This is a genomic window from Streptomyces sp. NPDC088706 (genome assembly GCF_044752765.1).
Lineage (GTDB): Bacteria > Actinomycetota > Actinomycetes > Streptomycetales > Streptomycetaceae > Streptomyces.
Genome location: NZ_JBIVLW010000003.1, coordinates 57,672 through 112,990, shown reverse-complemented (window position 1 = coordinate 112,990; position 55,319 = coordinate 57,672). Strand labels below are relative to the sequence as shown.

At 71.8% G+C, this 55,319-nt stretch carries 53 protein-coding genes, 1 tRNA gene and 1 pseudogene (2 of these 55 cut by a window edge); 29 read left to right on the top strand and 26 right to left on the bottom strand.

The features are described from left to right. From ACIQAK_RS09995 to ACIQAK_RS09980, 4 genes are all read left to right on the top strand, one after another. Window positions 1–67, top strand: the 3' portion of a protein-coding gene (locus tag ACIQAK_RS09995) for a glycoside hydrolase family 19 protein (RefSeq protein WP_366388884.1). The gene continues 818 nt to the left of window position 1, outside the view; only the last 67 of its 885 coding nucleotides appear in the window; the start codon falls outside the window, past its left edge; its stop codon occupies window positions 65–67. 166 nt (window positions 68–233) lie between these two features. After that, window positions 234–938 carry an RNA polymerase sigma factor gene (locus ACIQAK_RS09990; protein WP_366388885.1) on the top strand — a complete coding sequence of 235 codons (705 nt, stop codon included), beginning with the start codon at window positions 234–236 and terminating at the stop codon, window positions 936–938. After that, window positions 935–2,056, top strand: coding sequence for a CU044_5270 family protein (locus tag ACIQAK_RS09985; RefSeq protein WP_366388886.1), 1,122 nt, complete (start codon window positions 935–937; stop codon window positions 2,054–2,056). The genes ACIQAK_RS09990 and ACIQAK_RS09985 overlap by 4 nt, the downstream gene beginning before the upstream one ends. A 527-nt stretch (window positions 2,057–2,583) precedes the next feature. Further along, a complete protein-coding gene (locus tag ACIQAK_RS09980; protein WP_366388887.1) occupies window positions 2,584–4,038 on the top strand; it encodes a helix-turn-helix domain-containing protein in 1,455 nt (484 codons plus the stop codon). A gap of 34 nt (window positions 4,039–4,072) precedes the next feature. Here ACIQAK_RS09980 and ACIQAK_RS09975 read toward each other — a convergent pair whose 3' ends face one another. The 4 genes from ACIQAK_RS09975 to ACIQAK_RS09960 form a co-directional block, all read right to left on the bottom strand. Further along, window positions 4,073–6,046: an Ig-like domain repeat protein gene (locus ACIQAK_RS09975; RefSeq protein WP_366388888.1), complete on the bottom strand. Its 1,974-nt coding sequence runs from the start codon at window positions 6,044–6,046 to the stop codon at window positions 4,073–4,075. Window positions 6,047–6,205: 159 nt separating this feature from the next. Next, complete coding sequence (locus ACIQAK_RS09970; protein WP_366388889.1) at window positions 6,206–6,610, bottom strand: DCC1-like thiol-disulfide oxidoreductase family protein; 405 nt, start codon at window positions 6,608–6,610, stop codon at window positions 6,206–6,208. A gap of 2 nt (window positions 6,611–6,612) precedes the next feature. Then, window positions 6,613–6,849 carry a DUF397 domain-containing protein gene (locus ACIQAK_RS09965; RefSeq protein ID WP_366388890.1) on the bottom strand — a complete coding sequence of 79 codons (237 nt, stop codon included), beginning with the start codon at window positions 6,847–6,849 and terminating at the stop codon, window positions 6,613–6,615. After that, on the bottom strand, window positions 6,846–7,682 hold the full coding sequence (locus tag ACIQAK_RS09960; RefSeq protein WP_366388891.1) for a DUF5753 domain-containing protein: 837 nt from the start codon (window positions 7,680–7,682) through the stop codon (window positions 6,846–6,848). Before ACIQAK_RS09960 ends, ACIQAK_RS09965 begins: the two co-directional genes overlap by 4 nt. A 156-nt stretch (window positions 7,683–7,838) precedes the next feature. Here ACIQAK_RS09960 and ACIQAK_RS09955 point away from each other — a divergent pair, with 156 nt between their 5' ends. Beyond that, window positions 7,839–8,246: a hypothetical protein gene (locus ACIQAK_RS09955; RefSeq protein WP_366388892.1), complete on the top strand. Its 408-nt coding sequence runs from the start codon at window positions 7,839–7,841 to the stop codon at window positions 8,244–8,246. A 26-nt stretch (window positions 8,247–8,272) separates the two neighbouring features. Here the strand turns inward: ACIQAK_RS09955 and ACIQAK_RS09950 are convergent, their stop codons facing one another. Both ACIQAK_RS09950 and ACIQAK_RS09945 read right to left on the bottom strand, forming a co-directional pair. Further along, complete coding sequence (locus tag ACIQAK_RS09950) at window positions 8,273–9,379, bottom strand: methyltransferase domain-containing protein (RefSeq protein ID WP_366388893.1); 1,107 nt, start codon at window positions 9,377–9,379, stop codon at window positions 8,273–8,275. A 230-nt stretch (window positions 9,380–9,609) separates the two neighbouring features. Next, window positions 9,610–10,155, bottom strand: a complete 546-nt coding sequence (locus tag ACIQAK_RS09945) for a TetR family transcriptional regulator (protein WP_366388894.1) — start codon at window positions 10,153–10,155, stop codon at window positions 9,610–9,612. 251 nt (window positions 10,156–10,406) lie between these two features. Here ACIQAK_RS09945 and ACIQAK_RS09940 point away from each other — a divergent pair, with 251 nt between their 5' ends. After that, window positions 10,407–11,660 carry an MFS transporter gene (locus ACIQAK_RS09940; protein WP_366388895.1) on the top strand — a complete coding sequence of 418 codons (1,254 nt, stop codon included), beginning with the start codon at window positions 10,407–10,409 and terminating at the stop codon, window positions 11,658–11,660. On the opposite strand, the pseudogene ACIQAK_RS09935 reads toward ACIQAK_RS09940, so the two are convergent. The 3 genes and pseudogenes from ACIQAK_RS09935 to ACIQAK_RS09925 form a co-directional block, all read right to left on the bottom strand. Next, a pseudogene (locus ACIQAK_RS09935) lies at window positions 11,642–13,443 on the bottom strand (serine/threonine-protein kinase). The gene ACIQAK_RS09940 and the pseudogene ACIQAK_RS09935 sit on opposite strands and share 19 nt — an antisense overlap. Before the next feature lie 237 nt (window positions 13,444–13,680). Continuing rightward, entirely contained in the window at window positions 13,681–14,178 is a 498-nt protein-coding gene (locus tag ACIQAK_RS09930) for a MarR family transcriptional regulator (protein WP_366388896.1), read from the bottom strand. Then, a complete protein-coding gene (locus ACIQAK_RS09925) occupies window positions 14,171–14,797 on the bottom strand; it encodes a type 1 glutamine amidotransferase family protein (protein ID WP_366388897.1) in 627 nt (208 codons plus the stop codon). Before ACIQAK_RS09925 ends, ACIQAK_RS09930 begins: the two co-directional genes overlap by 8 nt. Window positions 14,798–15,058: 261 nt before the next feature. On the opposite strand from ACIQAK_RS09925, the gene ACIQAK_RS09920 reads away from it, so the two are divergent. From ACIQAK_RS09920 to ACIQAK_RS09910, 3 genes are all read left to right on the top strand, one after another. After that, window positions 15,059–16,432 carry an aspartate aminotransferase family protein gene (locus ACIQAK_RS09920; RefSeq protein ID WP_366388898.1) on the top strand — a complete coding sequence of 458 codons (1,374 nt, stop codon included), beginning with the start codon at window positions 15,059–15,061 and terminating at the stop codon, window positions 16,430–16,432. Between the two features lie 130 nt (window positions 16,433–16,562). Beyond that, the gene (locus ACIQAK_RS09915; RefSeq protein ID WP_366388899.1) at window positions 16,563–17,273 is read left to right on the top strand and encodes a GntR family transcriptional regulator; all 711 of its coding nucleotides are present in this window, start codon (window positions 16,563–16,565) and stop codon (window positions 17,271–17,273) included. Between the two features lie 92 nt (window positions 17,274–17,365). Continuing rightward, window positions 17,366–18,016: a hypothetical protein gene (locus ACIQAK_RS09910; protein WP_366388979.1), complete on the top strand. Its 651-nt coding sequence runs from the start codon at window positions 17,366–17,368 to the stop codon at window positions 18,014–18,016. 72 nt (window positions 18,017–18,088) lie between these two features. Here the strand turns inward: ACIQAK_RS09910 and ACIQAK_RS09905 are convergent, their stop codons facing one another. After that, window positions 18,089–18,916: an SLATT domain-containing protein gene (locus ACIQAK_RS09905; protein ID WP_366388900.1), complete on the bottom strand. Its 828-nt coding sequence runs from the start codon at window positions 18,914–18,916 to the stop codon at window positions 18,089–18,091. A 310-nt stretch (window positions 18,917–19,226) separates the two neighbouring features. Between ACIQAK_RS09905 and ACIQAK_RS09900 the strand changes: the two genes are divergently transcribed. The 8 genes from ACIQAK_RS09900 to ACIQAK_RS09865 all read left to right on the top strand — a co-directional run bounded on the left by ACIQAK_RS09900 (window position 19,227) and on the right by ACIQAK_RS09865 (window position 27,099). Continuing rightward, window positions 19,227–19,571: a YbaB/EbfC family nucleoid-associated protein gene (locus ACIQAK_RS09900; RefSeq protein ID WP_366388901.1), complete on the top strand. Its 345-nt coding sequence runs from the start codon at window positions 19,227–19,229 to the stop codon at window positions 19,569–19,571. 88 nt (window positions 19,572–19,659) lie between these two features. After that, a complete protein-coding gene (gene recR / locus ACIQAK_RS09895; RefSeq protein ID WP_366388902.1) occupies window positions 19,660–20,259 on the top strand; it encodes a recombination mediator RecR in 600 nt (199 codons plus the stop codon). Between the two features lie 100 nt (window positions 20,260–20,359). Further along, on the top strand, window positions 20,360–21,019 hold the full coding sequence (locus tag ACIQAK_RS09890) for a DUF5063 domain-containing protein (protein WP_161266332.1): 660 nt from the start codon (window positions 20,360–20,362) through the stop codon (window positions 21,017–21,019). Between the two features lie 91 nt (window positions 21,020–21,110). Further along, a complete protein-coding gene (locus tag ACIQAK_RS09885) occupies window positions 21,111–21,857 on the top strand; it encodes a DUF1838 family protein (protein WP_366388903.1) in 747 nt (248 codons plus the stop codon). 421 nt (window positions 21,858–22,278) lie between these two features. Continuing rightward, window positions 22,279–23,550 carry an aspartate kinase gene (locus ACIQAK_RS09880; protein WP_366388904.1) on the top strand — a complete coding sequence of 424 codons (1,272 nt, stop codon included), beginning with the start codon at window positions 22,279–22,281 and terminating at the stop codon, window positions 23,548–23,550. After that, a complete protein-coding gene (locus ACIQAK_RS09875; protein ID WP_366388905.1) occupies window positions 23,547–24,611 on the top strand; it encodes an aspartate-semialdehyde dehydrogenase in 1,065 nt (354 codons plus the stop codon). Before ACIQAK_RS09880 ends, ACIQAK_RS09875 begins: the two co-directional genes overlap by 4 nt. A 395-nt stretch (window positions 24,612–25,006) precedes the next feature. Beyond that, the gene (locus tag ACIQAK_RS09870; RefSeq protein WP_026237792.1) at window positions 25,007–25,582 is read left to right on the top strand and encodes a SigE family RNA polymerase sigma factor; all 576 of its coding nucleotides are present in this window, start codon (window positions 25,007–25,009) and stop codon (window positions 25,580–25,582) included. Beyond that, window positions 25,579–27,099 carry a hypothetical protein gene (locus ACIQAK_RS09865; protein WP_366388906.1) on the top strand — a complete coding sequence of 507 codons (1,521 nt, stop codon included), beginning with the start codon at window positions 25,579–25,581 and terminating at the stop codon, window positions 27,097–27,099. The genes ACIQAK_RS09870 and ACIQAK_RS09865 overlap by 4 nt, the downstream gene beginning before the upstream one ends. 123 nt (window positions 27,100–27,222) lie before the next feature. Here the strand turns inward: ACIQAK_RS09865 and ACIQAK_RS09860 are convergent, their stop codons facing one another. Both ACIQAK_RS09860 and ACIQAK_RS09855 read right to left on the bottom strand, forming a co-directional pair. Continuing rightward, entirely contained in the window at window positions 27,223–28,170 is a 948-nt protein-coding gene (locus tag ACIQAK_RS09860; RefSeq protein WP_366388907.1) for an SURF1 family protein, read from the bottom strand. A 62-nt stretch (window positions 28,171–28,232) separates the two neighbouring features. Beyond that, window positions 28,233–30,071 (bottom strand): prolyl oligopeptidase family serine peptidase, encoded by a 1,839-nt coding sequence (locus ACIQAK_RS09855; RefSeq protein ID WP_366388908.1) that lies wholly within the window; start codon window positions 30,069–30,071, stop codon window positions 28,233–28,235. A 124-nt stretch (window positions 30,072–30,195) separates the two neighbouring features. Here ACIQAK_RS09855 and ACIQAK_RS09850 point away from each other — a divergent pair, with 124 nt between their 5' ends. Further along, entirely contained in the window at window positions 30,196–31,023 is an 828-nt protein-coding gene (locus tag ACIQAK_RS09850) for a class I SAM-dependent methyltransferase (protein ID WP_366388909.1), read from the top strand. A gap of 56 nt (window positions 31,024–31,079) precedes the next feature. Here ACIQAK_RS09850 and ACIQAK_RS09845 read toward each other — a convergent pair whose 3' ends face one another. From ACIQAK_RS09845 to ACIQAK_RS09830, 4 genes are all read right to left on the bottom strand, one after another. Then, entirely contained in the window at window positions 31,080–31,886 is an 807-nt protein-coding gene (locus ACIQAK_RS09845) for an SGNH/GDSL hydrolase family protein (protein ID WP_366388910.1), read from the bottom strand. Window positions 31,887–32,565: 679 nt separating this feature from the next. After that, window positions 32,566–33,210: a response regulator transcription factor gene (locus ACIQAK_RS09840; protein ID WP_366388911.1), complete on the bottom strand. Its 645-nt coding sequence runs from the start codon at window positions 33,208–33,210 to the stop codon at window positions 32,566–32,568. Window positions 33,211–33,219: 9 nt separating this feature from the next. After that, a complete protein-coding gene (locus ACIQAK_RS09835; protein ID WP_366388912.1) occupies window positions 33,220–34,557 on the bottom strand; it encodes a sensor domain-containing protein in 1,338 nt (445 codons plus the stop codon). A 291-nt stretch (window positions 34,558–34,848) separates the two neighbouring features. After that, window positions 34,849–35,604, bottom strand: coding sequence for an alpha/beta fold hydrolase (locus tag ACIQAK_RS09830; RefSeq protein WP_366388913.1), 756 nt, complete (start codon window positions 35,602–35,604; stop codon window positions 34,849–34,851). Between the two features lie 243 nt (window positions 35,605–35,847). On the opposite strand from ACIQAK_RS09830, the gene ACIQAK_RS09825 reads away from it, so the two are divergent. Beyond that, window positions 35,848–36,690: an ATP-binding cassette domain-containing protein gene (locus ACIQAK_RS09825; RefSeq protein WP_366388914.1), complete on the top strand. Its 843-nt coding sequence runs from the start codon at window positions 35,848–35,850 to the stop codon at window positions 36,688–36,690. Window positions 36,691–36,714: 24 nt separating this feature from the next. Next, window positions 36,715–37,950, top strand: coding sequence for a damage-control phosphatase ARMT1 family protein (locus tag ACIQAK_RS09820; RefSeq protein WP_401847881.1), 1,236 nt, complete (start codon window positions 36,715–36,717; stop codon window positions 37,948–37,950). Window positions 37,951–38,246: 296 nt separating this feature from the next. On the opposite strand, the gene ACIQAK_RS09815 is transcribed toward ACIQAK_RS09820, so the two are convergent. Next, window positions 38,247–38,320, bottom strand: a tRNA-Pro gene (locus ACIQAK_RS09815). A gap of 95 nt (window positions 38,321–38,415) precedes the next feature. Continuing rightward, window positions 38,416–39,354, bottom strand: coding sequence for a metallophosphoesterase (locus ACIQAK_RS09810; RefSeq protein ID WP_366388916.1), 939 nt, complete (start codon window positions 39,352–39,354; stop codon window positions 38,416–38,418). Between the two features lie 79 nt (window positions 39,355–39,433). Here ACIQAK_RS09810 and ACIQAK_RS09805 point away from each other — a divergent pair, with 79 nt between their 5' ends. After that, entirely contained in the window at window positions 39,434–39,898 is a 465-nt protein-coding gene (locus ACIQAK_RS09805) for a GatB/YqeY domain-containing protein (RefSeq protein ID WP_366388917.1), read from the top strand. A 90-nt stretch (window positions 39,899–39,988) separates the two neighbouring features. Here ACIQAK_RS09805 and ACIQAK_RS09800 read toward each other — a convergent pair whose 3' ends face one another. Beyond that, window positions 39,989–42,202, bottom strand: a complete 2,214-nt coding sequence (locus ACIQAK_RS09800) for a transglycosylase domain-containing protein (RefSeq protein WP_366388918.1) — start codon at window positions 42,200–42,202, stop codon at window positions 39,989–39,991. Between the two features lie 569 nt (window positions 42,203–42,771). Between ACIQAK_RS09800 and ACIQAK_RS09795 the strand changes: the two genes are divergently transcribed. Next, window positions 42,772–43,122 (top strand): WhiB family transcriptional regulator, encoded by a 351-nt coding sequence (locus ACIQAK_RS09795; RefSeq protein ID WP_015609457.1) that lies wholly within the window; start codon window positions 42,772–42,774, stop codon window positions 43,120–43,122. A 43-nt stretch (window positions 43,123–43,165) separates the two neighbouring features. On the opposite strand, the gene ACIQAK_RS09790 is transcribed toward ACIQAK_RS09795, so the two are convergent. After that, window positions 43,166–44,635, bottom strand: coding sequence for an ArsA family ATPase (locus ACIQAK_RS09790; RefSeq protein ID WP_366388919.1), 1,470 nt, complete (start codon window positions 44,633–44,635; stop codon window positions 43,166–43,168). Continuing rightward, entirely contained in the window at window positions 44,632–45,606 is a 975-nt protein-coding gene (locus ACIQAK_RS09785; protein WP_366388920.1) for an ArsA-related P-loop ATPase, read from the bottom strand. Before ACIQAK_RS09785 ends, ACIQAK_RS09790 begins: the two co-directional genes overlap by 4 nt. A gap of 72 nt (window positions 45,607–45,678) precedes the next feature. Between ACIQAK_RS09785 and ACIQAK_RS09780 the strand changes: the two genes are divergently transcribed. The 4 genes from ACIQAK_RS09780 to ACIQAK_RS09765 all read left to right on the top strand — a co-directional run bounded on the left by ACIQAK_RS09780 (window position 45,679) and on the right by ACIQAK_RS09765 (window position 48,337). Beyond that, window positions 45,679–45,837: a DUF4177 domain-containing protein gene (locus ACIQAK_RS09780; protein ID WP_019888269.1), complete on the top strand. Its 159-nt coding sequence runs from the start codon at window positions 45,679–45,681 to the stop codon at window positions 45,835–45,837. After that, window positions 45,837–46,307: a RidA family protein gene (locus ACIQAK_RS09775; RefSeq protein WP_018514204.1), complete on the top strand. Its 471-nt coding sequence runs from the start codon at window positions 45,837–45,839 to the stop codon at window positions 46,305–46,307. The genes ACIQAK_RS09780 and ACIQAK_RS09775 overlap by 1 nt, the downstream gene beginning before the upstream one ends. Window positions 46,308–46,568: 261 nt before the next feature. Next, window positions 46,569–47,489 carry an NUDIX hydrolase gene (locus ACIQAK_RS09770; RefSeq protein ID WP_366388921.1) on the top strand — a complete coding sequence of 307 codons (921 nt, stop codon included), beginning with the start codon at window positions 46,569–46,571 and terminating at the stop codon, window positions 47,487–47,489. Further along, window positions 47,486–48,337, top strand: a complete 852-nt coding sequence (locus ACIQAK_RS09765; RefSeq protein ID WP_366388922.1) for an MBL fold metallo-hydrolase — start codon at window positions 47,486–47,488, stop codon at window positions 48,335–48,337. The genes ACIQAK_RS09770 and ACIQAK_RS09765 overlap by 4 nt, the downstream gene beginning before the upstream one ends. Before the next feature lie 213 nt (window positions 48,338–48,550). On the opposite strand, the gene ACIQAK_RS09760 is transcribed toward ACIQAK_RS09765, so the two are convergent. Then, window positions 48,551–49,225, bottom strand: a complete 675-nt coding sequence (locus tag ACIQAK_RS09760; RefSeq protein WP_003967450.1) for a Crp/Fnr family transcriptional regulator — start codon at window positions 49,223–49,225, stop codon at window positions 48,551–48,553. Window positions 49,226–49,574: 349 nt separating this feature from the next. On the opposite strand from ACIQAK_RS09760, the gene nth reads away from it, so the two are divergent. The 3 genes from nth (at window position 49,575) to ACIQAK_RS09745 (ending at window position 52,556) form a co-directional block, all read left to right on the top strand. Further along, the gene (gene nth / locus ACIQAK_RS09755) at window positions 49,575–50,417 is read left to right on the top strand and encodes an endonuclease III (RefSeq protein WP_366388923.1); all 843 of its coding nucleotides are present in this window, start codon (window positions 49,575–49,577) and stop codon (window positions 50,415–50,417) included. 111 nt (window positions 50,418–50,528) lie between these two features. Further along, entirely contained in the window at window positions 50,529–51,260 is a 732-nt protein-coding gene (locus ACIQAK_RS09750) for a CoA pyrophosphatase (RefSeq protein ID WP_366388924.1), read from the top strand. A 90-nt stretch (window positions 51,261–51,350) separates the two neighbouring features. Continuing rightward, on the top strand, window positions 51,351–52,556 hold the full coding sequence (locus ACIQAK_RS09745; RefSeq protein WP_366388925.1) for a MarP family serine protease: 1,206 nt from the start codon (window positions 51,351–51,353) through the stop codon (window positions 52,554–52,556). A gap of 107 nt (window positions 52,557–52,663) precedes the next feature. Here ACIQAK_RS09745 and ACIQAK_RS09740 read toward each other — a convergent pair whose 3' ends face one another. The 4 genes from ACIQAK_RS09740 to nhaA form a co-directional block, all read right to left on the bottom strand. Beyond that, window positions 52,664–52,867: a hypothetical protein gene (locus ACIQAK_RS09740; RefSeq protein WP_366388980.1), complete on the bottom strand. Its 204-nt coding sequence runs from the start codon at window positions 52,865–52,867 to the stop codon at window positions 52,664–52,666. Window positions 52,868–52,982: 115 nt separating this feature from the next. After that, window positions 52,983–53,957 (bottom strand): alpha/beta hydrolase, encoded by a 975-nt coding sequence (locus tag ACIQAK_RS09735; RefSeq protein ID WP_366388926.1) that lies wholly within the window; start codon window positions 53,955–53,957, stop codon window positions 52,983–52,985. Next, complete coding sequence (locus tag ACIQAK_RS09730; protein WP_366388927.1) at window positions 53,954–54,487, bottom strand: phage holin family protein; 534 nt, start codon at window positions 54,485–54,487, stop codon at window positions 53,954–53,956. Before ACIQAK_RS09730 ends, ACIQAK_RS09735 begins: the two co-directional genes overlap by 4 nt. Before the next feature lie 40 nt (window positions 54,488–54,527). Then, window positions 54,528–55,319 carry the 3' portion of a Na+/H+ antiporter NhaA gene (gene nhaA, locus ACIQAK_RS09725; RefSeq protein WP_401847876.1) on the bottom strand. 654 nt of this gene lie beyond the right edge of the window, so only the last 792 of its 1,446 coding nucleotides appear in the window; the start codon falls outside the window, past its right edge — the gene reads right to left on this strand; it ends in the stop codon at window positions 54,528–54,530.

Here is a 55,319-nt window from a genome sequence, read left to right as displayed (position 1 = left end):
GATCGACAAGTTCACGCAGTTCACCCAGATCCTCGGCACCACCACCGGCTCGAACCTGAGCTGCTGATCCACCGCGGGTGAACCACCCCGAACGGGGGGTGCGTCCGGCCACTGCCGGGCACACCCCCCGTTTCGCCGTTCCGGGGCCCCTGGGCACAATCGTCCGGACAGCGCCGGCCCCGCTGTGACGCGGACCACGGGAACCGGGCGGCCGCCGCGGAGAGGTACCGGGCGTGGAGCACAACGAACAGCCGGCGCACCCGGCGCACCCGCCCGACGACCCGGACGACGCCCGCGTACGCGAACGCGTCCGCGCGGGCGACCGGGAGGCCTTCGGCGCCCTCTACGACCGGTACGCGAGGTCCGTCTACAGCCATGCCTGCCGCCTCACCGGTGACCTCTCCGCCGCTGAGGACGTGATGTCGGAGACCTTCCTCGCGGCCTGGCGCACCCGCGAGCAGATCGACCCGGAAGGCGGCCCGCTGCGGCCCTGGCTGCTCGGCATCGCCACCAACAAGGCGCGCAACCACCGGCGCGGGGTCGGCCGCCGGCTGGCGTTCCTGGCCCGGCAGCCGCAGCCGGCGGAGACCGAGGACTTCGCGGACGCCTCCGCCGAGCGGCTGGACCACCAGCGGGAGCTGGCCGCCGTACGGGCGGTCCTGGACCGCCTGCGGCAGCCCGAGCGGGAGGTGCTGGCGCTCTGCGTCTGGGCCGGGCTGGACTACGCGCAGGCGGCGGCCGCGCTGGGCGTCCCCGTCGGCACCGTACGGTCGCGGCTCTCCCGGGCCCGTACCCGGCTGCGCGGCCTGGCGGGCGAGCACCTGGAGCGGGAGCGCGGGGAAGCGGCCCGGGAACGGCGGGAACCGGGCCGGGGCCGCGGAGAGGTAGGAGGCAGGGCGGCATTCGTCGCCCTGCCAGGAGAGGGGGGACCGCGATGACCGCGACCACGGGTACCGACAACGGCCGGGACGACCGCGCCGAACTGGCGCGGCTGCTGCCGCCCGCCACCGGATTCGCCCTTCCGCCGGGCCGCCACGAGCACCACAGGGAACGCCTGATGAACCAGATCGACCACGACACCGCCGCAGCCGCCGCCCGGGACCGCGCCCCGGACCGCGCGTCGACCCGCGCCCAGGGCGGCACCCCTGGCCGCACATCGGGCCGGCCGCAGGCCCCCGCCCGTCCGCGTCTGCTGCGCCCGTCCTTCCTGGCCCCGGTCGCCGCACTCGCGCTGGCCGGTGCGCTGGTGGCCGGCTACTCCGCGCAGGGCGGCGGCGAGGGCCCGGCACGGGCGGGCGGCGGTGCGTCGGCCCCGGAGCGGGCCGGGGACGCTCAGCCGGTGGCCCTGGTGCTCGGCCGGATCTCGGACGCGGCGGCGAAGAGCGGGGCCGGGCCGGTCGGCGACGACCAGTTCGTCTACGTACGCAGCCAGGTCCAGGCCGGCGACCTCACCAGCGGCAAGCTGGTGACGGGCCCGCCGACGGAGCGGGAGATCTGGTACGCGCAGCAGCCCGGCCCGCAGAAGAAGCTCGGCTTCATCCGACAGGACGGCGAAACCCTCCCCATCAACGCCGAGTTGGGGGACGCGGAGGGCACCCGCGAGGGGCTGCACCGGCCCACCTACCGCTGGCTGGCCGCGCTCCCGACCGACCCGCGGCAGCTGCTGGACCACCTCACCGCGCTGACCCCGAAGGACGAGGGCCAGGAGCACGCCCAGGCGGTGTTCGAGAACATCGGCCACCTGATCGGTGAGACCGTGCTGCCGCCCGAGACGGCCGCCGCGCTCTACCGGGCCGCGGCCCTGATCCCCGGCGTGACCGAGGCCCCCGACGCGGTGGACGCGCTGGGCCGCCACGGGGTGGGCATCGCCCGCGAGGACACCCGGCACGCCACCCGCTCGGAGTGGGTCTTCGACCCGGAGGGCCTGGCCTTCCTGGGCTCGCGCACCTTCCTGACCAAGGACACCGAGATCGGCGGGAAGGGCGCCCTGCTCGACGCCGAGGCCGTGCTCAAGCGGTCCGTGGTGGACGAGGGCGGGGTCCGGCCGCAGGGCTGAGGCCCCCGTCCCGGCCGCCACACGCACGCCCCGGGCCGCAGCACGCACTGCTGTCCGGGGCCGGAGCGCGAACGGCCGCCCCGGGCGGGACGCCCGGTACCGGTGGCAGCGACCACCCCCGTGAGTCGCTGCCACCGGTTCCGGAACGGCACGTTCGGACCATAGATCGGTGGGTAGGGGCACGGGGAGGTTCAATGCGCCCAGTGTGGCGCAGGCGGGGGTAACAGTCCGCACAGTGGTGATCGGGGGATCATGTGCGAGCACGGCAACGGGCCGACGACCTGCTCAGGATGCAGCGCCTGGCCCGGAACGGCGGGACGGCCGAGCTGCTGCGCTGGCTGGCGGGGCGCGCCGACGGGTGGGCCGCGATCGTGGGCTCCGACGGGACGGTGCTGAGCGCGTCGGGGACCGTGCCGGGCACCGCAGCCCGTGCCCTCCGGCCCGACGCCCGTGCCCCCCGGCCCGAGGTCCCTGCCCTCCGGCCCGAGGCTCGTGCCCTCCGACCCGCAGCCCGTGCCCTCCGACCCGTGGCCCGTGCCCCCCTGCCCGAGGCCCGTGTCCCCCGGCCCGAGGCCCCCGAAGTCCCCGACGTGGCCGAGCTGGTCGCCGAAGGGGTGCGGGCGCTGGCCGAGCGCGGGGCCCTGGCGTACTCCCACGACACCGGCGCGCACACCGCCCTGCTCTTCCCTCTGCACGCCGCCTTGCACGCCCTGCACGCCGGCGACCGCGCCGCCGCCCCTCTCCTCGCCGTCGTCACCCCCCGCCCCGTGGCCGGCGGGCTCGCCACGCTGCTGGCCGATGTGCTGATGCCGCTCTCGCTGTGCTGGGAGGCCGAGGCGGTCGAGCGCAAGCGGCGCCGGGTGGACCTCGCCGAGTCGCGAGGCCGGGAGGCGGTGCTGCACCTGCTGATGACGGGCCAGCTCTCCACCGCCCGCCAGGTGGCCGGTGCGCTGCGCCCCCGGCTCCCCGACCCCGTGCGGGTCTGTGTCGTGGAGTGCCCCGGGGACAGCCGGGACGAGGTGGCCCGGGTCTGCGTCGAGACGGACGGCGGGCGGTCCTGGATCGTGCGGTGCCCGGTCTACGCCCGCCACCTCATCGTGGTGATGCCGGCGGAGGAGGCGCCGGCGGGGACCGCCACCGACGAGGCCGTCGCCGCCCTTGTGGACGGCTGCGTGGTGGGCGTCAGCGAGCGGGTGCCGCTGGCCGACACCGCCACCGGCTACCGACAGGCCTTCCACGCCCTGGCCGTCGCCCGCGAACTCCCCGGCCGACACGTCCGGTTCGGCCACGCACCGGAGCCAGCGCTCGTCGTCGGCCCCGCCGGGCGGCAGTGGGCCGAGACCCTGCTCGCCCCACTCCTGACCCATGTGCCGCGCCGGGCCCAGGACCCCGGGAGCCAGGAGCTCGCGGCCACCGCCGCGTCCTGGCTGGCGTTCTCGTCGCACGCGACCGGCCACCTCAAGGTCCACCGCAACACCCTGGCCGCCCGCCTCAAGCTCATCGGCGAACTGCTCGGCCTGGACCTCCACCGGCTGGCCGACCAGGCGGCACTCGACCTGGCCCTGCGGATACGGGCCACCCCCGCCCCGGTCTGCACCCCGGACACCGCGGAGGCGGAGCGCACGGCTGGCCCCGGACGCGCGAACGGGGCGGCGCACGACCTCGATGAGGTCCTGCGCCGCCCCGCCGTCCAGGAGTGGGCCGCCCGCCAACTCGCCCCGCTCGCGGCCCTGGTGGGCGGCGCTCCGGCCGGTCCGGTCGGTCCGGTCGGTCCGGTCGGTCCGGCCGAGGAGACCCTGCGCGCCTGGCTGCGCTGCGAGGGCCGGCTCGGCCCGACAGCGGCCGAGCTGGGCATCTCCGTCCCCGGAGCCCGCAAGCGCCTCACCCGGCTGGAGACCGTGCTCCAGCGCTCGCTGCTGCGCCCCCCGAGCGCCCGCTACGACCTGTGGCTGGCGCTGCGGGCCCAGGACGTCAGGCCGTGAGCCCGCAGGAGCCGCCGGCCGTTGCTCCTGGCCGCTACTTCGTGAAGATGAAGTACTTCCAGGCCCCGTGCGTCGTGGAGTTGACCGAGTCGCCGGAGGAGCCGTTGATGTACGAGGAGCGCACGCGCATCTTGTAGCCGGTCTCGTGGGGGCCTTCGAGCGTCACGATCGACTTGCCGTTGGAGCCGAGCGGGAAGTAGTGCTGGCCCACGTCGTACCACTTGCCCTGGTAATTGACCTCAAGGCTCAACTTCTGCGCACGACCCTGGTAGTAGGTCATGGACGTGGTGAAGTCCGGGTTCTTCTTCTTGCTGTAGTACGCGTAGGTGGTCTTGCCGATCTTCGCCGTCCGGTAGTGCCTGGACAGCGTCGTGGAGACCTTGACCTGGGCGTACGCGGTCGACTTGACCGACTTCGGCGCGTACCGGCCGTCACCGGCGAACACGGCGGTCACCGTCGTGTCGCGCTTCATGGTGACCGTGGCGGACAGATTGCCCTGGGAGTTGACCTTGGCCTTCTTGATCAGCTTCTTCGGCTTGTCGGCGCCGAAGGGGTCGGCCCACAGCTCGACGACGCGGTTCTTGTGCGTCTTGCCGAGGGTCGCGGTGAAGGAGACGTTCTTGTCGTACGCGTGGAGCGACTTGTTCCGGTTGAGCTTCAGGGTGGTCGCGGCGCGGGAGACGGCGACGGAGGCGGTCGCGGAGGACTTGGTGTGCGAGGCGTCGCCCACGAACGCCACCTTGTAGGTCACCCTGCCACCGGTCGGCGGCGTGTCCTTGAAGGTGTAGAAGCCCTTGGCGTCGACCTTGGCGGAACCGATCGCCTTGCCCTTGGGGGACTCCAGGTCCGTTCGGGTCACGGCCAGCTGCGTGCCCGAGGGCAGCGGCAGGCTCGCGCTGGTACGGCCGCTGCCCGTGAGGGCCTTGGCCCGGGTCGCCTTGGCCGGAGCGCTCGCCGTGGTCGTGGTGACGTACGAGCGGGGCGCCGTGAGCATCGTCATCGGGGTCGTCGAGCCGCTGTGCGCGTCGTGCAGGGCGAACAGCTTGCTGCCGTCGGGCGACCAGTGCAGACCACGCTCGGCGAGCCCGGTGGTGTCGTGCAGATTGCGCGTGCTGCCCGGCTGGCCCGACCCCCGTGTGTACACGTACAGGTCCGGGTCCTCGAACCAGTCGGCCGTGCCGGTCGCCACCGTGCCGTCGGGGGCCACCGCGACGCTGGCGCCCTGCCCCGGGCCGGGGAAGGTCCGCAGCTCCGCGAGGTCGCTGAGCCGGTACTCCGCGACGGACGGGCCGCGCCGGCCCGCCACGATGATGTTCGCGCCGTCCGGGGTGAAGTCGACGTCGTTGACGAAGCCGCCCTTGCCCTCGTGGAGGCGGATGGCGGGGACGCCGGTGGTGATGTCGTAGATCACGATCGGACCGGAGCTGATCCCGCTGTCGACGGCGACGAGCGTCCCGGGAGCCAGCGGGTCGGTGTGGAGCGTGGGCGGCGTCGACCAGTCGAAGCCCGCTCCCTGGTCGAGGGCCACCACCGGCTCGGCACCGGTCAGGTCCACCGAGCCGAGGGCCGAGTCCCAGCTCCGGCCGTGCCCGAACCAGAGCCGCCCGTCGGCGTAGGCGACCGTGGACGGCTCGGTGCCCTGGCCGGTCGGGTACTGCGCCGTCACGCGCAGCGTGGCGGTGTCGACGGCCACGATCTTGTCGGCGCCCGGTACGGCCGCGTACACGGTGGCCGCGTCCGGGCTGAGAGCGAGGTCCGTCACCTGCGGCAGACCCGGGATGGTGGCGAGCGTCCGCCCGGTGAAGTCGATGGCGACGATCTTGCCCGAGCTGCGGTCGCTGAGGAACAGCCGCTGATGGACACCGTCCAGCACGGAGTCCGAAAGCCACGTGACCGGAACGTCGACCCGGCTGTCGGCGGCGGCCGGGCTCGCCACCCCGCCGACCAGCACGACGGAACTGAAGAGGACCGCGAACGCCGTCGCGGTCGAAATTCTGCGCGTACGCACAGTTACTGATACCCCCACGGTATGAAGGGGCCGCGCGTCACCCCAGGTGAGAGCAACCAAGGGGCGCGGCCCGGATCGCAGAATAAGGCATGCCACCGACAGGGCAACGCGCTTTGCGCGCCCCTCCGCCCGGCCCTGCTCTCCCCCGGGCCGGCGTCCCTAGGGCGCGGACCGTACGCCGCCCGGCCTGCGGTCCGCCGGCAGTGCGCAGGCCGGGGAGCCGCCGGGCAGGCGGGTGCGGTTGGCGGCGACGAGCCGGTAGACGCCGTGGGCGATCCACCGCACCGGAGGCAGGGTGAGCAGCCCGCCCAGCCAGGCCCACCCCCCACCGGCGCTCAGCAGCAACTTGGCGACGGCCTGCGCGCCCCCGTACACCGTCCCGAGCGGCGAGACCCACAGCACCTCGTGCTCGGCCCGCTCCTGGGTGACGCCGAGGCCATCCAGGTCGGCGAACTGCCACGGGGTGACGGTGCATCGAGGCCGCACCCAACGGGTCACGAGGGTGACGGAGGTGGTGCAGAAGGCGCAGTCGCCGTCGTAGACGAGGACGGGCCGAGCGGGCACGCTCAGTCCGCCCAGGTGACGAAGGCGGACCAGGCGTCGGGCGCGACGGCGACGGCGGGCCCGTCGGTGACCTTGGAGTCACGGACGTGGACGGAGTGGGGGCAGGCGGCGACCTCGACGCACTTGCCGCCGCTGGCGTTGCTGTAGGAGGACTTACGCCAGTCGAAGGCGACCTCGATGCACTCGCCGCCGCTGCCGCTGCTGTAGCTGGACTTGAACCACCGGAGGGTGCTGCTCATTCCTTCACTCCTGCCAACCGCATGATGAGGTCCAGCGATTCACGAGGACCCAGGGCCTGTGACCGGATCTTCGCATAGCGCTGAGCGTAGGTGCTCACCTTTGCCGGGTCACTGATCAGCAGGCTCTCGTCCTGCGGCTCCAGATAGACGAGATGTTCATGCTCCGGAGTCTCCAGCAGGCTCATCGAGCCGCGATCACCCGCGTACTCTCCATACTTCCCAGCATCCATAGGCAGCACCAGCAGCGTGACATTACGCCGCCGGGCGCACTCCACGAGATGGAGCAGCTGCTCCCGCATGATCTCCTCGCTGCCGATGACGCGGCGCAGGACGGCCTCGTCGATGATGATTTCGATCATCGGAAGCGGATCCCGGTCGAAGAGGGCCGCGCGCGCCATGCGCAGCTGCACCAGCTCCTCGACACGCTCGTCGGAGAGCGGCGGATACGAGCCACCGATGAGCGCTCGCGCGTACGCCTCCGTCTGGAAGAGCCCGTGGATGACGTTGGCGGCGAACAGCTGGAGACTGATCGCGGCCTGCTCCAGCAGCGCGTAGTCCTGGAACTGCTCAGGCAGCCGTTCCATCCGCATGTACAGCCGCGCCGTCTCGAAGACCTCGCTGCCTTCGCTCAGGACGCGCTTCAGCGCCACCAGCATCGCGTCACTGGCGGGTTGTGCGCACGTCTCCATGGCGCTGACGGCAGCCGCCGAGTAGCCGAGCTCGTCCCCCAGCCGGTCCTGCGACCAGTCCCGCTGGACGCGCAGCATGCGCGTCACTTTGGCCACCAGCTTCGCCGCCGGACTGGCCGTTTCCTTGTTCTCCGCACTGGCCATGACGTGATCTCTTTTCGACTCAACCGAACTCAACCGGTCACTACGCGATGTGGCTGAAATCAACTGCCCAACAGCGAAGTTCGCCCAGGTCAACGGGTGTGCGACGCCCCTCGCCAGTCGTAGAGAACGCTAGGTGATCAGGGTCACAATCGCCCTGTGAATGCACTGAATGGTGAACGCAATATCGGTTGGGTCCCGGACCACGGATTCCAACTCCGCAAGGCGGGCGTGCAATTCGACGCCGTCCGCGTCGACGGCGAGGCCGGGCGGCGGCTGGCGGACCTGATGGAGGAGTTGGTCGGGGGAGAGCCCGGCCCGGTGGTGACCGAGGCGAACGGGCGACGCGGGGTCTACTTCTTCGTACCGCCGGGCTCGACCGCGCACCGCTGCTGGCCGCGCGAGGTGACGATCCTGAACGCGACCAGGAACCGGGTGAGTTACGTACCCGTCCCGGCCCTGGACGGCCGGACCTGGCCGCTGGCGTGGCGGTACCCGCCGACGGGTCCGTCGCGCTTCGTCCACACGTTGATTCTGATCAACGCGGTGGCCTATCTGTTCCGTTGAGACGCGCGGCCACGGTCGAGAGGCCCTCAGGCCAGTGGGGTCCACCCGGGGCCGTGCGGGTCGTCGCCGGCGAAGACGTGGTGGGTGTCGGCGGTGAGGTGCAGGCCGAAGTCGTACATCCCAGGTGCACCGCGCTCTTCCCACGCGCTCCAGGCCCGGGTTGCCTCGTCAACCAGATTGCGTTCCCCGCCGTGGCGTGCGGTCACCCCGGCACTCGTCTGTTCGAGGACGGCCCAGGAGGAGCAGCCGTCACTGAGCCAGGCCGCTTGTGTGTCGCCCCCGGTCCGGGTGTCGATCTGCACGTCCGGCAACAGCACGCGCAGCGCGAACAGCACATCGGGGCGGGACAGCGTCTGCAACGGCCTGGGAAACGCGGCCGGTAGGCCCCTGCCTCCGGCTCGTACACGGTCGAATGGCGACGGCAGGCGCCCGCTGCGACGGCTGGGCATGAAGCGGGCCGGAGCCTGCATCCACCCGGTCGCCGACGCCCGGTCCTCCGCCACGGTGAGCGCGACGCACCCGGTGTGCCCCCAGGGGGTGACGATGCGGCCGCCCGAGCGGGTGCGCTCCACCCACGTCCAGGGCACGTGGTCCACGGCGTAGGTGGAGATGACCCGGTCGAAGGCCTCACCCTCCGGCAACTGGGCATCGCCGTCACCGGTGATGACCCGGGCCCGGCGGTCGGCCGCCTCGACGCGTCGGCGGGCACGGGCGGCGAGTTCGACGTCGACCTCGATGCTGGTCACCTCGTCGGCGCGCTCGGCGAGCAGAGCGGCGTTCCAGCCGGAGCCGGTGCCCAGTTCGAGCACCCGGTGCCCCGGCTCCAGGACGAGTGAGTCCAGCATCGTGGCCACGATGGCGGAGCACGAGATGCTGGACGTCGGCATGTCGTCGGTGACCTGAGTGACCGTCGATCCGTAGGGACCTGGGTAGACCTCGGCCGTCCACGCCTCGGGTACCTCGGCCCGGCGCACCGCCTCGTACCGCTCACCTGTCCAGGCCCAAACGGTCTCGGGGGCGAAGCGGTCCCGGGGCACGGACTCCATGGCCTTGCGGACCCAGGGCGAGTCCGCAGGCCACAGGTCGGCTTCGGCCATCGCGGACAGCAGGCGCAGGCGACGATCCTCCAACACGCGGGCTACTTCCGACGGGTGCCGGTGGGCGGGGGAGAGGGCGGGACCTGCCCGTCCGAGTTGCCGGGCGGTGGCTTGCCCTGCGACGGGTCCGGTGCCGGCTTGCCGTGCGTGCCCATGATGGCCTCCAGGACAGATGCGTCTACAGACGTCTTATCGTCCCGCGCTGTGCACACTCTGCGGAGGTAATTGGCACAATTGGCCGAAACCGTCCGTTATTCGCGGGTGTTTCATGCCGGGGCGGTGATCCGGGCGATCGCCTCGACCGTCAGGGCGCGGTCGTGCGGTTCGGTCTCCAGGGCGCGGTGGATGGACAGGCCCTCGATGAGGGCGTCGAGCTGACGGGCGGTCGGGGCGTCGAAGTGCCATTCCAGGGCGCGCCGGCTGCGGCTCATCCACGCGCGGGTGAGCTCGCGGTAGGCCGGTTCGCGGGCGGCGAGGGTGTAGAGCTCGTGGGTGAGGATCAGCTCGCGCTGGTTGCCGCTGGAGAGGTGGTGGACGAGGTCGGCGACGGCCTCGCGGGCCTCGTCCGGAGAGCCGGCGGCGCCGAGGCGCTCCTCGAAGACGGCGACGATCGTGCCGGAGAACCGGGTGAACGCCTCGTGGAGCAGCTGGTCCCTGCCGGAGAAGTGGTACGTCATCGAGCCGAGCGGCACGCCCGCGCGGGCGGCGACCTTGCGGTGCGAGAGCCCCGCGACGCCCTCGTCGACGATGACGTCCAGCGCCGCGTCGATGATGCGGTCCCGCCGGTCGGGGTCGGTGCGCCCTGTCGCCACCCGGCGCCTCCTCGTTCGGCCTGGTACCTGCTCGCAGCATAGAGCGCGAGGCGGGGGACGGGATCACGCCTCTGCCGGGGCGGGGACCGGCTCACCTCCGCCCGCGAGGGGAGGCGGCACTGGGGGAGATGAGGAGTGTACGGACGTACGTCTCAGGCGTACGATCGTACGCTCAACCTCCCGTCACCTCCGCCACCTCCCGTCACCTCCCGTCACCTCCGCCACCTCCCGTCTGCCGAGGCACCGTACTGATGAACGTCATGCCGGCCATGGACGCCCGCACCCGCCGCTGTCGCGCCGCGCTCTTCCTCTTCATGCTCGCCACCGGGGTGAGCATGGCGTCCTGGGTGGCCAGGACGCCCGCCGTACGGGACGCGCTGGACGTGTCCACCGGCTCGATGGGCCTGGTGCTGTTCGGGCTCTCGATCGGCTCGATGGCGGGCGTGCTGGTCTCCGGCGGCCTCGTGCGCAGGCACGGCGGACGGCGCGTGATCGCGGTCGGTGCGGGGCTGCTCGTCGCCGGGCTGCTGGTCATCGCGGTGGGTGCGGCGCTGGAGGTGTCCGGCGGGGTGTTCGCCGGTCTGGCGCTGTTCGGGGCCGGGATGGGGCTCGCGGAGGTGGCGTTCAACATCGAGGGCGCGGCCGTGGAGCGGACCGTGGGGCGCCCGGTCCTGCCGGTGCTGCACGGCTGCTTCAGCCTCGGCACGGTGGTGGGCGCGCTGCTGGGGATGGGGCTGACGGCGATACGGTTCCCGGTCGGCTGGCACCTGGCGTCGGTGGCCGTGGCGGTGGCGGCGGCCGGGGTGTGGACCGTACGGGGGGTCCCGGCGGGCACGGGGCGTGAGGACGCGGAGTCCGAGGACGCTCACGGGGAGCGGGCCGGGACCGGGACCGGCGGGTGGCGGGGGCAGGTGGCCGTCTGGAGCGACCGGCGGCTGGTGCTGATCGGGCTGATCGTGCTGGCCATGGCGTTCGCGGAGGGCTCCGCCAACGACTGGCTGCCGCTGCTGATGGTGGACGGCCACGGGACGAGTGCGACGGCGGGATCGCTGACGTTCATGCTGTTCGCGGTGGCGATGACGACGGGCCGGTTCACGGGCGGGCCGCTGCTGGTGCGGTTCGGTCCGGCCGCCGTGGTCCGGGCGAGCGCGCTCGTGGCGGCGGCGGGCGTGGCGCTGGTGGTCTTCTCGTCCAGCGCGCTGCTCGCCGGGGCGGCGGTCGTGCTGTGGGGGCTCGGTGCCTCGCTGGGGTTCCCGGTGACGATCTCGGCGGCGGGGGAGGGGGAGGGGGACGCTTCGGCCCGGGTCGCGGCGGTCTCGACGGCGGGCTACGCGGCGTTCCTGGTCGGCCCGCCCTCGCTGGGCTTCCTGGCCGACCAGGTGGGGCTGCGGGCGGCGATGATCGTGGTGCTGGTGCTGCTGGGGGGTGCTGCGCTGATCACGGGGGCGCTGCGACGGACGGGCTCGTCGGCCGAGGTGCCGTCCGCTCAGTCCGACCTGGTGTAGATCAGGCTCTCGCCCGAACCGGTACGGGAACGCTGGAGGGTCCCGTCCGGGCGGAGGACCAGTTCGGTGGCCTCGCCGGGGGAGCAGGAGGAGATCGGTTCGCCGGAGGAGACCGTGGAGGGCCCGATGCGGACCGGGCCGCCCGCGGCGGGGCAGGCGGCCAGGGGCGCGGTGAACTCGCAGTGGTAGGTGGCGCCCGAGGCGAGAGGGCCCTCGGCGGTGAGGGAGAGGACCTGGTCGCCGGGGCCGCCCTGGCGGACGGTCAGCTTCCGGGTGGACGCGCCACCGTCGCCGGGGATGGAGGCGGTCCAGTTGCCCAGGTAGCCGTCGGGGAGGGCGTCCCCGGCGTCGGGCCCTGCCCCGTTTCCGGAGGCGGAGGCGGAGGGGGAGGGGGAGGGGGTGGTGGAGGTGGACGGGCCGGGGGCGGCCTTCCCTCCGGCTTCGCCGTTCATGAACGCGTACACGGACCCACCCGCCCCCAGTGCCACGACGACCGCGACGGCGACGAGCGCGACGGTGGCACCGGCGGAGCGGCGCGCGGGTACGGGGGCGGGGTCCAGGTCCGGGGCCGGGGTGAAGTAGGCGGGTGGGAGGGGGGTGTTGTCGGTGTTGTAGGCGGGGCCGGGGTGGGGGTCCTGGTGATGGCCCCTTGCCGGCGGGACCACTGGGGCGACCGGCGGCACCGGGGCCACTGGGGCGACCGGTGCTGGTGGGGTGATCGGGGTGGCCGGTGCCGCTGGGGCCACCGGTCCTGGTGGGGCGACCGGTCCCGGAGGGGTGATCGGGGTGACCGGTGCCGCTGGGGCCACCGAAGCCCCCGGGGCGACCGGCTGCACCGGGGCCTGCGGGTCTTCCGCGTCCAGCAACCCCACCGCGTGGCGGCCCAGTTGGGCGATGAGGGTGGCGGGGAGCCAGGGCTCGTCCGCCTGCGCCTCGCCGAGCCGGGACAGGAGCTCGTCGGGGGCGGGCCGGGCGGCCGGGTCCTTGGACAGGCAGTCCCGGACGACCCCGGCCAGCTCCGCCGGGACGCCGGTCAGATCCGGGTCCTGCTGGGTGATCCGGAACATCAGGGCGTGCACCCCGCCGCTCTCGGCCGTACCGAACGGGAGCCGGCCGGACGCCGCGTACGCGAGGACGGAGCCGAGGCAGAACACATCGCACGCGGTGGTCACGCGCTCGCCGCGCACCTGCTCCGGGGCCATGAACCCGGGTGAGCCGATCATCGCGCCGGTGCGGGTCAAGTCGCTGTCGGCCACGGACTCCAGGGCGCGGGCGATGCCGAAGTCGATGACCCGGGGGCCGTCGATGGTGAGCAGGACGTTGGACGGCTTCAGGTCGCGGTGGATGAGCCCGGCGCGGTGGATGTGCTGGAGGGCGTGGGCGAGCCCGGAGCCGAGGAGCTGGACGGAACGTATCGGCAGCGGGCCGTACGCCCCCGAGTCGATGAGGGGGGCGCCCGGGCGGCCGGAGACGACGCGGTGGAGGGAGGGGCATGGCCGGCGACGTAGATGGTGGCGACCCAGGGGACGGGGGCCTCGGTGTCGGAGTCCAGGACGGGGGCGGTCCAGGCGCCGCCGACCTGGTGCGCGGCGCGGACTTCCTGACGGAAGCGGGCGCGGAACTCGGGCTGTTCGGCGAGTTCGCGGCGGACGAGCTTGAGGGCGACGGTGCGGCCTCGGTCGGAGCGGGCGAGGAAGACCTGGCCCATGCCGCCTTCTCCCAGGCGGGCGAGGAGGCGGTACGCGCCGATGTGGTGCGGGTCGTCGGGCCCGAGCTTGTCCATGTGCGGTTCCTCCCCTGCGGCCCGCACGACAATAGCGCCGACGCCACGGGGGCCGGTCACCCCAGCCCGTCCGGCGTTCGGGGACGGAACCTCGGCTGGAGGGGGGCGGTGCGCACATCCAGCCGGTCCGGCGATCGGGGACGGAACCCTTGCCCGGTGGGGGCCCGCCTGAGTGCGCGGTTCCGCCGGAACGCCGCCCATGCCCGCGCACCGGACCCGTGCTCCCCGGCTCCGTCCTCAGACGCCGGACGGGCTTGAGGTGGAAGGGCCGGCGGTCACCTTCTCCACCGCCACCGACAACCGCTCCAGCACCCGCACCGCCTCCGCGAACCCCTCCGGCCCCAGCTCCTCCGTCAGCCGCGCGGCGAACTCCGCGTGCGCCGGGTCGATCTGGGACACCGCGTCCCGCCCCGCCCCCGTCACCCGCAACAGCTTCGCCCGGCGGTGGGCCGGGTTCTCGACGTACTCCGCCAGCCCCCGCCCCACCAGCAGGTCGGCGATCCGCTGCACGCTCTGCCGGGTGATCCCCATCGCCCGCGCGATCCCCGCCACCGGCAACGGCTCCGGCAGCACCGCCCCCAGCACCTGCCACCAGGCCGCCGTCAGCCCACCCGGCCTGGCCAACTCGTCGGCCACCGACAGGAACTGCCCGTTCAGCCGGAACACCGTCAGCGCGGCCCGGCTCAACAGGTCCTGCCGGACCCGCACGTCCTGCGCACCCGCACCCTCACTCACCCTCGTCCTCACCCTCACCCTCCAGCACCTCGTACGCGCTCGCGTCGGAGCCATGGAACAGCCGGTACCACGCGTCCAGCTTCTTGGGCCCGTACACCCCGAGCAGTCCGAACACCTCCCGCGCGAACGCCACCGGCTCCGTCGGCCCGGCCGTGATCAGCCCGCCGTCCGTCACCGCGTCCGCGTCCACGTACCGCGCGCCACCCCCGTATCCCGTGGCCGCCAGGTAGAAGGAGACCGCGCTGGTGTGCGCCCGGTCGTCGAGGAGCCCCTCGCGGGCCAGCCCCGCCGTCGCCCCGCAGATCGCCGCCACCGGCACCCGGGCGTCGAGGAAGGCCCGCGCGGTCCGGGCGAACGGCGCCAGATCGTCCCTCGTGTCCCAGAGCGCCGCCCCGGGGAGCACGAGCAGCGCGCTGTCCTCGGGGCGCAGCTCCGCCAGCGCCAGATCGGGCTGGACGCGCATCCCGCCCATGGTGGTGACCGGCTCCCGCTCCGGCCCCACGGTCCGCACGGTGTAGCCGTTCTGCGCGAGGAAGGCGGTGGTGTACCCGGTCTCCCAGTCGGCGAGCGTGTCGTACACGGCGAGGTGGACGACGGTTCCGTTCGTGGTGCTGGTCATGACGACCTCCTGGAGTAGATGACAGAAGACTGTCATAACGACAGTGCACTGTCAAGCATTCCCGAACCGCCCGGACCGCCCGGACCGCCCGGACGCCCGGGGCACCCGAGGCACCCGGGCAACCCGGGCCGGGCAACCCGGGCCGGGCAACCCGGGCCGGGCCGCCCGGGCCACCCGACCCGACACCCTGCCGAACCCCGCGCCCCACGCCGTACAACATGGCCATGGAGAGCGCCCCCCACCAGCGCCTACGCTCCCCGCATGACCCCTCATGCCCCTCATGCCCCGTACGCCGACCCCGCGGCCGGTGCGGCCGTGAAGGCCGCGGACCGCGCGCACGTGTTCCACTCCTGGTCCGCCCAGGGCCTCATCGACCCGCTCGCCGTCGCCGGCGCCGAGGGGGCCTACTTCTGGGACTACGACGGCAACCGCTACCTCGACTTCACCAGCGGACTCGTCTACACGAACATCGGCTACCAGCACCCCACCGTGGTCGCCGCGATCCAGGAGCAGGCGGGCAAGCTCGCCACGTTCGCCCCCGCGTTCGCCGTCGAGGCGCGCTCCGAGGCCGCACGCCTCATCGCCGAGCGCACCCCTGGCGACCTGGACAAGATCTTCTTCACCAACGGCGGGGCGGAGGCCGTCGAGAACGCCATCCGCATGGCCCGGCTGCACACCGGCCGTACGAAGGTGCTCTCCGCCTACCGCTCGTACCACGGCGCCACCTCCACCGCGATCAACCTCACCGGCGACCCCCGCCGCTGGCCCTCCGACAACGGCTCGGCCGGCGTGGTCCGCTTCTGGGCGCCGTTCCTCTACCGCTCGCCGTTCTACGCGCAGACCGAGGCCGAGGAGTGCGCCCGCGCGCTCCAGCACCTGGAGGACACCCTCGCCTTCGAGGGCCCGTCCACCATCGCCGCGATCATCCTGGAGACCATCCCGGGCACCGCCGGCATCATGACCCCGCCGCCGGGCTACCTCGCGGGCGTCCGCGAGATCTGCGACCGGTACGGGATCGTCTTCGTGCTGGACGAGGTCATGGCCGGGTTCGGCCGGACCGGCGCCTGGTTCGCCGCCGACCACTTCGACGTCGTACCGGACCTGCTGACGTTCGCGAAGGGCGTCAACTCCGGTTACGTACCGCTCGGCGGAGTCGCCATCGGTGCGGAGATCGCCGCGACCTTCGAGACCCGCCCCTACCCCGGCGGCCTCACCTACTCCGGTCACCCGCTGGCCTGCGCGGCCGCCGTCGCCACCATCGGCGTGATGGAGGACGAGAAGGTCATCGAGAACGCGGCCCGGATCGGGGAGACCGTCCTCGGCCCCGGCCTGCGCGAACTGGCCGAGCGCCACCCCTCGGTCGGCGAGGTCCGCGGCCTCGGCGCGTTCTGGGCGCTGGAGCTGGTCCGCGACCGGGAGACCCGCGAGCCGCTCGTCCCGTACAACGCCTCGGGCGAGGCGAACGCCCCGATGGCCGCCTTCGGGGCGGCGGCGAAGAAGCAGGGCCTGTGGCCGTTCATCAACATGAACCGCACCCACGCCGTCCCCGCCTGCAACGTCACGGAGGCCGAGGCGAAGGAGGGCCTGGCGGCGCTGGACATCGCGCTCGCGGCCGCTGACGAGCACACCGTGTAAGCGTCCGGCCACCCTCACGGACATCCAGCGCGTCCGCCGTGCCCGAAATCGGGCACGGCGGACGCGCTGCCTTAAGGTGACCCGAGCCGCAACACGGCGGAACACCGCTGACGAACGGGAAGGGTCATCCATGGGTCCGAGCGGAGGTGTGACCCGCAGTACGCTGCGCCAGCAGATAGCCGACGCGCTGCGCGACGAAGTGCTGGCCGGGCGGCTCCGCCCGGGCCGGGAGTTCACCGTCAAGCAGATCGCGGAACAGTACGGGGTCTCCGCGACGCCCGTCCGCGAGGCGCTCTTCGACCTCTCCGCGCAGGGTCTGCTCGCCTCGGACCAGCACCGCGGCTTCCAGGTCCGCGAGTTCACGATCCGGGACTACCGGGCGATGGTCGAGGCCCGCTTGCTCGTCGTCGAGGGCATCTTCCGCAGTCCCGCCGACCAGGTCGCCGTCCGGCCCGAGGCGCTCGCCCCGATCCGGCGCCGGGCCCTGGAGGCCGTCCGCGCGGCGAAGGGCGGCGATCTCGACGTACTGATCGGGTACGACCTGCGCTTCTGGCGGGAGATCGGGGCCTTCGTCCTCAACCCGTACATCACCGCCTTCCTCGCCAGACTCCGCGTCCAGGCCTGGGTCTTCACCGTGCACCGGCTGCGCGGCGAGCACGCGGACGAGCATGTGCTGTGGTTCGGCCACGAGGAGCTGGTCGAGGCGATCGCCGCCGGTGACCGTGACCGGGTGCTCGCGGCGATGCAGTCGTACTACGCCCACGCGCTGGCCTGGGCGGACCACCTGGAGGCCCGGGGGGCACCGGAGGCCGGGGAGACCCGGGAGCCTTCGCGGGAGTAGGACGCATGCCCCGTGCCGGGGCACTGTGCGCGGGGTTCGCCCCGCATTACGCTGTTGCGACGAGCGCCGAACCCGTGGGAGAGCGAGACTTCGTGGCCTGTGACCTGTGGCTGGTCCCCCTCGTCGATGTGCTGTGCCACAGCCCCGACAATCCGTTCGCCGAAGAGATCGCCGTCTACGACAGGGCGCTGAACGACGCGGGCCTGCCCCCCGTCCCCGTCTTCGCCTACATGCCGGGCCTCAACGGGGACGTGGCCCCGGTGGCGGGCTTCGACTACGACGCCCTGCACTTCCTGCGCCGCGCCTACCTGCTCCAGCTGAGCGGCCTCGCCGTCACCCCGGTCGAGGGGCTGGGCGGTGACTACGAGCAGCTGCTGGAGATGTTCGAGCAGACCGCGCGGCAGTCGCACCTGGTCTGGCACTACGACCACGCCGGGGCGTACGTCCCGGTCGACTTCGCGGCCCCGCTCTCGAACGACGCGCTGCTGGAGGGCGGCGGCCCGCTGGGCTCCGCGCACGGCCTGCTCCGGGAGCTGGAGTACGTGGCCCCGTCCATCGGCATCGACCCGGCCAACCCGCCGGCCGCCCCCCAGCCGCCCCCGGGCCCCACGGCCCTGGAGGAACCGGCGGCCCAGGTCCCGTACGACGACAGCCCGTTCGCCAGGGAACGCCACGTCTGGCTGGGCCTGCACGCGGCGGCGACCCGCTCCCTGGCGCAGGGCTCGATGATCATCTTCAGCTGACGCCCGCCCGCCGGCCCGAACTCCAGCTCGCCCGCACCCACCCGGGCTGGTCCGGCGTTCGAGGCCGGCCCCCTACCGCGGCGCCTCCGGGGGCCGCTGCCGGGGCATGTTCGGCCGGGCGACGACGGACGGCACGGAGAACCGTCCCGGCAGCCCCCCCGGCTCGGCCCGCGCCCCCGCGGTCCCCGACACCAACGCCTGCGTCCCCATGGGCGCGGGCCCCGCCCGGAACTCCACCATCCAGTCCGCCGTCTCCGACCGCACGAGCTCCGTGATGTCCTCGGAGAACCGCCGCAGCACCCCAAGGCACCGCTCGGCCGCCTCGCTGGCCGTCCCCTCGGTGGGCCCGAGCGTCTCCCGTACGCACTCCGACGCCCAGTCGAACTGGAGCACCTGGAGCCGCCGCTGCACGGCCTGCGCGGTGGCGAGGTTCCTTATCCAGCCGGAGGTGAGGCCGAAGTACCGGTCGCAGGCCATACACGCGGCGCCCAGCAGCAGCGAGAGATACCCCCACCCCGCCGACCCGCTCAACGTGCCGGTCAGGTCCAGCAGTGGCAGCGAGGCCCCGGCGACGACCCCGGCGGCGGTGCCCAGCCGCAGCGCCCTGGCCCCCCGGCGCTTCCACACCCGGTCCTCGAGATACCAGTCCGCGGTGGCCAGGGCGCCCGTCTCGACCCAGCGGTAGAGCTCGTCGAGCCGTTCGGCGGGCTCGCCCCAGTCCCCGAGGGGGAAGGGCCGCCCGGTCAGATCGTGCCCGCCGGCCCCGAACCCGGGGGCTCCGAACCCGCCGGCCCCACCGCCCCGGGAGTCTGAAGCGGAACGTTCCGCTCCGCTCTCACCGGAACCCGCGTCGGACTCCTTGCGGGGCGGCCCCTCGGGCTGCATCTCCGGCTGGCTCACCGGGGCACTCCTCTGCACTCTGACGGACGGGACGAACGCTCGGGACTTCCCCATGGGTAACTCTGCGTCACCACGCATGTGCGCACGTGTATCGATGTGCATCCTCTTCCTACCGCCGAATGGTGGGCTGCGGAGTCGAAATCGCGGGATTCCCGCCTGTGCGGGGCCGCTGGTCAGGTATAGGAGTCATCACGGCGGTCTCCGAATCTCACCCGAAAGAGTTGGTCCCCGGCGGGTGAAGCGCGGTGACCGGGGACCACGTAGGCTCGGCTTGACCGAAACATTTGTCGACGAAATGCCAGGAGTGACCGTGATTCCCGGTGGTGGCCAGCCCGATATGCAGCAGTTGCTCCAGCAGGCCCAGAAGATGCAGCAGGACCTCGCCCAGGCTCAGGAGGAGCTGGCGCGGACCGAGGTCGACGGACAGGCGGGCGGAGGCCTCGTGAAGGCCACCGTCAACGGCTCCGGCGAGCTGCGGGCCCTGGTGATCGACCCGAAGGCCGTGGACCCGGAGGACACCGAGACGCTCGCCGACCTCGTGGTGGCGGCCGTCCAGGCGGCCAACGAGAACGCGCAGACCCTCCAGCAGGAGAAGCTCGGCCCGCTGGCCCAGGGCCTGGGCGGCGGCGGCTCCATCCCGGGCCTGCCGTTCTGATCCTGCCGTTCCGATCAGGCCGAGGGGCCTACTGGTACCGACCCGTACCCACTACGGTACGGAGCAGGAAGCGAAGAAAGGCGTTCCGTTGTACGAAGGCGTTGTTCAGGACCTCATCGACGAACTGGGCAGGCTGCCCGGCGTCGGTCCCAAGAGCGCGCAGCGGATCGCCTTCCACATCCTGCAGACCGAGCCCACCGACGTACGCCGCCTCGCCCATGCCCTCCTGGAGGTCAAGGACAAGGTCCGGTTCTGCGCCGTGTGCGGCAACGTCGCCCAGCAGGAGCAGTGCGGGATCTGCCGCGATCCGCGCCGCGACCGGAGCGTCATCTGTGTGGTCGAGGAGCCGAAGGACGTCGTGGCGATCGAGCGGACGCGCGAGTTCCGCGGCCGGTACCACGTCCTGGGCGGGGCGATCAGCCCCATCGAGGGCGTCGGCCCGGACGACCTGCGCATCCGCGAGCTGCTGGCCCGGCTCGCCGACGGCTCCATCACGGAGCTGATCCTGGCGACCGACCCCAACCTGGAGGGCGAGGCCACCGCGACGTACCTGGCGCGGATGGTCAAGCCGATGGGCCTCAGGGTGACCCGGCTGGCCAGCGGCCTGCCGGTCGGCGGCGACCTGGAGTACGCCGACGAGGTCACGCTGGGCCGCGCGTTCGAGGGGAGGCGGCTGCTGGATGTCTGATGCCACCGCGGTACGCCCCCGGCGCCGGCTCCTCGCCCCGCCGCCCGCTTCGCCGTCCGCTCCACCGTCTCTGTGACCGCGCCCACGGGAGGTCCCCTCGATGTCTGACGCCACGCTGAACTCCGTCACGCAGGACCCGGGCGACTTCGCCGTCCAGATCGCGGACCAGATCAAGACGTTCATCGTCGCGGTCACCGAGGTGTCCAAGGTCGACGAACCGGAGGAAGCCGTCCCGGTCCTGCTCCTCCAGGTCTCGCAGCTCCTGCTCGCGGGCGGCCGCCTCGGTGCGTACGAGGACGTCCTGCCCGACGAGCGCTACGAGCCGGACCTCGGCCCCGAGCCGGACGCGGACGGCCTGCGCGAGCGGTTCGCGGCCCTGCTGGAGCCGATCGACGTCTACTCCGAGGTCTTCGACCCGTACGAGCCCCGCAAGGCCCCGGTCCCGCACCGCATCTCCGACGACCTCGCCGACCTGGTCACCGACCTCGGCCACGGCCTCGCGCACTACGAGGCGGACCGTACGGCCGAGGCGCTGTGGTGGTGGCAGTTCTCGTACTTCTCCAACTGGGGCTCCACCGCCTCCGCCACCCTGCGCGCCCTCCAGTCCCTGGTGGCCCACATCCGCCTCGGCCAGCCCCTGGAGGAGCTGGACGGCCTGGACACCGACCAGGACCCGGGCGAGGACGACTTGGCGGAGGAGGCGGGCCGCGTCATGCTCCAGGAGATCGCGGGGCCGCTGGGGCTGCGGCCGGTGAAGTAGCCGCGTCCCTATCACCGGGAGGCGGACCTGCGCCGCGCCACCGCCGCTGACGGGCACCCGGGCGGGGCGGCGGTGGCGCAGAGTGGTGCGCATGACGACACCCGCAGAGCTGCTCCGCGACTTCGCCCGCACCCGCGCATCGCTGGACGGCGAGGAGGTCACGTACTGGTGGTCGGGAGACGTGTACTCCTGGGCCCCCGAAGAGCCCTGCCAGCGCGTCTTCGGCTTCGAGGGACTCAACGTCGCCCGCCTGGTCCCGGATGCCGAGGCCGGGCCGGACGCGTACCGACTGCTCACCCGGGAAGCCGCGTTCTACCTGGACCCCGCCACCCGCGAGATCCCGGAGACCTGGCAGGACCAGCTGGTGGTGCACGTCTGGAACGACCCGGCCAACCAGAAGTGGCGCCCCTTCCCCATCCCGGCGACCGAGCTGGGCGGACAGGTCTGCTTCAGCCTGGAGATCCCGCTCGCCTACCCCTCGCCGCTGCCGGTCGCCCAGTACCCCGTCCACTCGGCCGGCGACACCTACAGGGCGCTGGAGCTGTTCCAGTTCTTCGCCCACCGCGCCGACCTGGACGGCTTCGCGCCCGGCGTCCCGGCCACCATGTCGTGGTCTCGGATGTCGCCGTGGCTGCCGTGGATGGCCCAGGGGCAGCGGCCCGGCGGCCTCACCTTCCACTGCCGGGGCCGCAAGCTCGGTTCGTACGCGGAGGTCCCGGAGCGCACCCGCGCCTACATCGCGGACCACCAGCCGGAGTTCGCCCACGCCCCCGAGGAGTGGAGCGAGCCGAACGAGACGAGCTGGACGTACTTCCGCAAGCTCAACCCGCCGCGGTAGCCGTGGGGTTGCCGCGCACTTTCCGCGGGTGGGCCCGAGGCTCCAGCCCCGAGCCGTGAGCTTCGGGCCCGACGAGCACTTCGCCGGGGCGGGGGAGTGGCGTGCCGCTCCTCCACCACGCGGCCCTTCGGCACGGTCGTCGAGCCGCCCGAGCCGGTCGGCTTCCCGTTCGACACCGAGAAGCTTGAGGAGTACCCCGACTGACACGCCCGGCTCGCGCGTTCCGCCCGGAAGGTGTGGGCTGGGACACAAAAGGGAGTGCGGTCCTCCGGTGATGGGCAGCAGCCTCGTACGAGCAGTTCGGGACGACACGCCGTACCGGGTCGTGGGCGGGACATCTCACCATCTGGTAAGGACGGGTCGATTCCGGGCTGCTCGTTAAACTGAGCCGACCGCAGTAATGACTGAGCGAGGAGCGCACGTGGGCCTTGTCGTGCAGAAGTACGGAGGCTCCTCCGTAGCCGATGCCGAGGGCATCAAGCGGGTCGCCAAGCGAGTCGTCGACGCCAAGAGGAACGGCAACCAGGTGGTTGTCGTGGTGTCCGCGATGGGTGACACGACGGACGAGTTGATAGACCTCGCCGAGCAGGTGTCTCCGATGCCTACCGGCCGTGAATTCGACATGCTGCTGACCGCCGGTGAGCGGATCTCCATGGCCCTGCTGGCGATGGCGATCAAGAACCTGGGTCATGAGGCCCAGTCGTTCACGGGCAGCCAGGCCGGTGTCATCACCGACTCGGTCCACAACAAGGCGCGCATCATCGACGTCACGCCCGGCCGCATCCGGACCTCGATCGACGAGGGCAACATCGCCATCGTCGCCGGGTTCCAGGGTGTGAGCCAGGAGGGCAAGAACATCACCACCCTCGGCCGCGGCGGGTCGGACACGACCGCCGTCGCGCTGGCCGCCGCGCTGGACGCCGAGGTCTGTGAGATCTACACCGACGTCGACGGCGTCTTCACTGCGGACCCCCGGGTCGTGAAGAAGGCGAAGAAGATCGACTGGATCTCCTTCGAGGACATGCTGGAGCTGGCCGCGTCCGGCTCCAAGGTGCTGCTGCACCGCTGCGTCGAGTACGCACGCCGTTACAACATCCCGATCCACGTCCGCTCGTCCTTCTCCGGACTGCGCGGGACCTGGGTCAGCAACGAGCCGCAAGGGGACCAGAAGGTGGAGCACGCGATCATCTCCGGAGTCGCCCACGACGTCTCGGAGGCCAAGGTCACCGTCGTAGGCGTGCCGGACAAGCCGGGCGAGGCGGCCGCGATCTTCCGCGCCATCGCGAACGCCGAGGTCAACATCGACATGGTGGTGCAGAACGTCTCCGCCGCGTCGACCGGCCTCACCGACATCTCCTTCACCCTCCCGAAGTCCGAGGGCCGCAAGGCCATCGACGCCCTGGAGCGGGCGAAGGACCCCATCGGCTTCGAGTCGCTCCGCTACGACGACCAGATCGCGAAGATCTCCCTGGTCGGCGCCGGTATGAAGACCAACCCGGGCGTCACCGCCGGCTTCTTCGAGGCGCTGTCCGACGCGGGCGTGAACATCGAGCTCATCTCGACATCCGAGATCCGCATCTCGGTGGTCACCCGCGCCGACGACGTCAACGAGGCCGTGCGCGCCGTGCACACCGCCTTCGGCCTCGACAGCGACTCCGACGAGGCCGTCGTCTACGGGGGCACCGGCCGATGACCGCACGCCGCCCTTCGCTCGCGGTCGTCGGTGCGACCGGCGGCGTCATGCTCCGCATCCTCTCGCAGCACGCGGATGTCTGGGGCGAGGTCAGACTCGTCGCCTCACCGCGCTCGGCCGGCCGCAAGCTGGTCGTGCGGGGTGTGGAGACCGAGGTGCTCGCGCTCGCCGAGGACGTGTTCGACGGCGTCGACGTGGCCCTCTTCCTGGTTCCGGACGAGGTGTCCGCCCGCTGGGCCCCGATCGCCGTGTCCAAGGGTGCCGTCGTGATCGACGACTCGGCGGCCTTCCGGCTCGACGACGACGTTCCGCTGGTCGTCCCGGAGATCAACCCCCATGCCGCTCGGCTCAGACCGCGCGGCATCATCGCGTCCCCGAGCTGCACCACGCTGACGCTGATCGTCGCGGTCGGCGCGCTGCACGCCGAGTTCGGACTGCGCGAGCTGATCGTCTCCTCCTACCAGGCGGTCAGTGGTGCGGGCCGCGACGGCGTCATGGCCCTGCGCGAACAGCTGTCGCTGGTGGCCGGTACGGAGCTGGGCACCCATCCCGGTGACGTACGCCGGGTCCTGGGCGACGGCGCCTCCACCGCGCACAGCCCCTTCGCCGCCCCGGTCGCCCTGAACGTGGTGCCGTGGGCCGGCACGGACGCGGGGGACGGCTGGTCGTCGGAGGAGCTGGCGATCCGCGCGGAGTGCCGCAAGGTGCTGGGCCTGCCGGAGCTGCGGACCACCGCGACCTGCGTGTACGTCCCCGTCATCGCGGCGCACTCCCTGTCCGTCCACGCGCGCTTCGAGAACGAGGTCGCCGTCGACCGGGCCCACGAGATCCTGGCCACCGCCCCCGGCGTCGTGCTGTTCGACAGTCCGGCGTCCGGAGATTTCCCGACACCGTCCGATGTGGTGGGCACCGACCCCACCTGGGCCGGCCGGGTACGGCGGTCGATGGACGATCCCCGAGCTCTGGAAATGTTCCTTTGCGGGGATAATCTCCGTAAAGGAGCGGCTTTGAACGTGGCCCAGATCGCCGAATCCGTGGCCGTCGAAATTACCCAGGCCTGAGCCGCCCCCGATCAACCGGCTCGCCCGGCGGATTGATCGAACCTGTTTTGTAGGATCTGTGAACGCCCTATGAGCAATTACCTGGTCTGAACCTCTTGAGCTGGGGCGTTGTCATATCCGACGATGATCTCCCGGCCTTCTGCAACCGCACCTCGGCCGGGCCGCGTCTATGCCGTCACTTCTCGCGTGACGGGACGCAATTACGGGGCATTTGGGGAAGAGCAGGTACGTATGAGGGCATGTCGCTCAGCGCCGAACGTGGCGCCGTACGCGTACAACCCTGACGGGGGGCAGCGTGTCCAACAGGCGTGGCAGAGGTTCTCGACATCACCGTGGTGGGCCCGTTGCGAGGCGCGACCGTGCGTCCGCTCCGGCGGCCCCGCGCGCCCGGCGGCATGCCGGTGATCGCGCCCATGCCCGCTGCGCGCCCCGCCCAGCTGCCCTCGCAACGCGGGGGTGCTGAGGAGACGGTGGCAGCTGGAACCACGGTCGACCATCTCACCGAGACCTACCGCGCCCACTACCGTTCACTGCTCGGCCTCGCGGCCCTGCTGCTGGACGACACCGCGTCCTGCGAGGACGTGGTGCAGGAGGCGTTCATCCGCGTGCACTCCGCGCGCAACCGCGTCCGGGAGCCCGAGAAGACCCTGGCCTACCTCCGCCAGACCGTCGTCAACCTCTCGCGCTCCGCGCTGCGCCGCCGCATCCTCGGGCTGAAGCTGCTGTCCAAGCCCATGCCGGACATGGCGAGCGCGGAGGAGGGCGCCTACGACCAGCTGGAGCGGGACGCGCTGATCAAGGCCATGAAGGGGCTCCAGCGACGCCAGCGCGAGGTGCTGGTGCTGCGCTATTTCGCCGACATGACGGAGGCCCAGGTCGCGGAGACGCTGGGAGTTTCGCTGGGCTCGGTGAAGGCGTACGGTTCGCGCGGAATCGCGGCGCTGCGCGTCGTGATGGAGGCCCAGGCATGAGCGGGCCCGAGCACAGGCACGAGAACGACCCGACGGGAAACGGAATGGTGAACCACGGGCCGGAGAAGACTCCGCACACCGATGCGGACCGACCGGACGGTCCGCACGACGAGAGCGCGCGGTCCGAACCGGACGAGAGCCCGCAACCGGAGCCGGACGAGAGCCCGCAACCGGAGCCCTCGCCCGCGCCGCCGCGAGCGGATGGTGCTGACGAGGGCCGTGCCGACGGGGGCCGCTCCGACGAAAGCCGTTCCGACGACGGCCGTTCCGACGAAAGCCAGGCCGATGGGGGACGTGCTGACGGGGGCCGTTCCGGCGAAAGCCAGGCCGACGGGGGCCGTGCTGACGAGGGCCGTTCCGGCGAAAGCCGTGCCGACGGGGGCCGCTCCGACGACGGCCTCGCCGTCGACGGCCGTGCTGACCTCGCCGGTACGCTCACCGACCTCTTCGGGCGAGGTCGGGGCGGACGCGGTGCCGGCGAGGGCCCTGGCAGCCCTGGTGCCATCGGCGTCGGCAGCGACGGTGAACTGGACGAGGCCGTCCTGCGCCGGATGCTGCACGGTGCGGTGGGGGACCTCGAACCCTCCGACCGGACCCTGGAGCATCTGCAGCGCGCGGTGCCCGCCCGGCGCGCCCGCCGGCGGCAGGCCGTCGTCGGCGCGGCCGCTGCGGCGCTGCTGATCGGCACCGCGGTCCCCGCCTTCGTGCACGTGGCGAACTCGGACGGCCCCTCCACCGCGCTCCCCGCCATCGCCGGACACGGCGAGCAGGCCCAGGGCGGCAACGGGGAGGAGCCCGGTCCGCAAGCCCCGGGCGACCGGACCGTGGAGCCTACCGACCACAAGAGCCGGGGCGGCACCGGCGACCCGGACCCGTCCGGCAGCCCCTCCTCGGACAGCGCACAGGACCCGGCGGACGGTGCCACGACGGGCGGGGTCCCCGTGCCCCCACGGGTGGACTTCGCCTCCCTGCCGGCCTGCGACCCGGGCCAGCTCGGCGTCGCCTCCGCGGGCGCGGGCGACCCGGACGCCGCGGGCACGGTGTACGGCAGCTTCAAGATCGCCAACGTGTCCGGCACGGAATGCACGGTCAGCAGCAACGGCACCGTCGGCGTCACCGCCCTCGGCGCCGCCGACCCGCTCAAGATCAACGTGATCCAGCACACGGCGGGCGACGCGGCCCCCGGCCTCCCGGACCCCTCGCAGGAGCCGGGCACGGTGCTGCTGAAACCGTCCATGGCGTACGAGGTTCAGTTCGCCTGGGTGCCGGCCGACACCTGTCCGACCGTGCCCCCCTCACCCAGCCCCACCCTGTCGGAGGGCACCGGGGGGTCGACGGGCGAGGGCTCCGGCCCGTCCGGCGGCGACCCGCAGTCGCTGCACCAGGACGGCGGTACGGCGGACGGCAGCATCTCCGTGACGCACACACCGGAGACGGGCGCGCCCACGGCCGAGACGACGATCGGCAACGCCTGCTCGGGCACGATCTACCGGACGGGCGTCCTGGCCACCTCGTAGCCCGGCCCGGCCGGGACGTGAGGCCGGGACCTGTGGCCGGGACGTGAGGCCGAGACCTGTGGCCGGGACCGGCCCAGGCTGCCCCGCCCCGCCCCGCCTACGAACCGGGCGCGGTCTCCGGGGTTACGAGCCGGGTGCGCTCTCCGGGGTCCGGGGCGCCGGTCCGGCCTCGGCCTCCCCCGCCTCCCCGGCCGCTCCCGCCTCCCCGGCCGCTCCCGCCTCCCCGGCCGCTCCCGCCTCCCCGGCCGCTCCCGCCTCCCCGGCCGCTCCCGCCTCCTCGGCCTCTCCCGCCTCCCCGCCTTCCGGGACCAGCCCGAGGGCGATGTCGCGGGCGGCCTCGGCCTCGCGGCGGACCAGCCGGAACCACATGAAGAGCACGAACGCGGCGAAGACGAACCACTCGCCGGTGTATCCCAGGTTCTGGAACGCCTTCAGGTCGAGACCGCTGCCCGCCGGGGCGGCCGCGGGGACCGGCCGCATCGCGCCGCCCGTACCACCCGCCTCCGTCTCGGGCAGCGTCACCCAGGCGTCGTACACGTCGTAGTCGACGAGATTCACCAGGGACGCGGCGCTGATCATGCCGAGCTGGCCCGCAGGGAGTCCGCCCCTGGCGTCGACGCCGTCGCTGTGGATGTTCTCGGAGGCCTGGAGGTCCCCGGTCACCGTGACCTCGCCCTGCGGCGCGGCGGGTACGGGGACGCTGCCCGCAGTGCCGGGCAGCCAGCCGCGTACCACCGGCAGGGCCTTGCCGCCCTCGGTGCGCAGGAGGTTCAGGACGTAGAAGCCCCGGCGGTCGTCGAGCTCACGGCCGGGCACCAGGAACTGGTCGGCGTACGTCCCGGTCGCCGTGGCCGGGCGGCCGGACGTGACCTTGTCGACGGGCAGCAGCTCGTCCAGCGGTTTCGCGGCCCGGGTGCTCGGATCGGGCTGCTGCTCCGCCTGCTCGTGCGACTGCACACGGTCCTCGAAGCGGCCGAGCTGCCAGGTGCCCATGAACACGCAGAACGGGATGGCCAGCACGACGAAGAGGTTGATCCCCCACCATCGCGGGGTCAGCAGGAACCGGTACACCCCTCCACGGTACGGTTCCCCGCTCCGGCCACCCGGAGCGGGGTCGCCCCTTTATCCGCCTCTTACGCCCCCTGGACGTCACCGCCCCCCAGGTGCTTCAAGGCGAACTCCAGCTCCAGCCGCACCTGCTTGATGCGCTCCTCCACCACGAGCGAACCGTGCCCGGCGTCGTACCGGTAGACCTCGTGCACCGCGCCGCGGGCCGCGAGGCGGTCCACGTAGTTCTCCACCTGACGGATGGGGCACCGCGGATCGTTGACGCCCGCCGAGATGTAGACGGGGGCGCGCACCGCGTCGACGTAACTCAGCGGGGACGAGGCCTCGAACCGCTCGGGCACCTCCTCCGGCGTGCCGCCCAGCAGGGTGCGGTCCATCGCCTTCAGGGCCTCCATCTCGTCGTGGTACGCCGTGACGTAGTCCGCGACCGGCACGGCGGCCAGGCCCAGGGCCCAGGCGTCGGGCTGGGTGCCGAGGCCGAGCAGGGTGAGATAGCCGCCCCAGGACCCTCCGGCCAGGACCAGCCGCCGCGGGTCCGCGAGCCCGGACTCCACCGACCAGTCCCGCACGGCGGCGATGTCCTCCAGCTCGATCAGGCCGACCCGGTGCTTGAGCGCGTCCGTCCAGGCGCGGCCGTATCCGGTGGAGCCGCGGTAGTTGACCCGCACGACGGCGAAGCCGTGGTCCACCCAGGCCGCCGGGCCGGAGGCGAAGGCGTCGCTGTCGTGCCAGGTCGGGCCGCCATGGATCTCGAAGACGGTGGGGAAGGGCCCGTCGCCGGTGGCGGGCTTCTGCACGAGGGCGTGGACGCGACCGCCGGGCCCCTCCACCCACGCGTCTTCGACGGCCACCGACGCCGGGGCCTTGGCGCCCGGCGGGTCCAGGACCACCGAGCCGCTGGTCGACCGCACCACGGGCGGCTGCGCGGCCGAGGACCAGAAGTACTCCACGGTGCCGTCCGGGCGGGCCGTGGCACCGGACACCGTCCCGGCAGGCGTCTCGACACGGACGGGGCCCGCGGTCCCCGGCTCGTACCGCCACAGCTCGCTGCGGGCCTCGAAGTCGTGCTCGATGAGCAGGGCGGAGCCGTCCGGATACCACTCGGCACCCACGTCACCGGGCAGGTCGACGGGGAGCGCGGTCTCCGTGCCCGCGACCGGGTCCCAGATCATCGGCTCCCAGCGGCCCCGGCGCTGGTGCCCGACCAGCAGCCGGGGGTCACCGGCCACCGGCGCGAAGCCCAGCACGGCGAGCCCGAGCTCCTTGGTGCCGCCGTCGGTGTCGTCCAGCTCGGCCACCGTGGTGCCGTCCGGACGCACCACGCGCAGCGCGGAGTGCATGGCATCACCGTGCTCGGTGTGCTCGATGGCGATGAGTGTCCCGTCGTACGACAGGTCCCCGACGCCGGCGGACTCCCGGTGCCGGTAGATCTCGGCGGGCCCCTCGCCACTCCCGGCGCCCGGCTGCCGCACCAGGTGAATGGTGGTGCCGTCCTCGTCGGTGGAGCGGCCGATCACGGCGGTCCCGTCGCGCCCGATGGCGAGGCCCGCCGGATACGAGGGGGCGAGGCCCGGGGCGGCGGGCTCGTCCTCCCCGCCGCCGAAGGGCTGGCGCATCCACACGCCGAACTCGTCCCCGTCGGTGTCGCTGAACCACCAGATGGCCTCACCGTCCGGCGTCAGCACGCCGTCGGTGGTGCCGTTGGGCCGGTCGGTCACCTGGCGCTGCCGCCCGCTCGCACGGTCCCACGCGTACAGCTCGTAGGTGCCGGTGGCGTTGGAGACGAAGAGCGAGCGGTCAGGCGCGTCCTCGGCCCAGTCGGGCAGGGACACCCTGGGCGCGCGGAATCGCTGCTCCCACTCCGGCATGGTCGAGGCGTTCTCTGATTCGCTCATGCCCTCCATCCAACCCGATCGCCCGTCCGGGCGGGGAACGCTGTCCACAACCCCCCTGTGATGATCGGACCGGCCTCGCCTGCCTGGGGATAGCCGGTCGCCCCGTTCCCGCCCTGTGGGTAACTTTTCGGATATGTACTCCCCGACTCCGGACGACTGGCAGGACGCCAACCGCGCACGCTGGGACGAGCGTGTGCCGATACACGCGGCGAGCGACTTCTACGACCTGGAGGCGTTCCGGGCGGGCAAGGACGCCCTGCGCCCGTTCGAGCTGTCGGAGGTCGGCGATGTGATGGGCAGGAGCCTGCTGCACCTCCAGTGCCACATCGGCCTCGACACCCTGTCCTGGGCGCGGCACGGCGCCGCGCAGGTGGTGGGCCTGGATTTTTCCGAGCCCGCCGTGGAGACCGCCCGCGGCCTGGCGGAGTCGCTGGGGCTCGGTCCGGAACGCGCGGCGTTCGTGGCGGCCGATGTGTACGACGCGCCGACGGCCGTCCCCGACTCCTCGTACGACATCGTCTACACGGGGGTGGGCGCGCTGAACTGGCTGCCGGACATGGAGCGCTGGGCCGAGACCGCGGCCTCGCTGGTGACGCCCGGCGGATTCCTCTACCTGGCGGAGTTCCACCCCCTCACCGACACGCTGGACGACGGCACCGGCTCGGTCGTCACCCACGACTACTTCAGCCGCGAGGCCTGGGTGGACGAGACCCCCGGGACGTACGCCGACTTCGACGCGCCGACCGTGCACAACCGCAGCGTCGAGTGGCAGCACCCGGTGGGCGAGGTGGTGACGGCGCTCGCGGCGGCCGGCCTGCGGATCGAGTTCCTCCACGAGCACGACGTGTCGCTCTTCGCGCGCTTCGGCACGCTGGAGCGCCACGTGGACGGCCACTACCGCTTCCCGGCGGACCGTCCACGCATCCCGCTGATGTACTCGATCAAGGCGACGCGCCCCTGAGCCGTGCGAGCAGGCCGCACGGGGGCCTTCGGGGGCGCGCGGCTACCGGGCTGGTACTACAGCGCCGACCGGAAAGCAGGCAGATAGCCGCCCGACTGCCCGGTGACGGTGGGGTGGTAGGAGTTGTGGACGGGCACGGTCACGCTGTGGAGCCAGGCGTCGCCGGAGCACAGCTCATGCCCGGTGAACTCGTCGACGACGCTAGAGAAGGTGAACCCGGCATCGGCGGCCCGCTTGGCGAGCACCCCGTTCAGCACGTCCGACGCGTCGTTGATCGCGGCCCGCTCCGTCTCGGTGAGCCCGGCGACGCAGCTGCCCGACAGCTGGTAGAAGCGCGGATATCCGAGGACGACGACCTGGGCGGTGGGAGCGCCCGCGCGGATGGCCCCGTACAGCGCGTCGAGGCTCCTGGGCAGGGAGCCGTTCATCTCGGCGACCGCGGCGTTCACGCTGCTGATGCAGGTGGCCTCGCTCCCCAGCACGCAGTCCTGCATGACGTCGGCGAACCCGACATCGTTGCCCCCGGCCGTCACGCTGACCAGCGCGGTGGACGCGTTCAGCGCGCTGAGCTGGCCGCTTGCGACGGAGGCGGTGGTGGCGCCCGAGCAGGCGGCGAAGGCGAACGAGGTGGGGGAGTTCGCCGCCGCCCACAGCTGCGGATAGGCATTGGCGCTGCGTCGGCAGTCGCCGCTGTCGGGGAGATGGGCCCCGGCGCCGACGCCGGAGGAGTAGGAGTCGCCGAGCGCGACATAGCCGCCTGCTGCGGACGAGTCCGCCGCGACGGCGGTCCCGGCGACACCGAGAGCGGCCGTGGCGGCGAGTGCGAGCGTGGACAGGGATGCCCAGAACCTGCGTACGGACATGGTTGCCGACCTTCGAAGTGTGGGGGGTGGGTGGAGGGTTGGAGCGATGCAGTTTCTAGCAGCTCGCGGTACCCGCCGGTAATGCCCACGTAAGAAGTCGTCTGATATGCCCGGATGACCGGAAGGGGGGTCATGGTCCCCGCGTTGATAAACCCTCAACTGCGTGACGTTACGCGCCCGATCGAGGAAATTCTGTGTCGTCGTGCACCTCTCCGCAAGCCCCGGCACCGCCCGTGGGAAGGGGAGCGGGAGCCCGCTTGCGGGCCTCGACTCCAACCGAAAGGCTCAACCCTGTCGACGTACCGGCGGGCCCGCGCCGCCGTGACGCGGGCCCGGTGGGTCAACGGGGCAGCGGGTCCAGGGCAGGTCGCCGTCGGTCTCACCGCTCAGGGGGCGACGGCGTCCAGGACGGTGTCGACCACCAGCTCCACCGTGCGCACCGGCGGCGCCGTCCAGGGAAGACAGTCCCTGTTCGGTAGCGGGCGGCGCGGTTCGGCGAGGTGATCGCCCGCAAGCTGGGGTCTCGGTGCGCACCAGCAGACGGGTGATGGTGACTCTGAGGAGCCGTCCGGGGGCGTGCAGGCACTTCCCGTTCGGCACGCCATCTGCCGAGCGGGGCCGGATCGCCGGCTGAGTCGTCCCGGACGGACGAGGTGTCGCCCCGCGCCGTCCCGGAGAGTCAGCCGCGCAGGTAGGCCAGGACGGCGAGCACCCGCCGGTTGGTGGCGTCGGACAGGCTCGGGTCCAGTTTGGTGAGGACGGAGCCGAAGTGCTTGCTGACGGTGCCCTCGCTGACGTGCAGGGAGCGGGCGACGGACGCGTTGGACCGGCCCTCGGCCATCAGCGCGAGGACCTCCTGTTCACGGGGGGTCAGTTTGGCGAGCGGGTCGCGGCGGTGGCGCAGGAGCTGGCGGACCACTTCGGGGTCGACGACGGTCGCGCCGGCGGCCACCCGCTGGAGGGCTTCCACGAACTCCTCCACGTTGCCGACGCGTTCCTTGAGGAGGTAGCCGACGTGGGTGCCGTCGGAGGAGTCGAGCAGCTCTTCGGCGTAGGCGCGCTGGACGTACTGGCTGAGGACGAGGATGGGCAGCCGGGGGTTCTTCTCGCGCAGCCGCAGCGCGGCCCGCAGCCCCTCGTCGGAGAAGCCGGGCGGCATCCGTACATCGGTGACGACGATGTCGGGGTCGTGCTCGGCGACGGCTGCCGTGAGTTCGTCGGCGGTGCCGACGCCGGCGAGGACCTGGTGGCCGAAGCGCTCCATGAGGCCGACGAGACCCTCCCGCAGCAGCACGCTGTCCTCGGCCAGCACGATGCGCAACATCAGGTTCCTCTATCGGGCTATCGGGCTGTCAGGGCGTCGGGCCGTCGGTGCGTCGAGTCGGCGGTCCGCAGCCGGGGTGCAGGGCACGAGGAGACGGAAGACCGTGGGCCCGCCGGACGGTGAGGACACTAGCAAATGCCCGCCCAGGACCGAGATGCGATCCGCGACCCCCTCCAGCCCGGTGCCGTCGGCCTCATCCGCGCCCCCCACGCCGTTGTCCCGTACGTGGACGACGAGTTGGCCCTGGTCGACGCGGGCCTCGACGGTGACCCGGGTGGCCCGGCTGTGCTTGGCCACGTTCGCCAATGCCTCGAACACCGCGAAGTAGACGGCGGACTCGACCGCTTCGAGAAAACGGTGGGGCAAGTCGAGATCGAGGTCGACGGGGACCGGGGAGCGGTCGGCGATGTCCTCGATGGCCGCGGCCAGGCCCCGGTCGGTGAGGACGCGGGGGTGGATGCCCTGGATCAGCTCCCGCAGCTCGACCAGGGCGGCCTGGGCCTCGCCATGGGCCTCGGCGAGCAGCCCGGCGAGGGGCTCCTCGCGGGCGTCGAGGCGCGCCAGGCCCAGTCGCATCGACAGGGCGACCAGGCGCTGCTGGGCGCCGTCGTGCAGGTCGCGTTCGATACGGCGGCGCTCGGCCTCGAAGGCGGTCACCAGGCGCATCCGCGACCGGCTCAACTCCGCGACCCGTACGTCGTCCTGATGGGGCGACGCATCCAGCAGGAGGCGGGTGAGCTGTGCGCGTCCCACGGCGAGCAGGCCGAGCGGGTAGGCCAGCAGGGGGAGCAGGAGCAGCCCGGCCAGGGCGACGGCGAACGCCGCCGGGTAGGAGTGGACCAGCCATAGCTTGATGACGCGTGCCTCCTCGCCGCCGCCGGCCGTGGCCATGACCAGGGGGGTGGATATCAGCCCCCCGCTTACGCCGAGGACCGTGCCGATGACGGCTGCCTCCAGGGGCCACAGGAGACAGCCGAAGAGGAGGGCGTAACCCAACTCCCGCCAGGTGGAGCGCTTCTGGAGGCGGGTGCGCAGCCAGGCGGCGGGCCCGGTGCGCGGCGGGTCCTGGTGGGCGTCGGCCAGCGGCACGGCCGGATCGATCAGGCGCAGCCGGCGCCGCTCCACATGCGCGACCGGCAGCCCGGCGAGGACCAGTGTCAGCAGGAGAGGCACCCCGACGAGGACCACGGTCAGCAGGCTGCCGGCCAGCGCGAGGACGAGCAGACAGACCAGCAGAGCGGCGCCCAGCGGCACGCTGGTCAGGAAGTACAGGGCGCAGCGCCACGGCCAGCCGCTGTGGAGGTACCGGCGCTGGTGCAGGGCCTGCCAGAGGCTGGGTGAGTGCATGGGGGCACGATATGAGGCCCGTATCGCGCGGACCACCCAGCCAGCTCCACCATCGGACCGGTAGCGGGCTCCCCGTGAGGACGGCCACCAGGTGCGAAACCCGCGAGGTCGGACGGGGGCAGTGGGCAGCCACCCGTGCCTGTACGAGGGGGCCCGCCGTGCCTGTACGCGGGGGCCCGCCGTGCCTGTGCGAGGGGGCCCACCGTGCCTGTGCGAGGGAGCCCACCGTGCCTGTGCGAGGGGCCCGCCGTGCCTGTGCGAGGGGGCCCACCGTGGCCGGCGGCGTCCGGGTCAGAGCCGTTCGGCGAGGAAGCGCACCAGTGCCTCTTCCTGTGGGACCAGGTAGAAGTGGTCCCCGGGAAACAGCCGGTGCTCGTACGAATCCGTAGTCAGCGCCGACCAGGACAGCAGTTCCGGAAGGGTGCAGCCCGGATCGGCCGTGCCGCCGACGGCTGTCACCGGAGCGCGCAGCGGGGTCGCGTCGAGGGGCCGGTAGGTCTCGATGATCCGGAAGTCGGCGCGCAGCGAGGGCAGGAGCAGCGGACGCAGGTCCGGGTCGTCGTAGACGGCGGAGCCCACATCACCCAGGCGGCGGGCCGCGGCGACGAGGCGTTCGTCGTCGAGCAGATGCAGGGTGCCGCCGGCGCGCTCGGTGTGCGGGGCTCCCCGGCCCGAGACGACGACCCGTACGGGGACGACGCCGTGGCGGTCGTCGATGCGGCGGGCCACCTCGTAGGCGACGGCCGAGCCGAGGCTGTGGCCGAAGAAGGCGACCGGCACATCTAGTTCGGGCTCCAGCGCGTCGGTGATCGCGTCGGCCAGCTCCGTCATGGACGAGGCGCACGGTTCGCGGAACCGTTCCTGGCGGCCGGGGTACTGGGTGGCCAGGACCTCCACGGCGTCGGGCAGCAGGCCCGCCCAGCCGTGGAACAGCGTCGCGGTGCCGCCGGCGTGCGGCAGGCAGACCAGGCGCAACCGGGGTGCCCCGCTCCGCGCCGGGTACCTCCGGAACCACTTGCCCGCCGTTCCCCTGCTGATGACCGTCATTCCGAGCCGCCTTCCCGCCACCCGCGGTGGCCGTGTCCGTCCCCCCATGGTGCGGGCCGGCACCGCGGTGACCTGACCGGGCCCGCGGCAGGAGGCTGCCCGCGCGAGTTCCTGTCGCCTCCGGGTCCTGCCATTTTCCCGCCCGGTGGGGACACCGTGCACAGCAGGGTGGAGTTACCTCCACGCCGAAGACTCCGGCCGGCTGCGATGTGCGCCAGGTCCGGGCCCGGTTGAGTGGACACCATGAATCAAGCAGCCGTCCGACTCCGTTCGGTCACTCGCTCCTACGGCAAAGGCGCGAGCGCCGTGACCGCCCTGGACAACGTCTCCCTGGACATTCCCCGCGGCACGTTCACCGCCGTCATGGGGCCCTCCGGCTCCGGCCAGTCGACCTTCCTCCAGTGCACTGCGGGTCTGGACCGACCGACCGGCGGCCAGGTGCTTCTCGGGGAGACCGACCTGAGCAAGCTGAGCGAGAAGAAGCTCACGCTGCTGCGGCGGGACCGCATCGGTTTCGTCTTCCAGGCGTTCAACCTGCTGCCCTCGCTCACCGCCGAGCAGAACGTGGCGCTGCCGCTGCGACTCGCCGGCCGCGGCCCCAAGCGGAACGATGTCCTGGACGTGCTGGAGAAGGTGGGCCTGCGCGAGCGGGCCGGGCACCGGCCCAGCGAGTTGTCCGGCGGTACTGCCCGCGTCGTTCGCGCTGCGCGTCCGGCCGGTCGAACTGGCGGGCATGCGCGAGTGAGGGCCCGCTATCGGGCGGGGGATCGCGGCGGCCGACGTGGTGATCGTCGGCCGGTCCTGGGCGGGCCCGCCGCACGCGCGGCGGCGGGCCTCGCGCGCCCTGCCGGACACGTACACCGCCGTCCGCTGCCGGCACCCGGCCCCCGCCGGGGAGTCGCTGTCGCTCATGACCTTCTCCTTGGCGAGCTGGTCGCTGATGGCGGCGGTGTCACCGACCACGAGGAGCGGTCCGGCCGCCGAACCGGTGGACCGGATCAGCAGCAGCGGGTAGGCGACCATGGAGGCGCACGAGCCGAGCAGGGTGAACCCGGCGTCGTCGCCCGGGGGATCACTGACACATGAGCGAGAAGGGAAGGCTCGGACACCATGGCAGAGAAGACCTCCGGCGCCGCGGATGCAGAGGCAGGCCGCGCCTCCACGTCGGCCGCCGCGTCGGATGCTCTCGTCATCCGGAGCGACGAGCCCGGTTCGTTCGCCTGGGGTGTGCTGGCCAAGCGCCATCCTGCCCTGGTCCAGCAGGTGCGAGAGGCCTTCCCGTACGGCCCGCGCCAGCACGAGGCCCTCGATGCCCTGCTGGACGAGATCACCAACGGCGTCGTCGAACCGCTTGCCCCAGCGGAACGCGACCATGAGCGCTGGGCGGTCTCGGGGCAGGAGTACTTCGGCCGCTCGTGGTACGACGCTCCGTTCCTGTGGGCGGAGAGCTACTTCTACCGCAGGCTCCTCGGTGCGGTCGGGTACTTCGGCACCGGCCCATGGCGGGGGGTCGATCCGTTCGCGCCGTTCAAGCAGGCCGAGCTGGGAGGCGACGCGGTGGAAGAGGAACTGCACGCCCTGGACGCCCTGGCGAATGTGCCGGCCGGGGAGCGGGCCACGGCCTTGCTGCACGCCTCGCTCTGGGGCAACCGCGCGGACCTCGGCTTCCGCGTCGCGGCGGGGGAGCCGGAGGTCGGAGACGTCACCACCCCCGCACTGGTCACCGACGACAGTGTCCTGCTGTGGCAGCTTCTGCCCGTCGGAGCGGGCGCTACGGTCGCCGTGGTGGCGGACAACGCGGGTCGGGAGCTGATCCCCGACCTCATCCTCATCGACCACTTCCTCGAACAGCGGCATGCCGCCCGGGTCGTGCTTCACGTCAAGCCCTACCCCTACTACGTCTCCGACGCCATGACCGCTGACGTCGTCGACTGCCTCCGCCGCCTCAACGAGGCGCCCGGTGAAGCCGGCAGGATCGGCAGCCGGCTGTGGGAGGCCATGGCGGCAGGAAGCCTGGAGGTCCGCACCCACCCGTTCTTCTGCGCTCCGCAGCCGTACGGGGAGATGCCTGAGGACCTTCGCGGCGAGTTCGGGAGCGCCGCGCTCACCGTCCTGAAGGGCGACCTCAACTACCGACGCCTGGTGGGCGACCGATCGTGGGACGCCAGCGCGTCCTTCGCGGGCCTCACCACGTACTTCCCGGGGGCCGTCGCGGCGCTCCGGACCCTGAAGTCCGACGTCGTCGTCGGCCTGGAGGAGGCCACGATGGACGCTCTCGAGCGGTCCGGGGATGCCTGGCGCACCAGTGGCACTCACGCACTGATCCAGGTGCGAGGAAATCGTTGACGCCCAGATGCGGGTCCAGACCGAGACGAACCTGTCCGTCTCGGCGACCGGTTGAACGTCGCCCCGCGCAGCCCCGCCAGTGGGCTGCGCCACGCCCACAGGACCCTGCCGGAGGACCTTGGTACCGAGGAGGTTCTCCTGGCCCAGCACGGGACAGATCGTCGGCTCCGGGCCGGTGGTACACCGCAGCCGCACCGGTGATCGACCGGCTCCCAAACGGCTCCCAAGATGAACCCGGAAAAGGGTCAGGGCTTGATCCACTAAGCGGATCAAGCCCTGACCTGGTATTTCAGCTGTCGGGGTGGCGGGATTTGAACCCACGACCTCTTCGTCCCGAACGAAGCGCGCTGCCAAGCTGCGCTACACCCCGATGCCCACCGGTCTCCCGGCGACATCGATTACTTTAGCCCACCCGCGGCCGGAGGCGAAATCCGCTTTCCCGGTCCCGGTCCCGGCCCCCGCCCCTCAGTCCCGTCCCGTCAGCGTCAGCAGCGTCACCTCGGGTGGGCAGGCGAAGCGGACCGGGGTGTAGCGGTTGGTGCCGCAGCCCGCGGAGACGTGGAGGTAGGCGCGCCGGTCGCCCACCGTGTGGCTTGACAGGCCCTTGACCCGGTCGGTGTCCAGGTCGCAGTTGGTGACCAGAGCCCCGTAGAAGGGGATGCAGAGCTGGCCGCCGTGCGTGTGGCCTGCCAGGATGAGGGGGTAGCCGTCGGCCGTGAAGGCGTCCAGGGAGCGCAGGTACGGGGCGTGGACCACGCCGATGGAGAGGTCGGCGCCGGCCTCCGGGCCGCCCTTGACCTCGGCGTAGCGGTCGCGCTTGATGTGCGGGTCGTCCAGACCCGTGAACGCGATCTCCATGCCGTCCAGCTTCAGCCGGTCGCGGGTGTTCGTCAGGTTCAGCCAGCCCACCTCGTCGAAGGCGTCGCGCATCGGCTCCCAGGGGTTGTGCACCACACCGACCGCGGGCTCGTTGCCGTTGAGGCCGTGCTTGCCGTGGACCTTCTCCAGGAGGTAGCGGCCCGGGTTGCGCAGCTTGGGCCCGTAGTAGTCGTTGGAGCCGAAGACGTACACCCCCGGGAACTCCATCAGCGGGCCGAGCGCGTCCAGCACCTCGGGGACGGCCTCCGGGTCGGAGAGGTTGTCACCCGTGTTCACGACGAAGTCGGGGCGCAGCCCGGCCAGCGACTGGAGCCAGGCGCGCTTCTTGCGCTGGCCGCTCACCATGTGGATGTCGGACACCTGGAGGACGCGCAACGGACGTGCGCCGTGCGGGAGTACGGGGACGGTGACCCGCCGCAGACGGAACGAGCGGGCCTCGAATCCGGCGGCGTAGGCGAGGCCGGCGGCACCGACCGCCGCACCGACTGCCGTGACTTTCAGGGGTACTCCGTAACGTGCGCGCATGCGCCCATCGTCGCAGACCCGGCGCGGGGTGCGGAAAACCGGAGGGCGGCCCACGCCCCGCACCTGTCACAATCACGGCATGACCACGCTCAAGTCCAAGCTCAAGGAAGACCTCCACACGGCCATGAAGGCGCGTGACGAGCTGACCTCGTCCACGCTCCGGCTCACCCTCACCGCGATCACCAAGGAGGAGGTCAGCGGCACGTCGGCGCGCGAGCTCTCCGACGACGAGGTGCAGAAGGTGATCGCCAAGGAGGCGAAGAAGCGCCGCGAGGCGGCCGAGGCGTTCGCCCAGGGCGGCCGGACCGAGCAGGCGGAGCGGGAGAAGGCGGAGGGCGAGCTGCTCGACGGCTACCTGCCCAAGCAGCTCACCGACGACGAGCTGAACGCCGTCGTGACGTCCGCCGTCGAGGAGGCGAAGGCCGCCGGCGCCGAGGGGCCGCGCGCGATGGGCGCCGTCATGAAGATCGTCAACCCGAAGGTGGCCGGCCTTGCCGAGGGCGGCCGGGTCGCCGCCGCGGTGAAGAAGCTCCTCGCGGGCTGAGCGCGTACACGCGTACCGCGGAGCACAGAAGGGTGGGGCGCCCCGGTCCGTCGAACGGGGCGCCCCACCCTTCCTGCGTGGGCCTGCGCGTCAGGGGCCGGACCTGCCGTTGCCCTGCTGGCCCTGGCTGCCGCCGATCACGCCGGGTGGGAGCTGGATGCCACCGGGCTTGCCGTCCTCGCGGTCCTCGTCGTCGCCGCGGTCACCGCCCTCCTCCTCGCCCTCCTTCGTCTGCGAACGGGGGACGGGGACGGTGTTGAACTGCGGGGTCTCGGAGGCGTTCAGCGCGCCGGTCATGGCGATCCGCCAGATCGGGCCCGGGAGGCAACCACCGCAGACCTTGTCGTAGTACTGGCCGCCGATGGTGACATTGAACATCGAGCTCTTGTCGCCGATGTCGTCCCCGACCCACACCGCGGTGGAGAGGTTCGGCGTGTACCCGACGAACCAGGCGTCCTTGCGGTCGTTGGTCGTACCGGTCTTGCCCGCGTTGTCCCGGTCGCTCAGCCCGGCCTGCGTACCGGTGCCGTCCTCGACGACGCCCTTGAGCATCTGGTTGATGGTGTCCGCGGTCCGCTCGCTCATCGCGCGCGAGCACTGCGTCCGGGGCACCTTGACCTTCTTGCCGTTCGGGTCGGTGATCGACTCGATGGCGATCGGCGTGCAGTACGTGCCGCGGTTGGCGAACGCGGCGTACGCGCCGGCCATGGAGAGCGGGGTGCTCACCTCACTGCCGAGGGTGATCGACGGGGCCTCGACGATCTTCTTGCCGTCGCCGCGCTCGTAGCCGACCTTCTTCGCCATCTCCACGGTCTCGCAGAGGCCGGCCTTCTGCTCCAGCAGCGCGAAGTAGGTGTTGATGGACTTGCCGAGCGCGCTCGTCATGTCCCAGGAGCCCTTCTCGGACTCCAGCTCGTTCTGCAGGGGCCAGTCCGCGTAGCCCGCGGGGGAACCGGTGCAGTTGCGGAAGTCGTTCTCCTTGAGCGTGATCTTCCAGTCCGTCGAGAACGACGTCGCCGGGGTGATCCCCTTCTCCAGCGCCGCCGCCGCGGTGAACGGTTTGAACGTCGAGCCGACCTGGAATCCGTACGTGCTGCCGCCCATCTTGTTGCTGACGGCGAGGTTGAGCACGGTCTCGTTGCGCTTCTGGTCCAGGCCGTAGGGGCGGGACTGGCCCATGGAGAGGATCTTGCCGCTGCCCGGCTCCACCTGCACCACGGACGCCGCGAACTTGTCGTCCTTGTTGACCTTGGCGGTCGCGGCCTCGTTGGCGGCCTGCTGGGCGCGCGGGTCGAGCGTGGTCTTGACGGTGAGCCCGCCGAGGTTCCAGAGCTTGGAGCGCTCCTCCTCGGTCTTGCCGAACGCCGGGTCGGTCAGGATCGTCTTGCGCACGTAGTCGCAGAAGAAGCCGGAACCGCTGACGGCCGTGATGCAGCCGTTCTTCGGCTTGCGGACCTTCAGCTTGACCGGGGTCTCCATGGCCTTGTCGGCCTCGGCCTGCGTGATGGCGCGGGTGGCGGCCATCCGGGTCAGCACGGTGTTACGGCGCTTGGTGGCCTCCTCCGTGTCGTTGACCGGGTCGTAGCGGCTCGGCGACTGGACGATGCCGGCCAGCAGCGCGGCCTCCTCCACCTTCAGGTCCTTGGCGTGCTTGGAGAAGTACCGCTGGGACGCGGCCTCCACGCCGTACGCCTGCTGACCGAAGAAGGTGATGTTGAGGTAGTTCTCCAGGATCTTCTTCTTGCCGAGCTCTTCCTCGACCTGGATCGCGTACTTCAGCTCGCGGACCTTGCGGCCGAGCGTCTGCTGGGTGGCCTGCGCGACCTTCTCCTGGTCGTCGCCCGCCTCCTCGACGAAGACGTTCTTCACGTACTGCTGGGTGAGGGTCGACGCGCCCTGCGCGGTCCCGCCCGTCTGCACGTTGCGGTTCATCGCGCGCAGGATGCCCTTGAGGTCGACCGCCCCGTGCTCGTAGAAGCGGGAGTCCTCGATCGCGATGATCGCGTCCTGCATGTACGGGGAGATCTCCTCCAGCGGCACCACCGTGCGGTCGCGCGAGTAGACCGTGGCGATCGCACCACCGTCGCGGTCCAGGATCGTGGTCCGCTGGCTGAGCGGCGGAGTCTTGAGGTTGGCGGGGATCTCGTCGAACCCTTCGACCGTCCCCTTGGCGGCGAGCCCCAACGCTCCGGCTGCGGGCAGCGCGATGCCTGCCAGGACAGCTCCGGAGAGCGCGGCGACACCGAGGAACTTGGCGGCCTGCTGGGTCGTGGTGAGACCCCCGCCCGAGCGCTTCTTTGGCATGGGGGCAGCCTAATCCGTAGTGATGAGCGTTCTGTAGGAACAGGGCCCCACGGAGCGTTCGCGTACCAGACCGTGACATCCGGGTGCGGGCGTGTCCGCGGACCCGGTGCGAAGGACGGGCAGGGCGAACGGCACAGCACGGTGAGGCGCCTACGTTCTCATTCGCCGGACAGGCGGGCAGGCCTTGGCCTAAGCTGCTCTCAACTGTCACAGCAGTCCGGTTCCGTATCAACCCCCCTGCAGTCCCATGCACCTCTTCTGGTCATTCTTCTCCCGGCCGACGCACAGCTGATTCGCCCACGCGGCGCTCCCGAAATCGCCCCGTGTGTCAGGGAACGTCCGCTGCCATTCGGGTGTGCTGTCCCGTTTTCGCGGGCTTGGTCCCGCATGTCTTCCCCTCACTCCCCTGGGTGATCTGCCGCATACGCATAGTCCGTTCGGACCATTCAAGATTGGGCCCGAAGGGGGTGTTGTGCTGTCCCCACCTTCCGTAACGTCCTCAACTGGCAGCGGTGAATATGCCGCTACCGCCGTGGGGGAGCCTCGATTCGGGAGAGGACGGCGCCGGCATGGGCTGGGTAACCGACTGGAGTGCGCAGGCAGCCTGCCGCACTACCGATCCGGATGAACTGTTCGTACAAGGGGCAGCGCAGAACAGGGCCAAGGCGGTGTGCACCGGATGCCCGGTGCGGACCGAGTGCCTGGCCGACGCGCTGGACAATCGCGTCGAGTTCGGCGTGTGGGGCGGAATGACGGAGCGGGAGCGCCGTGCACTGCTGCGCCGCCGGCCCACCGTCACGTCCTGGCGCCGCCTGCTGGAGACCGCGCGCAGTGAGTACGAGCGGTCCACCGGCATCCTGCCCGCGGTGATCGGGCTGGAGGACGACGAACTGCACGAGACGTACGCCGCCGTGGGCTAGGGCGCTCCGACAGGCGTTGCGGAACAGCGCTGCGGGAGGCGGCCTACGCCGCTCCGGCCGGAGCCGGGGCGGAACCGGTCGCCAGGCGGTCGCCGATGGCCCGCAGGCCGTCCAGGTCGTGCACATCGCCGGGCAGTGCGGCCACCGCGGTCACCGGAACCTCGGGGTGCAGCTCGGTGAAGCGGTCGCGGGTGTGCTGTTCGCGGGCGACGACCTGCATGCGCTCGGCGTGCAGACGCAGCAGACCTGCCGTCAGTCCGTCGATGTCGATGTCGACAGCGGCTTGGGCGGTGTCAGGGGTGCCGTCCGTCGCGTTCCGTGTGTGCGGCTCGTGCGTGTCCTCGTGATCGCGGTCCTTGGCGTCCTTGCGCGTGGTCTTGTACTGGATGTCGTGCTGGGTCTCGTGCGGGTCCTCGTGCTCGGGGGAGAGCGACGGCGCGGCGGCCTCGGGGTCGGTGACGACCGGTTCGGGGGCCTCCCGGTCACCAAGGCCAGCCTTCCCGGCCGTCTGATCCACAATGCGGGCGTCGTCAAGATTTTCTGCGGCGGCAAGCGCCTCCTCGGCGGAGAGCCGGGAAGCCTCGCTGCCGTGCGCCCGGTTGAGAACCAGACCGGCCAACGGCATGTCCTCCGCCGCCAGCCGCTCCACGAAGTAGGCCGCCTCGCGCAGTGCGTCCCGCTCCGGGGTCGCCACCACGAGGAACGCCGTACCGGGGGCCTGGAGCAGCTTGTACGTGGCGTCCGCGCGGCTGCGGAAGCCGCCGAACATGGTGTCCATCGCGGCGACGAACGTCTGCACGTCCCGCAGGAACTGGCCGCCGAGCAGCTTGCCCAGCGTCCCGGTCATCATCGACATACCGACATTGAGGAACTTCATCCCGGCCCGGCCGCCCACCTTCGCCGGCGCCATCAGCAGCCGGATGAACTTCCCGTCCAGGAACGAGCCGAGCCGTTTCGGCGCGTCCAGGAAGTCCAGCGCGGAGCGCGAGGGCGGGGTGTCGACGACGATCAGGTCCCAGTCGTCGCGCGCCCGCAGCTGCCCGAGCTTCTCCATCGCCATGTACTCCTGCGTACCGGCGAACCCGGCCGACAGGGACTGGTAGAAGGGGTTCTCCAGGATCGCGCGGGCCCTTTCGGCGTCCGCGTGCGCCTCCACGGTCTCGTCGAAGGTCCGCTTCATGTCGAGCATCATGGCGTGCAGTTCACCCTCGCCGCCGATGCCGTCGACCCGGCGCGGGACGTTGTCCAGCTGGTCGATGCCCATGGACTGCGCGAGCCGGCGGGCCGGGTCGATGGTGAGGACGACGACCTTCCGGCCGCGCTCGGCCGCCCGTACGCCGAGGGCGGCGGCGGTCGTGGTCTTGCCGACACCGCCGGAGCCGCAGCAGACGATGATCCGGATGGCGGGGTCGTCGAGCAGCGCGTCGGTGTCCAGCCCGGGACGCTCCCGCGCGTCCGGATCCGGCCCCCGGCGCGTGTCCTGTCGCGCCGTCCCCGCCGTGGTCCGTGTCATGAATCCGCCTCTTCCCCTACGCCCTGCTTACGGAGCTCCGTGGCCAGGTCGTTCAGCGCGGCGAGGTCCACCCCGTCGCCGGCCAGCGGGAGCTCGGCCGTCGGCAGGCCGAGTCCGGCCAGTACGGCGCGCTGCTCGCGCTCCAGGCCGACGCGCTGGGCGTGTTCGGCGGCCTGTTCGATCAGGGGTCGTACGAGCGCGGCGGAACCGGTCACTCCGGCGCGGGTCAGCGTCTTGGCGATCTCCTTGCGCCGGCCGGTCGCGGCGGTGCGCAGGGTCTCCTCGTCGACCAGGTGCGGGCGCACCATGTTCACGATGACGTGGCCCACGGGGAGGTCGGCGGCGCGCAGTTCCGCGATCCCGTCTGCGGTCTCCTGGACCGGCATCTCCTCCAGGAGGGTCACCAGGTGGACCGCGGTCTGCGGGGACTTCAGAACCCGCATCACGGCCTGGGCCTGGTTGTGTATCGGGCCGATCCTGGCGAGCCCCGCGACCTCGTCGTTGACGTTGAGGAAGCGCGTGATGCGGCCGGTCGGCGGGGCGTCCATGATCACGTAGTCGTAGACGAACCGGCCCCGCTTGTCCTTGCGGCGGACGGCCTCGCACGCCTTACCGGTCAGCAGGACGTCCCGGACCCCGGGCGCGATGGTGGTGGCGAAGTCGATCGCGCCGAGCTTCTTGAGCGCCCGGCCCGCGCCGCCGAGCTTGTAGAACATCTGGAGGTAGTCGAGGAGTGCCTGCTCGGCGTCGATCGCCAGCGCGTGCACCTCACCGCCGCCGGGCGCGACGGCGATCCTGCGCTCCTCATAGGGAAGCGCCTCGGAACCGAAGAGCTGGGCGATGCCCTGTCTGCCCTCGACCTCGACGAGGAGGGTGCGCCTGCCCTCGGCCGCGAGGGCGAGCGCGAGGGCGGCGGCGACCGTGGTCTTACCGGTACCGCCCTTGCCGCTGACGACCTGGAACCTGCTCACGTATTCGAGCCTAACCAGTCCGGCCCCGGGCTACGCACGGGACCGTACGTGCCAGGCGTTACAGTCGGGCCCATGACCAAGTGGGAATACGCGACCGTGCCCCTTCTCGTGCACGCGACCAAGCAGATTCTGGACACCTGGGGCGAGGACGGCTGGGAGCTCGTCCAGGTCGTTCCCGGCCCGAACAACCCCGAGCAGCTCGTGGCCTACCTGAAGCGGGAGAAGGGCTAGTGGCGGGCGCTGTCGAGGCTCAGCTCGCCGAGCTCGGCCTGACCCTGCCCGCCGTCGTGCCGCCGCTGGCCTCGTACCAGCCGGCTGTGCAGTCCGGGGTGTACGTGTACACCTCGGGCCAGCTGCCGATGGTGGACGGCAAGCTCGCCGTCACCGGCAAGGTCGGCGCGGAGGTGACGCCGGACGAGGCGAAGGAGCTCGCCAAGACCTGCGCGCTCAACGCCCTGGCCGCCGTCAAGTCGGTCGCCGGTGACCTGGACCGGATCAAGCGCGTGGTGAAGGTCGTGGGCTTCGTCGCCTCCGCGTCCGACTTCACCGGCCAGCCCGCCGTGATCAACGGTGCGAGCGAGCTGCTGGGCGCGGTCCTGGGCGACAAGGGTGTGCACGCACGCAGCGCCGTGGGTGTCGCCGTGCTGCCACTGGACGCCCCGGTCGAGGTCGAGGTCCAGGTCGAGCTCGTCGACGCCTGAGCCGTACGCCTGAGCCGTATGCCCAATCTCTGTGCCCGGCCGGCGCGCCCGATCCGTACGCCTGAGCCGTACGCCTGATCAGTGCGGTCGCGCCGCGCCGTACGAAGCCCTTATCGACGTTCCTTTCCGATCCCGTCCGGTCCCGCGACCGGGCGGGATCGCGTGTGTACGGGGGCACGCGTGTGTGTACGGGGCATGTCGGGTCCCGTGCTGATCACCGGGTCCCTCGAACATCGGCGCGGTTCCGGATAGCCTCCGGCCATGTCCCAAGGTCAGTGGTACCCCCCGGAATGGCCCGACCGGATCCGGGCCCTCGCCGCCGGTGAGCTGACGGCCGTGGCACCCCGGCGGGCCGCCACCGTGATGCTGGTCCGCGATCCGGGAGCGGAGGGCGGCGCCGGCGGTCCTGTCGTGCACATGTTGCGCCGACGGACGTCCATGGCGTTCGCCGGCGGCGCGTACGCCTATCCGGGTGGCGGAGTCGATCCGCGCGACGACGACCGGCTGATCGGGTGGGCCGGGCCCTCCCTGGAGCACTGGGCCGCCCGGCTCGGCGTGACGACGGCCACCGAGGCGCAGGCCATCGTCTGCGCGGCGGTGCGCGAGACGTTCGAGGAGGCGGGCGTCCTGCTCGCCGGTCCGACCGCCGGGACGGTGGTCAGCGATACGACCGGGGCCGGGTGGGAGGCCGACCGCGAGGCGCTGGTCGCCCGCGACCTGTCCTTCGCGGAGTTCCTGGACCGGCGCGGGCTGCTGCTGCGCTCGGACCTGCTCGGCGCCTGGGCCCGCTGGATCACCCCGGAGTTCGAACCGAGGCGGTACGACACCTGGTTCTTCGTCGCCGCACTCCCCGAAGGGCAGCGCACCCGTGCCGTCTCCACCGAGGCGGACCGTACGGTGTGGATCGCCCCGGCCGAGGCGGCCCGCCGCTACGACCTGGGTGAGCTGCTGATGATGCCGCCCACCGTGTCGACGCTGCGGGCCCTGACGCCGTTCAGGACGGCCGCAGAGGCGCTCGGGGCAGCGGACGTCCAGGACATGACTCCCGTACTCGCGCAGGCCCGTCTGGAGGGGGATGAACTGGTGCTGAGCTGGCCGGGACACGACGAGTTCACCAAGCACGTACCCACGGAGCACACCCGGCACGTGCCCACCGCGGGCGAGAGCGGCGGTGCGGCATGAGCGACGCAGCCGCCCTCCCGGGACAGCCGCGCGGAGTCGTGGCCTCCGGGCCCGCGACCGCCCGCACGGTCAACGTCCTCGCGCCGAACCCGTCCGCGATGACGCTCGACGGCACGAACACCTGGATCGTCGCCGAGCCCGGCTCCGACCTGGCGGTCGTCATCGACCCCGGCCCGCTCGACGACGGACACCTGGGGGCCGTGATCGACGCGGTGGAGCGCTCCGGGCGGCGCGTGGCCCTCACCCTGCTCACGCACGGCCACCCCGACCACGCGGAGGGCGCGGGGCGGTTCGCCGAGCTGACGCGGACGAAGGTGCGGGCCCTGGACCCGGCGCTGCGGCTGGGGGACGAGGGCCTCGGGGCGGGTGATGTGATCACCACCGGCGGCCTGGAACTGCGCGTGGTCCCGACGCCGGGCCACACCGCCGACTCGCTCTCGTTCCATCTGCCCGCCGACCGGGCGGTGCTGACGGGCGACACGATCCTCGGCCGCGGTACGACGGTGGTCGCGCACCCGGACGGGCGGCTCGGCGACTACCTGGACTCGCTCCGGCGGCTGCGCTCGCTGACGGTGGACGACGGCGTGCACACGGTGCTGCCGGGCCACGGGCCGGTCCTGGAGGACGCGCAGGGGGTCGTGGAGTTCTACCTGGCCCACCGTGCGCACCGGCTGGCCCAGGTCGAGACGGCGGTGGAGGCGGGACACCGTACGCCGTCGGAGGTGGTGGCCCGGGTCTACGCCGACGTGGACCGCTCCCTGTGGCCGGCCGCCGAGCTGTCGGTACGGGCCCAGCTGGAGTACCTCGCCGGGCACGGACTCATCCAGGAGGTGTCCGACCACCTCTAGGGCCGCGTGAACGGACCAGGGCGTCGCGTGAACGCTTGAGGGCGCCCCGGGAACGCATGAGGAGCCGCCTGAACCCTTGAGGCGCCGCGTGAACGCTTGAGGCGCCGCGTGAACGTAAAGGCCGTAAGGGCGTAACGGCGTAACGGCCCTGCGGCGACCGGAGTACGTCCGGTCGCCGCGGAGCCCGTCGCGCACTCAGCTCACATCACCGGGTCAGCGCGAGCGCTTCGCCAGCCGCTCCACGTCCAGCAGGATGACCGCGCGGGCCTCCAGCCGCAGCCAGCCACGGCCCGCGAAGTCGGCGAGGGCCTTGTTGACCGTCTCACGGGAGGCGCCGACCAGCTGGGCCAGCTCCTCCTGCGTGAGGTCGTGGACGACGTGGATGCCTTCCTCCGACTGGACGCCGAAGCGGCGCGACAGGTCCAGCAGGGCACGGGCGACGCGGCCCGGCACATCGGAGAAGACCAGGTCGGACATCTGGTCGTTGGTCTTGCGCAAGCGCCGGGCGACCGCGCGCAGCAGCGCGGTGGCGACCTCGGGGCGGGCGTTGAGCCAGGGCTGCAGGTCGCCGTGGCCGAGGCCGAGGAGCTTCACCTCGGTCAGCGCGGAGGCGGTCGCCGTACGCGGGCCGGGGTCGAAGAGCGAGAGCTCGCCGATCAGCTCGCCGGGGCCGAGCACGGCCAGCATGTTCTCGCGCCCGTCGGGCGAAGTGCGGTGAAGCTTCACCTTGCCCTCGGTGACCACGTACAGGCGGTCACCCTGGTCGCCCTCGTGGAAAAGCGCGTCGCCGCGCGCGAGGGTCACCTCACTCATCGAGGCGCGGAGCTCCGCGGCCTGCTCGTCATCGAGCGCCGCGAAAAGCGGGGCGCGCCGCAGAACGTCGTCCACGAGTTCTCTCCTTGTCGGCCTGTTCAGGGAACCGTGGTCCCCATCATGCCGGACGGTAAAACAGTGCGATCAATCACAAACCAGTTTGACGCACCGGCGCGCCGGTCCCTATGGCAGGGGGCCGATCGGGGGTGGATACGCGGTGACCGGGGCGGTTGTCAGTGGCTGGCTCTAGGCTGGCCGGGTGTCCAGAATGCCGGGGAGTACACGGGCCGAGAGGGCTGATGGGGTGTCGGGGAAGCACGATTCCGCTGTGGGCGAACACTCCCCGAACAGCCCGGAGAGTGCCGCGAATGGCTCCTCCGGAGGGCCGGGGAAGCCGGTCCGGAAGTCGGCCAGGAGGTCCGCAGTGACATCGTCAGAGTCCGGAACGACACCCAAGGCGTCCACGCCCAGGAAGGGCCTGAAGGCCCCCAAGGTGCCCAAGGCCGAGTCGCGTCTGGCGCTGGTCCGCCGCGCCCGCCGGATCAACCGGGAGCTCGCCGAGGTCTATCCGTACGCCCACCCGGAGCTGGATTTCCGCAACCCCTTCGAGCTGCTCGTCGCCACGGTCCTCTCCGCCCAGACCACCGACCTGAGGGTCAACCAGACCACCCCCGCGCTCTTCGCCGCCTACCCGACGCCCGAGGACATGGCGGCGGCCGTCCCGGAGGAGATGGAGGAGCTGATCCGGCCGACCGGCTTCTTCCGGGCCAAGACCAAGTCCCTTCTCGGCCTCTCCGCCGCCCTGAGGGACGAATTCGGCGGTGAGGTCCCCGGGCGGCTGGACGACCTGGTCAAGCTGCCCGGCGTCGGCCGCAAGACCGCCAACGTCGTGCTGGGCAACGCCTTCGGTGTCCCCGGCATCACCGTGGACACGCACTTCGGCCGCCTGGTCCGGCGCTGGAAATGGACGGACGAGGAGGACCCGGTCAAGGTCGAGGCGGTGATCGCCGACATCTTCCCCAGGAGCGAGTGGACGATGCTCTCGCACCGGGTGATCTTCCACGGCCGCCGGATCTGCCACGCCCGCAAACCCGCCTGCGGCGCCTGCCCCATCGCCCCGCTCTGTCCTTCGTACGGTGAGGGCGAGACCGACCCGGAGAAGGCCAGGAAGCTCCTGAAGTACGAGATGGGCGGGTACCCGGGCCAGCGGCTCAGTCCGCCCGCCGACTTCCCGGGCAAGCCGGCTCCCGCGCTGGGAGCCGCATGAGGGTGCGCTCTGCCGTGCACCCCACCGAAGGACGACAGCCCTCCCGAGAACGGCGAAATGGCTCGGAACGAAATGGCCGACGACAGGCGTTGTGAAACAAGGGGGGTGCCGATGACGCATACGCACACACACGCAGACACCCGAGCGGCCGTCACCCGTGCGGCGACCAGCCGTGCGGCGGTCGACGTGACCACGGCGGGCCTGCCCGCCTGGCTCGACCCCGTGGTCCAGGCCGCGCGCAGCGTCCGGCCGCACCAGCTCAGCCGCTTCCTGCCCCCCGAGAGCGGGGCGGGCCGGCAGTCCGCCGTCCTGATCCTCTTCGGCGAGGGACCGCGCGGTCCCGAGCTGCTGCTGATGGAGCGCGCCGGCACCCTGCGCTCACATCCCGGGCAGCCCTCCTTCCCCGGCGGCTCCCTCGACCCCGAGGACGGCGACCAGGCCACCACGGGGCCGCTGCGGGCCGCGCTGCGCGAGGCCGAGGAGGAGACCGGTCTCGATCCCCGGGGGGTCCAGCTCTTCGGCGTACTGCCCCGGCTGTACATCCCCGTCAGCAGCTTCGTCGTCACACCCGTCCTCGGCTGGTGGCGTGCGCCCAGCCCGGTCGGCGTGGTCGATCCGGCCGAGACGGCACGGGTCTTCACCGTCCCCGTGGCGGATCTCACGGACCCGGCCAACCGGGCCACGGCCGTACATCCGAGCGGGCACAGCGGTCCGGCGTTCCTGGTCGAATCGGCGCTGGTCTGGGGGTTCACGGCCGGCGTGATCGACCGAATCCTGCACTACGCCGGCTGGGAACGCCCGTGGGACCGGGCGAGACAGGTGCCGCTCGACTGGCGCGCATGACACGCTGGCTGTCCTGCTGCGCTGTACCGGGCGGGCCCGGACCCCGTCACCCCCGACGGGCCAGGTGACGAAACTGCGAGGCTATAGACGGTGAACGTGCTGGACATCCTGCTGCTGCTCGCCGCCGTATGGTTCGCGGTCATCGGCTATCGACAGGGTTTCGTCGTCGGCATCCTGTCGGTGATCGGCTTCCTCGGCGGCGGTCTCATCGCCGTCTACCTCCTGCCGATCATCTGGGACCGGGCGACCGAGGGGGCCGAGGTATCCACCGCGACCGCCATCGGTGCGGTCGTCATCGTGATCATCTGCGCGTCGATCGGCCAGGCGTTCACCACCCACCTGGGCAACAAGCTCCGCCGGTACATCACGTGGTCGCCCGCCCGCGCGTTGGACGCCACCGGCGGCGCCCTGGTCAACGTGGTGGCCATGCTGCTGGTCGCCTGGCTGATCGCGCTGCCGCTGGCCCGCACCTCGCTGCCGACCCTCGGCAAGGAGGTCCGCGACTCCTCGGTCCTGCTCGGGATCTCCCGGGTGATGCCCCAACAGGCGCCGCCCTGGTTCCGGGACTTCTCCTCCGTCCTCGCGCAGAACGGCTTCCCGCAGGTCTTCAGCCCCTTCGACAACGAGCCGATCACCGAGGTCAAGCCCCCGGACCCGGCACTGGTGGGCAGCCCGGTCGCAGCCCGCGCCAAGAAGTCGATCGTCAAGGTCGTCGGTACGGCCCCGAGCTGCGGCAAGGTCCTCGAAGGCACCGGCTTCGTCTTCTCCGACCGCCGTGTGATGACCAACGCCCACGTCGTCGGCGGAGTCGAGGAGCCGACCGTCCAGATCGGCGGCGAGGGCCGGCTGTACGACGCCAAGGTCGTCCTCTACGACTGGCAGCGTGACATCGCGGTCCTGGACGTCCCCGACCTCCGGGCCAAGCCCCTGGAGTTCACCGACGCGAACGACGACGCGGAGAGCGGCGACAGCGCGATCGTCGCGGGCTTCCCGGAGAACGGCGCCTACGACGTGCGCTCCGCCCGGGTCCGCGCCCGTATCGACGCCAACGGCCCCGACATCTACCAGCGCGGCACCGTCCTGCGCGACGTCTACTCCCTCTATGCGACCGTGCGCCAGGGCAACTCGGGCGGCCCGCTGCTCACTCCGGACGGAAAGGTGTACGGAGTGGTGTTCGCCAAGTCGCTCGATGACCCGGACACGGGCTACGCGCTGACGGTCGACGAGATCAGCGAGGACATCGAGATCGGCCGCACGGCCAACCAGCAGGTGGACAGCCAGGGCTGCGCCCTCTGAACCCCGCCCTGGTGGGTGGAGCGGCGGAGGGAGGATCAGCTCTGGAGGTACCGGCTACGGAGGTATCAGCTGTGGAGGGATCGCTGCGGAGGATCGGCCTCGAAGGGTCAGCCGCGGGGGTGGCGCAGCCGCGCCGAGACCCAGCGGGCCCGGCGGCGGAGGATGCGCGGAATCCCGAGCCGGTGATGATGAAGGTCCTGCACACCGTGCACCCGGCCCAGGGGGCCGCCCCCCTCATGAGTGCTCGCACCCGCTGTCGCGGTGAAGCGGCGGTTGCGTGCTTCGTCAGTGAAGTCGTGCGTCCAGCCCATACCCCGACGTCTGCCCGTCACCCAAGGTCGGTAATCGTGCGCGAGTCAGCCAATTGGTCTATGCGGCAGGCACATGGCTGTTCGTCGGACAGGTGTGCGCCTGACGGGCGCGTGGCTACCGGTCGGGCTCAGGATCCTTGAGCCAGTTGATGAGTTCGGTGGAGAAGGCGATCGGGTCCTCCTCGTGGGGGAAGTGACCGAGACCGTCGAAAAGTCGCCACCGGTAGGGCGCTTCGACGTACTCCCCGGACCCCGCCGAACTCCGGGTGCGGACTGCCGGATCGAGCGATCCGTGCAGGTGCAGTGTCGGCACCCGGACGGGCCGCTTCATCCGCCGGTTGAACTGGACCCCGTCCGGACGCGCCATCGAACGGACCATCCAGCGGTACGGCTCGATCGAGCAGTGCGCCGTCGAGGGGATGCCCATGGCCCGCCGGTAGACGGCCAGGGTCTCCTCGTCGGGGAAGTCCGGGGTCCGGGGCCCGGCCCAGTCCGTGACCAGCCGGCCCACCAGCGCCGCGTCGTCCGCGACGAGCTGACGCTCCGGCAGCCAGGGACGCTGGAAACCCCAGATGTACGAGCCGGCCCGCGACTGTGCGACGTCGGAGAGCATCGAGGAGCGCCAGCGGCGGGGGTGAGGCATGGACGAGACGGCGAGCCGGCGCACCAGCTTGGGGCGCATCACGGCGGCCGTCCAGGCGAGGTAGCCGCCCAGATCGTGGCCGACCAGGGCCGCGTCCGGCTCACCGAGGGAACGGATCACCCCGGTGACGTCGAGCGCCAGGTTGGCGGGGTCGTAACCGCGCGGGGTGCGGTCGCTGCCGCCCACCCCGCGCAGGTCCATCGCGACAGCCCGGAAGCCCGCCTCGGCGAGCGCGGGCAGCTGGTGGCGCCAGGTCCACCAGAACTGCGGGAACCCGTGGAGGAGGAGGACCAGTGGCCCCTCGCCCATCTCCGCGATGTGGAACCGCGCACCGTTGGCCGCCACGTCGCGGTGGGTCCAGGGGCCGTCGAGCCGTACGGGGCCTCCGGTGCCGGCCGAGCTCGCCGAGCCCGCCGGACCGAATGCGCTGGAATCGGGAACCGTCATGTGGACGAGCGTGCCACAGCGGCGGCCTTGTCCTTACCGGGGAGGCTCTCGACGCCGGTACCCGCCGCGAGGCTGGAGCCGGAGCGCTTGAGGATCGCGTCGGCCTCGATGGCCGGGCGGGGGTGCGGCTTCGCGTTCTGCAGGACGGAGGCGGTCCGCTTGGCGGAAGCGATGGACTTCTCCGGCGGCTTGATCTTCTTGAACTTACGCCAGCCGATCAGCCCGATGAGGGCGGCCAGAAGGATGAACGCGCCCGCCACGATCAGGAACGACCACGCCAGGCCCAGGCCCAGGTTGTGGATCCCGTACGCGGCCGCGAAGCTCAGCATCGGCATCGTGAACAGCAGCAGCACACCCGCGGTGGCGAAGGCCGCGCTACCGATCGCCCCGCGCTTGACGTCCTGGCGCACCTCCGCCTTCGCCAGGGCGATCTCGTCGTGCACCAGCGCGGACATCTCGGCCGTCGCCGCGGCGACCAGCTGCCCGATGCTGCGGTCCGCGCTGCCCACATAGTTGCCGGGGTCGCTCATCCCTGACTCCCTCTCCGTCTTCGACACGTCCGATGTCAGATCATGCCGGACCGTCCGGCTTGTTGCGCGCTGCCCCCGCCCGTTCGGCGCGACGGCGGTGCTCGGCCGCCTTTGCCTCATGAATCGCGGCCATCCGCAGGTGGTACCCCGGATCGTCCTCTTCATAGACGTCGGGCACCCCGGAACCGTCCTCGTCCCGCTCCTCGGCCTCGTACAGCTCCCGGTATCTCCGTACCCGGAGTTTCAGCAGTACACCGGAGAGTACGGCCGCGATCAGGGACCCGAGCAGTACGGCGGCCTTGATCTCGTTGACCGTGTCCGCGTCACCCGCGAAGGACAACTCGCCGATGAGCAGCGAGACGGTGAACCCGATGCCGGCGAGCGAGGCGAGGGCGAAGACATCCGCCCAGGCCAGGTCCTTGTTCAGTTCCGCCTTGGTGAAGCGGGCGGCGAGGTAGGTACCGGCGAAGATTCCGGCGGTCTTGCCGACGACGAGCCCGAGGACCACGCCGAGGGTCTCGGGCCGGGTGACGACGCCCGCCAGCGCCCCGCCCTTGAGGGAGACCCCGGCGGAGAAGAGGGCGAACAGCGGAACGGCGACGCCGGCGGAGAGCGGCCGGACCAGGTGCTCGATGTGCTCACCAGGGGAGTGCGCCTCGCCCTCGCGCCGGGTGCAGCGCAGCATCAGCCCCATGGCGACACCGGCGATGGTGGCGTGGACACCGCTGTTGTACATCAGGCCCCAGATGACCAGGGCGAGCGGTACGTAGACGTACCAGCCCCGGACGCCGAAGCGGAGCAGCAGATGGAAGAACGCCAGGCCGAGGGCGGC

Bases quoted from the DNA above. Each gene is read 5' to 3' on its own strand.
- ACIQAK_RS09770 (WP_366388921.1), top strand. From the start codon at position 46,569: ATGTCCCAAGGTCAGTGGTACCCCCCGGAATGGCCCGACCGGATCCGG.
- ACIQAK_RS09830 (WP_366388913.1), bottom strand. From the start codon at position 35,604: ATGACGGTCATCAGCAGGGGAACGGCGGGCAAGTGGTTCCGGAGGTAC.
- ACIQAK_RS09735 (WP_366388926.1), bottom strand. From the start codon at position 53,957: ATGACGGTTCCCGATTCCAGCGCATTCGGTCCGGCGGGCTCGGCGAGC.
- ACIQAK_RS09835 (WP_366388912.1), bottom strand. From the start codon at position 34,557: ATGCACTCACCCAGCCTCTGGCAGGCCCTGCACCAGCGCCGGTACCTC.
- ACIQAK_RS09885 (WP_366388903.1), top strand. From the start codon at position 21,111: ATGACGACACCCGCAGAGCTGCTCCGCGACTTCGCCCGCACCCGCGCA.
- ACIQAK_RS09820 (WP_401847881.1), top strand. From the start codon at position 36,715: ATGGCAGAGAAGACCTCCGGCGCCGCGGATGCAGAGGCAGGCCGCGCC.
- ACIQAK_RS09845 (WP_366388910.1), bottom strand. From the start codon at position 31,886: ATGTCCGTACGCAGGTTCTGGGCATCCCTGTCCACGCTCGCACTCGCC.
- ACIQAK_RS09870 (WP_026237792.1), top strand. From the start codon at position 25,007: ATGCCGGTGATCGCGCCCATGCCCGCTGCGCGCCCCGCCCAGCTGCCC.
- ACIQAK_RS09940 (WP_366388895.1), top strand. From the start codon at position 10,407: ATGAACGTCATGCCGGCCATGGACGCCCGCACCCGCCGCTGTCGCGCC.
- ACIQAK_RS09915 (WP_366388899.1), top strand. From the start codon at position 16,563: ATGGGTCCGAGCGGAGGTGTGACCCGCAGTACGCTGCGCCAGCAGATA.
- ACIQAK_RS09850 (WP_366388909.1), top strand. From the start codon at position 30,196: ATGTACTCCCCGACTCCGGACGACTGGCAGGACGCCAACCGCGCACGC.
- ACIQAK_RS09730 (WP_366388927.1), bottom strand. From the start codon at position 54,487: ATGAGCGACCCCGGCAACTATGTGGGCAGCGCGGACCGCAGCATCGGG.
- ACIQAK_RS09840 (WP_366388911.1), bottom strand. From the start codon at position 33,210: ATGTTGCGCATCGTGCTGGCCGAGGACAGCGTGCTGCTGCGGGAGGGT.
- ACIQAK_RS09985 (WP_366388886.1), top strand. From the start codon at position 935: ATGACCGCGACCACGGGTACCGACAACGGCCGGGACGACCGCGCCGAA.
- ACIQAK_RS09780 (WP_019888269.1), top strand. From the start codon at position 45,679: ATGACCAAGTGGGAATACGCGACCGTGCCCCTTCTCGTGCACGCGACC.
- ACIQAK_RS09925 (WP_366388897.1), bottom strand. From the start codon at position 14,797: ATGACCAGCACCACGAACGGAACCGTCGTCCACCTCGCCGTGTACGAC.
- ACIQAK_RS09810 (WP_366388916.1), bottom strand. From the start codon at position 39,354: ATGCGCGCACGTTACGGAGTACCCCTGAAAGTCACGGCAGTCGGTGCG.
- ACIQAK_RS09740 (WP_366388980.1), bottom strand. From the start codon at position 52,867: ATGGGCTGGACGCACGACTTCACTGACGAAGCACGCAACCGCCGCTTC.
- ACIQAK_RS09865 (WP_366388906.1), top strand. From the start codon at position 25,579: ATGAGCGGGCCCGAGCACAGGCACGAGAACGACCCGACGGGAAACGGA.
- ACIQAK_RS09825 (WP_366388914.1), top strand. From the start codon at position 35,848: ATGAATCAAGCAGCCGTCCGACTCCGTTCGGTCACTCGCTCCTACGGC.
- ACIQAK_RS09960 (WP_366388891.1), bottom strand. From the start codon at position 7,682: ATGGCCAGTGCGGAGAACAAGGAAACGGCCAGTCCGGCGGCGAAGCTG.
- ACIQAK_RS09795 (WP_015609457.1), top strand. From the start codon at position 42,772: ATGGGCTGGGTAACCGACTGGAGTGCGCAGGCAGCCTGCCGCACTACC.
- ACIQAK_RS09765 (WP_366388922.1), top strand. From the start codon at position 47,486: ATGAGCGACGCAGCCGCCCTCCCGGGACAGCCGCGCGGAGTCGTGGCC.
- ACIQAK_RS09790 (WP_366388919.1), bottom strand. From the start codon at position 44,635: ATGACACGGACCACGGCGGGGACGGCGCGACAGGACACGCGCCGGGGG.
- ACIQAK_RS09800 (WP_366388918.1), bottom strand. From the start codon at position 42,202: ATGCCAAAGAAGCGCTCGGGCGGGGGTCTCACCACGACCCAGCAGGCC.
- ACIQAK_RS09805 (WP_366388917.1), top strand. From the start codon at position 39,434: ATGACCACGCTCAAGTCCAAGCTCAAGGAAGACCTCCACACGGCCATG.
- ACIQAK_RS09920 (WP_366388898.1), top strand. From the start codon at position 15,059: ATGACCCCTCATGCCCCTCATGCCCCGTACGCCGACCCCGCGGCCGGT.
- ACIQAK_RS09875 (WP_366388905.1), top strand. From the start codon at position 23,547: ATGACCGCACGCCGCCCTTCGCTCGCGGTCGTCGGTGCGACCGGCGGC.
- ACIQAK_RS09965 (WP_366388890.1), bottom strand. From the start codon at position 6,849: ATGAGCAGCACCCTCCGGTGGTTCAAGTCCAGCTACAGCAGCGGCAGC.
- ACIQAK_RS09750 (WP_366388924.1), top strand. From the start codon at position 50,529: ATGACGCATACGCACACACACGCAGACACCCGAGCGGCCGTCACCCGT.
- ACIQAK_RS09855 (WP_366388908.1), bottom strand. From the start codon at position 30,071: ATGGAGGGCATGAGCGAATCAGAGAACGCCTCGACCATGCCGGAGTGG.
- ACIQAK_RS09890 (WP_161266332.1), top strand. From the start codon at position 20,360: ATGTCTGACGCCACGCTGAACTCCGTCACGCAGGACCCGGGCGACTTC.